This window comes from Mycobacterium sp. MYCO198283, from assembly GCF_021213805.1.
Taxonomy (GTDB): Bacteria; Actinomycetota; Actinomycetes; order Mycobacteriales; family Mycobacteriaceae; genus Mycobacterium.
Genome location: NZ_JAJQJI010000001.1, coordinates 56,710 through 113,356 on the forward strand (window position 1 = coordinate 56,710; position 56,647 = coordinate 113,356).

The window sequence follows — 56,647 nt, forward strand, 5'->3', positions numbered from 1 at the left end:
GCCTCGCCCTCGGGCTCGGGGAGCCGGCCGACGACGGTGATCTCCTCGCGGTCGACGGTGACCTGCGGATCGCCGACGAACCAGCCGTCGGGCAGCCGCCCGGCGAACCATTCGGCGGCGTCGCCGGCGTCGGACACGGATGGGGTGGAACGGCGGTGTGTTCTCATGATTACTTGATTACACCGTTGCAGCGGACATGCCACGGGTGTTCGCCGCGGGCGAACGCAGCTCAGCGTCGCCGCAGCAGCGCGGCGCCGCCGGCGCCCAGCAGCACGACCAGCAGCAGGATCGCCCAGCCGGCGCCCGCCAGCCACCACACGAGCGCGCACACCAGCAGGGCCGGCGACAGGACGAACGCCACCATGCCCGGATGCTGCCGCACCACGTCGCGGGCGCCGCGCGCCCGATTGCGGTCGATCTCCCTGCGCGCCATAGGCGTTCCTCGCTTCCTGCGCCCGGGCGTCAGCCGCCCAGGTTGTCGACGGCCGCCGACAGGGTGGTCGCCTGCTCCTGCAGGTCGCGGTCGCTCACGTCGCCGCTGCGCAGCCGCTGCGGCAGGTCGGCAGCCGACGCCAACTGCAGCGCGCCCTGGTAGTCCGGCGTCTCGAGCTTCGCCGCCGACACCACCTCGGTGCGGCCCTCGATCTGGATCAGCACGGCGTCGTCGCCGCCGTCGAGCAGCGCGCGGACGTCCTCGGATGTCACAGTCATGGTCTTGGCTATGCCCACCCCGGCGCGGCGCCAATCAGCCGGACCCAGCGCCGCCCCCTGTCTTAGGGTGAGATCCGCCGCGCACCCATCAGATCCATAGGAGAGCACCGGTGACCGGACCTCACGCTGGCAGCTGGCAGCCCGACCCGGAAGGCCGGTTCGAATACCGCTGGTTCGACGGCCGCAACTGGACCGATCAGGTGTCACACCGCGGCCAGCTGCAGACCGCGCCGCTGTCGGGCGGGCCCAGCGGTGGACAGCCGGGCGACATGTTCGGCGGGATCACCGGCGACCTGGTCGACGGCCGGTTCAGCGAGCGGGAATCGCAGGCGATCGCGAACCAGAACGCCAAGCTGCTGCGGGTGCGGCTCGGCGAACCGTTTCTGGCCCGGCAGGGCTCGATGGTCGCCTACCAGGGCAACGTGGACTTCGCCTTCGAGGGCGGGGGCGCGTCGAAGTTCATCAAGAAGGCGCTCACCGGCGAAGGGCTGCCGCTGATGCGCTGTCAGGGCCAGGGCGACGTGTTCCTCGCCGAACAGGCCCACGACGTCCACCTGCTCCACCTGGACAACGCCGGCCTGTCGGTGAGCGGCAAGAACGTGCTGGCCTTCGCGTCGAACCTCGACTGGAACATCGAACGCGTCCGCGGCGGCAGCATCGCCACCGCCGGGCTGTTCAACACCACGCTGCGCGGCACCGGCTGGGTGGCCATCACCACCGACGGCCCGCCCGTCGTGCTGAACGCCGCCGAGGCGCCCACCTTCGCCGACACCAACGCCGTCGTCGCCTGGTCGGCGCACCTGCAGACGCAGCTGAAGACGAGCTTCAAGGCCGGCGCGCTGATCGGCCGCGGCTCCGGCGAGGCCCTGCAGGTGGGGTTCACGGGGCAGGGCTTCGTGATCGTGCAGCCGTCCGAGGGCACGCCGGACCCGACCGCCTTGCGCTGACTACTCCGCGCGCCGGGCGCGGTACAGCTTCGTCTCGGCCTTGATGTTCTTGAGCCGTTTCTGGCCGACGAACGTCCAGCGGACCCCGTCGGAGTCGCCGAGCTGTTCGCGGGCCTGCTCGGCGACCAGCAGCGAGCCCGGCCGCGCCGCTCCGGTGACCCGGCTGGCCAGGTTCACCGGGCTGCCGAACCAGTCCCCCGCCCGCGTGACCGCCATCCCGTAGGCGAGGCCGGCCCGCAGCGGCGGCACGTCGTCGGCCCGCTCGGCCGCGTCGAGCAACGTGAGCACAGCCTCGAGCAGCGCCGCCGCGTCGGAGCTGACGAGCATCACCGCGTCGCCGATGGTCTTGATGAACCGGACCGGCCCCGCGGCCACCTCGCGCGCCAGTTCGGCCAGCCGGTCGGCGACGCGCTCCAGCTCCTCGGGGCTCATCTCCTCGCCCAACCGGGTGAACCCGACGACGTCGGCGAACGCCACCGCCACCCGACGGGCGCCCGGCGGGGTGCCCGCCGCCCGCTCCGCCGCATTCACCGCCTCGCTCTCCAGCGAATGGCGCAGGGCCAGCTTCAACATGTCGTCGGTGAGGGGCGAGAGCAGCGGCGCCGTCTGCTCCACCAGGGCCTGATAGGCCTGCGCGGCTTCGAGTTCGGTGGCACCGACCTGCGACACCGCGCTGAACACCGCGAACCGCATCATCTCGGCGGCGTTGAAGAGCCCGTCGGCCAGGATGCGCGCCACCGCGACCACCTGGTCCTCGTCGAAGCCGAGGTCGAGGAACTGCCGCGCGCGGACCGCCACCGCACCGTCGGCCCGCAGGTGCACCGGGGCGTCCGGGTCCTCCAGGCGTGACAGCCCCACCGCCTGCTGCAACCGCAGGAGCAACGGCAGGTCGATGCCGGCGGCTTCGCAGATCTGCCGTGCCGACACCAGCACGCCGTCGTCGCCGACGATCCGCCCGGCCGGCAGCAGCACCGGCGACGTGGCGTCCCGTATCTCCCGGGCCGAGAACCCGCGGTCGAGCAGCCACGCCACGAGCTCTGCCCGCTCCTGCCGCGCAGCGCCGGTGAGCCCGCCCAACAGGTCGTCGGGCACCTCGGCTGCGTCCACGGCGTCAACCTATAACTTGGCTGTCGTGAGTGCGCCGCTGCTGCACGGGTTCGCACCGCTGGTCGGCGCCAACCCGCACACCCTCATCCTCGGCAATGCGCCGAGCGTCCTGGCCCTGCAGCGCCACCAGTACTACGGCAACCCGCGCAACGCGTTCTGGCGCATCATGGCCGAGCTGTTCGGTGTCGACGCCGAGGCGCCGTACGCACAGCGGGTGGCGGCGCTCACCGACCGCGGCTACGCCGTCTGGGACGTGCTGCGGTCGTGCCGCCGCGCCGGCAGCCTCGATTCGGCCGTCGAGCCGGCCAGCATGGTGCCCAACGACTTCCGCGCATTCTTCACCGCGTACCCGGGCATCGCGCGGGTGTTCTTCAACGGCGCGGCCGCCGAAGCGAACTTCCGGCGACTGGTGCCCGACCCGCCCGCCCTGCGCTATGCCCGGCTGCCGTCGACCAGCCCGGCGCAGACGATGCGGTTCCCGGCGAAGCTGACCGCCTGGCGGGCGGTGCTGTAGCGGCCCGCTACCGTGGCGGCCATGTCCTGCGTGTTCTGCGCCATCGTGGCCGGCGAGGCGCCCGCCGTCCGAATCCACGACGAAGACGAGTACCTGGCGCTCCTCGACATCCGGCCCTTCACCCGCGGTCACACGCTGGTGATCCCCAAACGCCACACCGTCGACCTCACCGACACCCCGCCCGAGACACTCGCGCGCATGGTGGCGATCGGGCAGCGGATCGCGCTCGCCGCCCGCGCGTCGGGGCTGCACGCCGACGGCAACAACCTCGCCATCAACGACGGCAAGGCCGCATTCCAGTCGGTGTTGCACATCCATCTGCACGTGGTTCCCCGCCGCGGCGGCGACAAGCTGTCGTTCGCCAAGGGGATGCTGCTGCGCCGCGATCCCGACCGCGAGGAGACCGGGCGCATCCTGCGCGACGCGCTGGCGCGGACGTCGGGCTGATCGCATGGACCCGAGGCTGGAGAAGATCGCGCTGCGCTTCCTGCGGCTGCACGACCTGCTGTATCGGCGCTCGGGCGGCCGGATCGGTCACCGGGTGCCCGGCCAGCCCAACAGCCTGCTGCTGCACAGCACCGGCGCGAAGAGCGGCGAGCCGCGCACCCACACGCTCAGCTACGCCAAGGACGGCTCGGACTACCTGATCGTCGCCTCGAACGGCGGCGCACGCCGCAACCCCGCCTGGTACCACAACGTCAAGGCCCATCCGGACGTGGAGATCAACGTCGGCACCCGGCGATTCCCGGTGCACGCCACCATCGTCGGGCCCGACGACAGCGACTACCCGCGGCTGTGGCGCATCGTCAACGCCAACAACCACGACCGCTACACCGCCTATCAGCGCCGCACCTCGCGGCCCATCGCGGTGATCCGGCTGCGGCCGGTCTAGAAGAGCTCCTTGGCCAGCAGTTCGAGCGTCTGCTCCCGGCCCGGCGCGGTGGCCGGATCGGTGCCGCGGTAGGCCGAGGCGACGGGGTTCACCATCACCTCGTCGACGCCGAACTCGGCGGCGAGCGCGCGCACCTGGTCGGCGGCCTCGTCGGGCGCGCCGACGATCGCCTTCGCCAGCCCGGACTCGACGATCGACCGCTCCTGCGGCGTGAGGGCGGCGGCCTGGGCGTCCTCGACCAGCTCGAGCGGGGTGAGCGGTTGGCCGGTGCGCAGCCGCGCCATCATCCGCAGGTTCGGCAGCATCAGCGCCTCGGCCTCGGCGCGGGTGGGTGCGACGGCGGCGTTCACCGTCAGGAACGTCACCGGCTCGGCCGCGAGGTCACTCGGCCGGAATTCGGAGCGGTACACCCGCAGCGCCTCGGCCGTGCCCTGGCCGGAGAAGTGATGGGCGAACACGTACGGCAGCCCTTTCGCGGCGGCGAGATGCGCCGAGTACAGCGACGAGCCGAGCAGCCACAGCCGCGGCTCCGACGCCGCGGCGGGCGTGGCCTTGAGGACGTACGGCTCGCGGGAGTAGGTGCGCGGCACGTTGACGCGCACGCCGTCGGCGCTCATCAGCGCACGGACGTCGTCGAGGTACTGCGGGAACTGCTGGATGTCCGTGTCGTCCCGGCCCGCGGCGCCGCGCAGCGCCATCGACGTCACGGGGTCGGACCCGGGCGCGCGGCCGATGCCGAGGTCGACGCGGCCCGGGAACGCCGCTTCGAGCAGCGCGAACTGCTCGGCGACCGCCAGCGGCGCGTGGTTGGGCAGCATGACACCGCCGGAGCCGAACCGCAGCTGCCGGGTCTGCGACGCCAGGTAGGCGATGAGCACCGGCGGGCTGGTGGCCGCGACCGCGGGCATGTTGTGGTGTTCGGCCACCCAGTAGCGGGTGTAGCCCAGCCGGTCGGCGGTCTGTGCAAGCCGCAATGTCGCCGCGAGCGCATCGCCGGTCGACTGGTCGGTACGGACGGGCACGAGATCGAGGACGGAGAGCCGCATGCCAGGTGCAACGCGGCCGGCCGCGCGCTTATTCGCGCGATTCGTGTGCGTTCGGCCGCGGTGGGCGCGGCTCAGCGCACACGAATCACTGCGGCGAACAGCTCGTCGAGCATGGCCGGCGTCAGCTTTCCGGTGAAGGTGTTCTGCTGGCTGGGGTGGTAGCAGCCGACGAGCCGCACCGCGCCGGCGCCGGAGTCGAGCGTGGCGACCGCCCCGTGGCCGAACTTCGGGGCCGGCTTCCCGACGCTGCCGCCGCCGTCGCGCACCATGTCCAGCGCCGCCCGCCAGCCGAAGCCGCCGAGCGCGACGATCACCTCGACGTGCTCGCGGATGAGCCGCCATTCGGCGCGCAGCCACGGCGCGCAGGTGCGCTTCTCGGCGGGCGTGGGCGCGTTCGCGGGCGGCGCGCAGCGCACCGGCGCGACGATCCGGGTCAGCGGCAGCGCCAGCCCGTCGGCGGCGTCGACGCTGGTGCCCGCCGTCGCCAGCCCGGCCCGGTGCAGGGCGGCGAACAGCACGTCGCCGGACCGGTCGCCGGTGAACACCCGCCCGGTACGGTTGGCGCCGTGGGCCGCGGGCGCCAGACCGACGACGAGCACCCGCGGCCGCGCCGCACCCCAGCCCGGTACCGGCCGGCCCCAGTACGGCTCGGCGGCGAAGGCCTTGCGTTTGACCACCGCCACCTCTTCGCGCCACGCGACCAGCCGCGGGCACGCCCGGCACACGCTCACCTCGGCGTCGAGCTGGGAGACGCTACGCGCCGCCGCGGCCATCGCCTCCACGTCGGCTGCGCTCGTGGCGACGGCGGTGTGCGCGGTCGCCGGGTCGCCCGGCCAGCCGGCACCCGGCGGCACCGGCGACGGGAAGGGCTCGCCGGTGCGGGGATGGGGACTCGTCACCGCTCCACTGTGCCCCGCGGCCGGACGTGACCGGCACCCGGTCGCGCCGGCCCGCCGCGCTGATCCTGCTGGCCGCGCTGCTGGCGGCCACCGGGAACGGCATCTCGATGGTCGCCTTCCCGTGGCTGGTGTTGCAGCGCACCGGCGACGCGCTCGACGCGTCGCTGGTCGCGGCCGCCGCCACCGTGCCGCTACTGGCGTCGACGATCATCGCCGGTGCGGCCGTCGACTTCCTCGGCCGCAAGCCGGTGTCGGTCATGAGCGATGCGTTGTCGGCGGTGTCGGTGGGCGCGGTGCCGGCGCTGGCCATGGCGCTGGGCGCCGACGTGCTGGACACCGCGGTGCTCGCCGGGCTCGCGGCGCTCGGTGCGGTCTTCGACCCGGCGGGCATGACGGCGCGCGAGTCGATGCTGCCCGAAGCCGCGGGCCGCGCCGGCTGGTCGCTCGACCGGATGAACAGCGTCTACGAGGCGACGTTCAACCTCGCCTACATCGTCGGCCCGGGCATCGGCGGCCTGCTCATCGCGACGATCGGCGGCGTCGACACCATGTGGGTGACCGCCGGCGCGTTCGGAGCGGCGATCGTCGCGACGCTCGCGCTGCGGCTGCCAGGCACCGGCCGGCCGCAGCGGTCCGAGCGCCCCAGCGGCGTGGTCGCCGGGGTGTGGGAGGGGCTGCGGTTCGTGTGGCGGCTGCCGGTGCTGCGCACGCTGGCGCTGATCGAGACGGCGATCACCGGGCTGTACCTGCCGATGGAGGGTGTGCTGTTCCCCAAGTACTTCGCCGACCGCGACGAACCCGCGCAGCTCGGCTGGGTGCTGGTGGCGCTGTCGGTCGGCGGGCTCGTCGGCGCGCTCGGCTACGCCGTACTGGCTCCCCGGATGCGCCGGCGCACCATCGTGCTCGTCGCGGTGTTCACCGTCGGCGCGGCCACCGTCGTGTTCGCGGCGCTGCCGCCGCTGCCGCTGATCCTGCTGCTGAGCGTGGTCGTCGGGCTGGTGTACGGGCCGATCGCCCCGATCTACAACTACGTGATGCAGACCCGCGCGCCCCAGCAGCTGCGCGGCCGCGTGGTCGGCGTGATGACGTCGCTGGCCTACGCCGCGGGGCCGCTCGGCTTCCTGGTCGCCGGCCCGCTGACCGATGCGGCCGGGCTCTCGGTGACGTTCCTGGCGCTGGGTGTCCCGATGCTCGTTGTCGGGTTGTTCGCGCTGCGGCTGGCGTCGCTGCGCGAGGTCGACCGGCATTACGAGCCGCGGGCCGCCTCGTAGCATCGGGACGTGACCGAAGCACTGCAGCAGCTCGTCGCCGAACTCGGCACGGCGACCGTCGTCACCGACCCCGACATCTGTGCGTCCTACCGCCAGGACCGCGCGCAGGACCCCGGTGCCGGCACGCCGATCGCCGTCGTGCGGCCGCGGCGCACCGAGGAGGTGCAGACGCTGCTGCGGTGGGCCGCCCGGCACCGGATCGCCGTCGTGCCGCGGGGCATGGGCACCGGGCTCTCGGGCGGGGCGTCGGCGCTCGACGGCGCGGTGGTGCTCTCGACGGAGAAGATGCGCGACATCACCGTCGACCCCGTGACCCGCACCGCCGTCGCCCAGCCGGGGCTGCTCAACGCCGAGGTGAAGGCGGCCGTCGCCGAGTACGGGCTGTGGTACCCGCCGGACCCGTCGTCGTATGAGATCTGCAGCATCGGCGGCAACGTCGCCACCAACGCCGGCGGCCTGTGCTGCGTCAAGTACGGCGTAACCACCGACTACGTGCTCGGCGTGCAGGTGGTGCTGGCCGACGGCACCGCGGTGCGCCTCGGCGGGCCGCGGCTCAAGGATGTCGCGGGGCTGAGCCTGACCAAGCTGTTCGTCGGCAGCGAGGGCACGCTCGGCGTGATCACGGAGGTGACGCTGCGGCTGCTGCCGGCCCAAGAGCCGTCGAGCACCGTGGTCGCGACGTTCGCGTCGGTGCAGGCCGCTTCGGATGCGGTGGTCGCGGTGTCCTCTCGCATGCGGCCCTCGATGCTCGAGTTCATGGACGCCGTCGCGATCAACGCGGTGGAGGACCAGTTGCGCATGGGCCTGGACCGCGACGCCGCCGCGATGCTGATCGCCGGGTCCGACGAACGCGGCGACGGGGCGGCCGCCGACGCCGCGGTGATCGCCGAGGTGTTCGCCCAATGCGGTGCGGCCGAGGTGTTCTCGACCGACGACCCGGTCGAGGGCGAGGCGTTCGTGGCGGCCCGGCGGTTCGCGATCCCGGCGGTGGAGGCCAAGGGCTCGCTGCTGCTGGAGGACGTCGGCGTGCCGCTGCCTGCCCTCGCCGATCTGGTCGGCGGCATCGAGAAGATCGCCGCCAACCGGGACGTGACGATCTCGGTGATCGCCCATGCCGGCGACGGCAACACCCATCCGCTGATCGTTTTCGACCCGGCCGACGCGGCCATGGCGCAGCGCGCCGAGCAGGCGTTCGGCGAGATCATGGACCTCGCAGTGAGCCTCGGCGGCACCATCACCGGCGAGCACGGGGTCGGCCGGCTCAAGAAGCCCTGGCTCGCCGGCTACCTCGGGCCCGAGGCGATGGCCCTCAACCGGCGGATCAAGGACGCGCTCGACCCGCTCGGCATCCTCAATCCGGGCGCCGCCCTCTGAGGGGTTGACACACCTCCTCCACTTGTCCCACGCTCAAGACATGACTGCCACACTGTCTCAGGGCTCACCGGTGCGCTTCCAGTTGGCCGACGCCGACACCTGGCCGAACCCGTGGCCGATGTACGCCGCGCTGCGCGACCACGACCCCGTCCACCACGTCGTCCCGCCGGACGCACCGGAGCACGACTACTGGGTGCTGTCGCGGCACGCCGACGTGTTCGCGGCGGCCCGCGACCACGAGACGTTCTCGTCGGCCCAGGGACTGACCGTCAACTACGGCGAGCTGGAGATGATCGGGCTCGCCGACAACCCGCCGATGGTGATGCAGGACCCGCCGGTGCACACCCGGTTCCGCGTCCTGGTGTCGCGCGGCTTCACACCGCGGCAGGTGCAGACCGTCGAACCCGATGTGCGGGCGTTCGTCGTCGAGCGCATCGAGCGGCTGCGCGCCGCTGGTGGCGGCGATGTCGTCGGCGAGCTGTTCAAGCCGCTGCCGTCGATGGTGGTGGCGCACTACCTCGGCGTGCCCGAAGCCGACCGCGCGCAGTTCGACGGCTGGACCGAGGCGATCGTCGCGGCCGGCACCGAATCGGCGGGCGTCCTGGGCGCCGGCGACGCCATCGGGTCGATGATGGGTTACTTCTCCGAGCTCATCGAGCGCCGGCGCCGCGAACCGGGGGACGACACGGTGTCGCACCTGGTGGCCGCGGGTATCGGTGCCGACGGGGACTTCGCGGGTGTGCTGTCGATCCTGGCGTTCACGTTCACGATGGTCACCGGCGGCAACGACACCGTCACCGGAATGCTCGGCGGCTCAGCGCAACTGCTGCACCAGCGGCCGGATCAGCGGCGGTTGCTGATCGACGACCCGGCGCGCATCGACGACGCCGTCGACGAGCTGTTGCGGCTCACCTCGCCGGTGCAGGGGCTCGCGCGGACCACCACGCGCGACGTGCAGATCGGCGACACCACCATCCCGGCGGGCCGAAAGGTGTTGCTGCTCTACGGTTCGGCCAACCGCGACGAGCGCGTCTACGGCCCCGACGCCGAGGAACTCGACGTGCTTCGGCGGCCCCGCAACATCATGACGTTCAGCCACGGTGCGCACCACTGCCTGGGCGCGGCGGCCGCCCGCATGCAGAGCCGGGTGGCGCTGCAGGAACTGCTGACCCGCTGCCCGGATTTCGAGGTCGACGAGGACGGCATCGTGTGGGCCGGCGGCAGCTACGTGCGGCGCCCGCTCTCGGTGCCCATCCGGACCGGTCGGTGATGGCGGCCGACTGGCTGGGCGCCAGCCGCAGCGAGGTCGCGGCCGAACGCATCCTCGACGCCGCCAGCGAGCTGTTCGCGCGCCACGACGTGGCGGGCGTCGGCATGAACGAGATCGCCCGCGCCGCCGGCTGTTCGCGCGCGACGCTGTACCGGTATTTCGAGAACCGGGAGGCCCTGCACACCGCCTACATGAACCGCGAGGCGTACCGGCTGAACCAGGTGATCACCGACGAGCTCGCCGGCATCGCCGCCCCCCGCGAGCGGCTCATCGCCGCGATCACGATCGGCATCGCCCAGGTGCGGGAGAACCCCGCGCTCGCATCGTGGTTCGCCGCGACGCAACCGCCGATCGGGGTCGAGCTGGCCGAGCAGTCGGAGGTGATCAAGGCCCTCACGGCGGCGTTCCTGGTGTCGCTGGGTCCCGACGGCCCCGACGCCGAGGTCGACGCCGTGGTGGAGCGTCGCGCCCGCTGGCTGGTGCGCGTGATCACGTCGCTGCTGCTGTACCCGGGCGACGACGAGGCCGACGAACGGCAGATGCTCGAGGAGTTCGTCGTGCCGATCGTCGCGCCGGCCGCCACCCGCGCGACCTGATCAGCTGTGGTGCGGCAGGACGTTGTCGGCTTCCCGCGCAACGGCTTTGGTCTCGACGCTCGCGGACCCGAAGCCTCCGCTGCTAGGCTTTCCGGGGCCGTGCGACAACTTGAGGAGGTGATACCCATGAACGATGTGACATGGGTGCTCCTCGCTGAGGTCACGGTCGGGCGAGAGGTCGTCCGGGAGCGCCGATCACACGGCATTCCCGAAAGGCACGACCATGCACTTCACTTCTGAACCACGCCACGACGGCACTCTCGTGGAGCGTCACTTCACCGTCCGCGAGGTCCCCGGGATCCTCTGGGCGCCGGAATCCACCACCGCCACAGCCGCTCCGCTGATCCTGCTGGGCCAGCAAGGCGGACTTGAGCAGATGTATCCGCGCCTTCTCCCACGGGCCGAAGCTGCTGCCCGCGACGGATTCGCCACCGCGACTGTCGAGCTCCCCGGCAGTGGGGCGCGGCGCAGGATCGCGGAGTTAGACCACGCTCGCGCCGAACTTCGCGAGGTGGTCATGGCGGGCGGAACGCCGGACGCCGACCTGATTGAGCGGCTGGTTCTCCCGTTCGTCGACCAAGCGGTGCCGGAATGGCAGGCGACGCTCGACGCGCTGCTCGCACTTCCGGCGTTGCGCGAACCGGTGGGGGTCTCTGGCGGGTTCATCTCGATTGCGGTCCGGATGGCGCGAGTCGATCGGCGGATCAAAGCGGCCAACTTGTTCGCCGGCAGCTTCATTCCCGCGGCGATCGTCCGGGAGGCCCGCGAGGTCACGATCCCGGTGCACGTCCTGCTTCAGTGGGACGACGCCGGCAACCATCGACAGCTGGCGCTCGACCTGTTCGACGCCCTGGGCTCGGCGGAGAAGACGCTGGCCGCCAACATGGGTGGACACACCGGTGTCCCGCCATGGGCGCAGGAGGGAGTCGGCAGATTCTTTGCGAGGCACCTGAATTAGGTCGGCGGATGAGGGATCGCTTCGCTAGCTGCGCACCCGGGTCAGCCGGTGCAGCACCCACGCCACCGGGATCGTGACGGCCAGCGTCACGACGAACAGCAGGGTCACCGAGCCGGTGTAGATCGGATACCGCAGGATCTCGACCATCACCAGCTCCATGGTGATCAGGTGCACCAGGAACAGCTCGTAGGAGATCTCGCCCAGGAACACCATCGGCCGGCTCGCCAGCGCGCGGGCATACAGGCCGCGGTCGCCGAGGGCGAGCGGCGCCACGAGCAGCGTCGCGATCACCGCGTAGAAGCCGGTCTTGGCCAGCGCCTCCCAGAGCTGGGCCGGCGACGTGGTCGGCTCACCGGCGATCGGCGTCGACGCGATGAGGTAGCAGACCACCGCCACCGGCACGCACGCGAACGCATACCACCGGGTGCCCGTCGCCGCGAGCACCGCGAGCACCATGCCGCCGACGAACCACACCAAATACGTCGGCAGCCACAGCCGGGCGCCGTCGGGCAGCACGTCGGTGAGGTGCACCAGCGTCAGCCACGCCGGCGAGACCAGAGCCAGCCCGGCGAGCCCGGCCAGCACCAGCCGCGGCCGCCATTCCCGCCGGCACAGCACCGCCAGCAGCACATAGGCGAGCGCCGGCAGCGCCACGTAGAACGCCACCTCGACCGCCAGGCTCCACATCTGCGTGAGCCCTTGGTGCAGAAACGAATACAGGTAGTGGTCGGTGTAGATCTGCGTCAGCGTGAGGTTGCGCAGCAGGCCCTCCCACGTGTGCCCCGGGTTCGGCCCGGCCGTACGCCAGTGGTAGAGCAGATAGGCCGCGATCACCGTGACGACATAAGCGGGCATGATGCGCCGAACCCGATGCCACGCATAGCGTTTCACCGAGGGCGCCGGACGGGCGTCCCGCGCGGCGCGCACCCACGGCGAGAACAGCAGATATCCGGACAGCACGAAGAAGATCGGGACGCCGATCTCCATCCGCGAGAACACCAGCCCGGCAAAGCCTCTCGGATATCGGCCGGTGGTGTAGGCGGCGTGGGTGCCCATGACGAGCAGTGCGGCGACCGCGCGGATCCCGGTGAGCGACGCCACCCGCGGCGTCGTCGACACCGACTCCAGTCCACCCGGCGCGGCGACGTCGCTCGGAGAGCTCACTGCTCGTGGCGCTTCTTCGGTCTGGGGCCGCGGCCGCTGCCGTCGCGCCGCAGGTCGATCGGCACACCCTGGATCCTGGTGCGCTCCAACTTCTTCAGCGTGTCCTTCGGCAGCTGCTCGGGCAGTTCGACCAGCGAATGGTCGAGCCGGATCGAGATGTTGCCGAAGTCGCTGCGGTGCAGCCCGCCCTCGTTGGCGATGGCCCCGACGATGGCACCCGGGGCCACCTTGTGCCGCTTGCCGACGGCGATGCGGTACGTCGCGAGGTCGCCGCGCCGCTCGCGCGGTTTACGCGGACCCTTGTCGTCGCCGTCGCGCTTGTCCGGCCTTTCCCGCTTCCGCTCGGGCGGCGGTTCCGTCATCAGGAACCCGTCGCCGTCATGGCTCTGCACCGCCAGCGCCGCCGCGATGTCGGCCATGGGCACGTCGTGGTCGCGCTCGTAGCCCTCGATCAGCTTGCGGAACAGCTCCAGCTGCGGCGAGCTCAGCGCGTCGGTGATGGAGTCGCGGAACTTCTGCACCCGCTGGGCGTTGACGTCGTCCACCGACGGCAGCTGCGACTCGACGAGCTTCTGCCGGGTGACCCGCTCGATGGCGTTCAGCAGGTGGCGTTCGCGCGGGGTGACGAACAGCAGCGCCGTACCCGAGCGGCCGGCACGCCCGGTGCGGCCGATGCGGTGCACGTACGACTCCGGGTCGTGCGGGATGTCGAAGTTCACCACGTGGCTGATGCGCTCGACGTCCAGCCCGCGCGCCGCGACGTCGGTGGCCACCAGGATGTCGATCGAGCCGTCCTTGAGCTGGGCGATGGTGCGCTCGCGAGCGGCCTGCGGGATGTCACCGTTGATGGCGGCGGCCGCGAACCCGCGCGCCCGCAGCTTCTCGGCGACCTCCTCGGTGGCCTGCTTGGTGCGGACGAACACGATCATGCCGTCGCCCTGCTCGACTTCCAGCAGCCGGGTCAGCGCGTCCATCTTCCGGGGATAGGACACCTGGTAGTAGCGCTGCGTGATGTTCTCGGCGGTCTGGGTCTTCGCCTTGACCGTCACCTCGACCGGGTCGTGCAGGTACTTGGCGGTGATCTTCTTGATCGCCGCCGGCATGGTCGCGGAGAACAGGGCGACCTGCTTGTACTCCGGGGTGTCGGCGAGGATGCGTTCGACGTCCTCGGCGAACCCCATCTGCAGCATCTCGTCGGCCTCGTCGAGCACCAGGTAGTCCAGCCGCGACAGGTCGAGGCTGCCCTTCTCCAGGTGGTCGATGACGCGGCCGGGCGTGCCGACGACGATGTGCGCGCCGCGCCGCAGCCCGGCGAGCTGCGGGCCGTACGAGGAGCCGCCGTAGACCGGCAGCACCGCGACGTTCAGGTGGGCGCCGTAGCGGGTGAACGCCTCGGCGACCTGCAGCGCCAGCTCGCGGGTGGGGGCCAGCACCAGCGCCTGCGTGACACGGCTGGCGGTGTCGATCTTGCTCAGGATGGGGATGGCGAACGCCGCGGTCTTCCCGGTACCGGTCTGCGCCAGCCCGACGACGTCCGAGCCGGCCATCAGCGGCGGAATGGTGGCGGCCTGGATGGCCGACGGCGTCTCGTAGCCGACCTCGGCGATCGCCCGCAGCACCTCCGGCGCGATGTCGAGGTCGGCGAAGGTGGCCGACGCGGTGTCCGGGCGTTCGGGTGTCGGTCGGCTGTCGTCGATGTCGGGCGCGCCGGTGTCGGGCGCGTCGGTGTCGGGCGTGGTCATCGTGTGCCGAGTCTAGTGCCGGACCCATCGCCCGCCGCGCCTCCGCGGCATCGGGCGGACCCGGCGGTACGGTTCGCAGCTGTGTGGTCGCCGCCGTCGCTGTGCAGCGCCGCCGTCGTCGCGGCGGCGCTGACGTTGACGACGGCCTGCGGGTCCGGGGACGCGACGGTGGCCAAGACGCCCGAGCCCACCGACCGGCCCCCGGCGGCGACGTCCGCACCGGCCGCCGCCGCACCGGCGCCGGGACCCAAGCCCACGCCCAAGCCCGCCGACCCGTGCGCGGTGAACCTCGCGGCCCCGGCGATCGCCAAGGCCGTCTCCGAGCTTCCGCGTGACCCCCGCAGCGGGCAGGGCTGGAACCCCGAGCCGCTGACCGGCAACTACAGCGAGTGCGCGGACCTGTCGGCGGTGATCGTCAAGGCCAACACCAACGCCCCGAACCCCAGCACCCGGGCGGTGATGTTCAACCGCGGCAAGTACGTCTCGCAGGGGGTGCCGGACACGCTGGGCTTCAACGGCATCGACCTGGGCTCGAGCACCGGTGACACCGTCACGCTGACGTATTCCGGCGCGATCCCCGGGCTCGTCAGCACCGTGCGGTTCCGGTGGAACGGCTCGGGCGTGGAGTTGGTCAGCAACACCGGCTGAGATGTCGGCGCCCTTCTCTACGGTGTAGTCGTGTTCCTCGGGGCCGAGGGTGCGGGCATCCTCTTCAGCGCATCCGATCTCGCGGCGGCCGCGCGCTGCGAGTACGCGCTGCTGCGCGCCACCGACGCCGCGCTCGGCTGGGGGCCGCCGGTGCAGACCGCCGATGCGCTGCTGGAGCGCACCGCCGCGCTCGGCGACGCTCACGAGCGCCGACGGCTCGACGCGCTGCGCGCGCAATACGGCGACGGCGTGGTGGTCATCGGCCGACCCGCCTACACCGCCGACGGGCTGGCCGCGGCGGCCGCGCAGACCATGCGGGCGGTCGCCGACCGCGCGCCGGTGATCTACCAGGCCGCGATGTTCGACGGCCGGTTCCTCGGCTTCGCCGACTTCCTGGTACTCGACCAGGGGCGCTACCGCGTTGCCGACACCAAGCTCGCCCGCTCGGCGAAGGTGGCGGCGCTGCTGCAGCTGGCCGCGTACGCCGACACGCTGGCGGCGGCCGGGGTGCCCGTCGCCGACGAGGCCGAGCTGATCCTGGGCGACGGCACGCCGGTGCGCTACCGGCTCGACGAGATCGTGCCGGTGTACCGGCCGCGCCGGGCGGCCCTGCAGGCGCTGCTGGACCGCCACGTCGCCGGCGGTGCCGCGGTGCGCTGGGAGGACGCCGGCGTGCGCGCGTGCTTTCGCTGCGCCGAATGCGACGTGAAGGTCCGCGAGCACGACGACCTGCTGCTCGTCGCGGGCATGCGGGTCACGCAGCGCGCCCGGCTGATCGAGGCGGGCATCACCACCGTCGCGGCGCTCGCCGCCTCCGACGGCCCGGTGCCCGAGCTGGCGGCGCGCACGGTCGCCGGCCTGCGCGAGCAGGCGCGGCTGCAGCTGGCCCCCCGCGAGGACGGCAGGCCGCCGTACCGGGTGGCCGACCCGCAACCGCTCATGGTGTTGCCGGACCCGGACCGCGGCGACCTGTTCTTCGACTTCGAGGGCGATCCGCTGTGGACCCCCGACGGCAGCGACTGGGGGTTGGAGTACCTGTGGGGCGTGCTCGACATGCACGACGGGTTCACCCCGTTGTGGGCGCACGACCGCGCGGGTGAGCGCGCCGCGCTCGAGGCGTTCCTCGGGCTGGTCCGCACACGGCGCCGCCGGTACCCGAACATGCACGTCTACCACTACGCGGCCTACGAGAAGTCGACGCTGCTGCGGCTTGCCGGCCGCTACGGCGTCGGCGAGCACGAGGTGGACGAGCTGCTGCGCAACGGCGTGCTCGTGGACCTGTTTCCGCTGGTGCGCAAGGCCATCCGCGTCGGCACCGAGAACTACAGCATCAAGAGCCTCGAGCCGCTGTACATGGGCGCCGAGCTGCGCGTGGGCGAGGTGACCACGGCCGCCGACTCCATCACCGAGTACGCCCGCTACTGCGCGCTGCGCGACGACGGCCACGACGCGCAGGCCGCCGGCGTGCTCCAGCAGATCGAGGACTACAACCGCTACGACTGCCGGTCCACCCGCCGGCTGCGCGACTGGCTCATGGCCCGCGCCATCGAGTCGGGCGTGCCGCCCCGGGGGCCGCAGCCGGTCGCCGCGGACACCGCGCCCGCCGTGGCCGACGACGTCGACCGCGCGCTGCGGCGGTTCGCCGGCGACGGCATCGACGCGCGGTCCCCGCAGCAGCAGGCCGTCGCGATGATCGCCGCCGCCCGCGGCTTCCACCGGCGCGAGGACAAGCCGTTCTGGTGGGCGCACTTCGACCGCGTGAACAATCCCGTCGACGAATGGGCCGACGACACCGACGTGTTCCTGGCCGAGCGCGCCGAGGTGGTGGAGAACTGGCACCGGCCCCCGAAGGCCAAGAAGCCGCAGCGCCACGTGCGGCTGACCGGGACCATCGCCGCCGGTGAGCTGTCGAACACCATGTACGCGCTCTACGACCCGCCCGCGCCGGCCGGCCTCGCCGACGATCCCGACCGCCGGGCGTTCGGTGCGGCCACGGTGATCGGTTGCGACAACCCCGAGGTGCCGACCGCGGTGCTGATCTGCGAGCGCCAACCCAAGGACGGCGACGTCTTCGACCAACTGCCGTTCGCGCTGACGCCGGGGCCGCCGGTGAACACCGAGCCGCTGCGCGCCTCGATCGACACCACCGCGGCGCTGGTGGCGGCGGGCCTGCCGAACCTGCCCGCCGACGCGGTGACCGACATCCTGCTGCGCCGGCCACCGCGCACCGTGAGCGGCGGCCCGCTGCCGCGCGGCGGGGACCTGACCGCCGACCTGACCGCGGCGCTGCGCGACCTCGACTCCTCCTACGTCGCGGTGCACGGCCCACCGGGCACCGGCAAGACCCACACGGCCGCGCGGGTCATCGGTGCGCTGGTGGGCGACCATCGATGGCGGATCGGCGTGGTCGCCCAGTCGCACGCCGTCGTCGAGAACCTGTTCCGGGACGTGCTGGCGGCGGGCGTGGACGGCGCGCAGGTCGCCAAGAAGCCGGGCGGCCGGTGCGACGGCTGGGTGGAGATCCCCAACACGCGCTTCGCCCGCTTCCTCGACGAGCGCGCGGCGCAGGGCTGCGTGCTCGGCGGCACGGCGTGGGACTTCGCCAACGACACGAAAGTGCCGCGCGGCAGCCTCGACCTGCTGGTGATCGAGGAGGCCGGGCAGTACAGCCTCGCCAACACCCTGGCGGTGGCGCCCGCCGCCCGCAACCTGCTGCTGCTCGGCGATCCGCAGCAGTTGCCGCAGGTGATCGCGGGCACCCACCCCGAACCGGTGCACGTCTCCGCGCTCGGCTGGCTGGTCGACGGCGCCGCCACGCTGCCGCCCGAACTCGGCTACTTCCTCGACCGCTCGTGGCGCATGCATCCCGCGGTGTGCGCGCCGGTGTCACGGCTCTCCTACGACGGCCGGCTGGGCGCCAACGACGAGGTGAGCGCGGTCCGCCGGCTCGACGGCGTGGCGCCCGGCGTGCGGACCCTCGACGTCGAGCACGTCGGCAACGCGGTCGACAGCCCGCAGGAGGCCGACGCCATCGTCGCCGAGATCGCGACGCTGCTCGGCCGGCGGTGGACCGACGAAGGCGGCACCCGGCCGCTGGCGCCGGGCGACGTGTTGGTGGTGACGCCGTACAACGCGCAGGTGGTGACGGTGCGCCGCCGGCTCGACGCCGCCGGCCTGCCCGACGTGCGGGTCGGCACCGTCGACAAGTTCCAGGGGCAGCAGGCGCCGGTGGTCTTCGTGTCCATGACGGCGTCGTCCATCGGCGACGTGCCGCGCGGCATCGCGTTCCTGCTGAACCGCAACCGGCTGAACGTGGCGGTGAGCCGGGCGAAGTACGCCGCGGTGATCGTGCGCTCGACGCTGCTCACCGAGTACCTGCCGGCGACCCCGCAGGGGCTGGCGGAGCTCGGGGCGTTCCTCACGCTGTGCGCGGCGGCTCCGCCGTGACGCTCCTGCGCGCGTTGCGCGGCATCGTCGGGACGACGCACGTCAGCACCGACGCGGAAGTGCTCGCGGGGCGCAGCGTCGACTACACGGGTCGCTATCGCGGGAAGGCGTCGGCGCTGGTGCGCCCCGGTTCGGCCGCCGAAGCCGCCGAGGTGCTCGCGGCCTGCCGCCGCGCCGGCGCGCACGTCACCGTCCAGGGCGGGCGGACCTCGCTGGTGGCGGGCACGGTCCCCGAACACGGCGACGTGCTGTTGTCGACCGAACGGCTGACGGCGCTCGGGGACATCGACACCGCGGACCGGCGCGTCCGCGTCGGCGCCGGCATGTCGCTGGGCGCGGTGCAGCGCGCCGCGGCCGCCGCCGGGCTGGACGTCGGCGTCGACCTGGCCGCCCGCGACACCGCCACCGTCGGCGGGATGGCCGCCACCAACGCGGGCGGACTGCGCACCGTGCGGTACGGGAACATGGGCCGTCAGGTGCTCGGCCTGGAGGTCGCCCTGCCCGACGGCGCGCTGCTGCGGCGCCACAGCCGGGTCCGGCAGGACAACACCGGCTACGACCTGACGTCGCTGTTCGTCGGCTCCGAGGGCACGCTCGGGGTGATCTGCACCGTCGACCTGCGGCTGCATCCCGCGCCGCGGCACCGGGTCACCGCCGTCGCCGGCTTCGCCGAACTGTCCGACCTCGTCGCCGCCGGCCGGCTGCTGCGCGACCTCGACGGCATCGCGGCGTGCGAGCTCGTCGACGCCCGCGGCTGCGCGATCACCGCCGAACGCCTCGGCGTGGCGGCGCCCGTCGACGGCCGGTGGCTGCTGCTCGTCGAGGTGGTCGGCCACCGCGACCCCACCGACCTGCTGGCCGACGCGCTCGCCGGGCTGTCGCTGGTGGGCGACCCGGCGGTCGGTGCGGACGCGGCCGCACAGCAGCGGCTGTGGCGGATCCGGGAGGCGCTGACCGAGATTCTCGGCCGGTACGGCCCGCCGCTGAAGTTCGACCTGTCGCTGCCGCTCGCGGCCGTAGCCGCCTTCGAGGCCGACGCCCGCGACCTCATCGCCGACCATGCCGCCGACGCGATCCCGCTGCTGTTCGGCCACATCGGCGAGGGCAACCTGCACCTCAACGTGCTGCGCTGCGACGCCGCCGCCGAGCGCGAGCTGGACGCGGCGATGATGGCGCTGATCGCGGCGCACGGCGGCAACGTCAGCTCCGAGCACGGCGTCGGCACGCGCAAGCGCCGCTATCTGCCGATGTCCCGGGAGCCTGCCGACATCGCCGCGATGCGCGCGCTCAAGAGCGCACTGGACCCGACCGGCTACCTGAATGCGGCCGTGCTGTTCGACTGAGCACGCGCCTGCCTAGTCGCGTGCCGCGTGCCGGCCGTAGCCCGCGTCGTCGTCGGGGCGGGCGTGGCGGCCGCCGTGGCGCGGCCGAGGCACCGGCTGCAGCACATCGCCGGCGGGCACGTGCGAACCGTTGCGGCCGTTGCGGTGGGGTGCCGCGTCGTCGAGGAGTTCTTCGAGCGGGGCGTTGTGCAACAGCTCGTAGCTGTCGTCGGCGCGCGGCCCGAGCTGCACGGGCACCGGCCGGTGGCGGCGGAACTCCACCCGGGTGCCCAGCGGCTCGGTGTCGTCCTCGACCGGTGGGGCCGGCGGCGGCAGGGCGAGCACCACGTAGTCGTCGTCGTCGAAGTACTGCGGCAGGCGATCGGTCCGCGGCTCCGACCCGGTGCCCGGCGCCGGTGGGCGCGCGGGCGGGCGGCGGCGGCCGGCGGCGGGGTTCGCGGGCGCCCGGAACTCCTGCAGCCGCGGCAGCACGTCGGTGGGCTGAAACGCCCGCAGCACCGGGTTGGCGCGCACGCCGGCCGTTTTCGGCGGCGGCCGGCGGCGGGCGGGCGCCACCGACCCGACGAAGAACAGCGCGGCCACCACCCCGGCGAGCGACACCATCGCGGGCAGCAGCGCCGACTGGCTGAAGGCCGTCGCGAACGGGTCGCGCAACACCGGCGGCAGCTGCGCGAGCTGACCTTCGCCGCCGACGCCCCCGCCGGCGCCGGGGACCTCGGCGGAGATCTGCGCCGTCATGAACGCCGCCATGGCCGCGCTGCCCAGCACCGAGCCGACCTGCCGGGTGGCGTTGTAGACACCCGAGCCGGCGCCCGCGATCTCCGGCGGCAGGTCCCGTGTGGCCGTCGCCGCCAGCGGCGACCAGATGAACGCCATCGCGGCGCCCATCACCGCGAACGGCAGCGCCAGCCGCCAGATCGGCGTGTCGGGGTTCATCTCGACCGACAGCCAGCTGAGCGCGACGGCGAGGATCGAGAACCCCGAGCCGATGATCGGCGTCGGGTGCGCGCGGTCGACGATGCGGCCCACGACCGGCGCGAGGACGCCGGTGGCCACCGCCATCGGCGCCGTCAGCAGCGCCGAACGGATCGGTGACAGCCCGCACACCGTCTGCGCGTAGAACAGCACCGGGATCACCATGCCGGTGACGACGAACCCGATCACCGCGATGCCCACGTTCGACAGCGTGAAGTTGCGGTCGCGGAAGATCCGCAGCGGCACCAGCGGCTCGTGCGGGTTCACCGACTGCCAGTAGACGAACCCGGCGAAGATCGCCACACCGGCGGCGATGGTCAGCCACACCCACGGCGCCCAGTCGTGCTTCTGGCCCTCCTGCAGGCCGAAGACCAGGCAGAACATCCCCAGCCCCGACAGCGCCACCCCGATCAGGTCGAAGCGGTGGCGCCGAGTCGGCAGCGCGGGCACCAGCAGGTACGCGGCCACCAGCCCGATCACGCCGATCGGCACGTTGACGAAGAAGATCCACTGCCAACCCCAGTCGAGCAGCGCGCCGCCGGCCAGCGGCCCGACGAGCGTGGCCACCCCGGCGGTGGCGCCCCAGATGCTCATGGCGACGCCGCGCCGGTCCGGCGGGAAGATCCGCGTGATCGTCGAGAGGGTCTGCGGCGTCAGCAGCGCCGCGCCGACGCCCTGCACCACGCGGGCGGCGATGAGCATGCCGACGCTGTCCGACAGCCCGCACCACAGCGACGACAGCGTGAACACCGCCAGCCCGAGCAGGTACATGTTCTTGACGCCGTACTGGTCGCCGAGCCGGCCCGCGAGCAACAGCGGTACGGCGTAGCCGAGCAGGTAGGCGCTGGTGATCCACAGCACGGTGTCGTAGTCGGCGATGCCGAGCGCGCGCTGCAGGGTGGGGTTCGCCACGGCCACGATCGTCGAGTCGACGAGGATCATGAAGAAGCCGATCAGCATCGCCCAGAGCGCGCGCCAGGGATTGTCGGGCCTACCGGCCACGCCCATATCCCACCTCGCTTCGCCCGTGCGGCGACGGCGCGCAGCCGCCGCCCGCTGCGCACGCGGGACGCGGGCCGCGACCTATCGCAGGTTCACCTTCTCACCTTCGGCGACAGAGTTGCCAGCGCTGACGCCGTCGCGTCGCATCACGGCGACAAAGGCGAGCAACCCGGTCACCGTGGTGGCGAGCACGACGGCGGCCAGCGCGACCGCGTCATTGCCCAGCACCCCGACCAGCGGCGCGACCGCGGCACCGAGCCCGAACTGCCCGGCGCCGAGCAGTGCGGCGGCCGTGCCGGCGGCGTCGCCGTGCCGCGACAGCGCCAGCGCGGGCGCGTTCGGGATCACCAGCCCCATCGCGGCCAGCACCACCCAGACGGGAACGAGGAAGCCCGCGATGCCACCGGTTGCGGTGACCGCCAGCGCAACGAACACGATGCTTCCCACGGCGCCGGCGGCCAGCGCGGTCGCCACGATGCGCTGCGGGGAGAAGCGGCGCAGCAGCACCACGTTGACCTGGGTGGCCGAGATCACCGCGACCGCGCCCGCGCCGAACACCAGCGCGAACGTCTGCTGGTCGAGGCCGAAGCGGCCCTGCAGCACGAAGCTGGCGGCGGAGATGTAGGCGAACAGCCCGGCCATCCCCAGCGCACCGACGAGGACCAGCGTGAGGAACTTCGCGTCGCGCAGCAGCTCGGCGTAGGTCGCGCCGATGGCGCGGACCCGCAGCGGCCGCCGGTGTGCGACGTCCAGCGTCTCCGGCAGTGCGACCGCGGCGACGGCCAGCAGCGCCGCGGCCAGCACGCCCAGCGCGACGAACACCCAGTGCCAGCTGCCGTGCAGCAGCACCACCGCGCCCAGTGACGGCGCCAGCACCGGCGCCGCCCCGAGCACGAGCATCAGCCGCGACATCATGGTCGCGGCCTGCGTATCGCGGAACAGGTCGCCGACCACCGCGATGGCGACCACCGTCGCCGCGGCCGCACCCATACCCTGCAGCCCGCGGGCGATCCCGAGCAGCGTCACGTTCGTCGCCGCCACGCACAGCAGCGAGGCCGCGATGTGCAGCGCGATCCCGGCCAGCAGGGGCCGGCGCCGTCCCAGCGAGTCCGACAGCGGTCCCACCACCAACTGGCCGATCGCGAGCCCGGCCAGCGTGCCGGTGAGGGTCAACTGGACGACCGACGACGAGACGCGCAGTTCGTCGGCGATCCGCGGCAGGGCGGGCAGGTACATGTCGATGGTGAGCGGACCGAGCGCCACCATCGCTCCGAGCAGCAGGATCAGCCGGATCCGGCCGGGCACCGCGCGTCGGACGGCTGGGGTGTTCACCGCAGGAGAAAGCGCCATGGCAGTGGTTAGCGCAGCTGTGCACCCGATTTGTTCCCCGAGCGCGCTCCGGCGGTTCGTTAGCCTTTGGGTGGGCACCCCCCGAGCACACCCGTTGTCAAACGGAAGGCACCTCATGAACGCCGCTCGTCGACACCGACTCGACCGCCGCGAGGACGCGCCGGAACAGGATGCGGGGATGGCCGTGAAGGCGTTGTCCCGGATCCTGGAGCAGGGCACCCGCGTGCAGGCACCGGCCATCGCGGCCTACGTGGCCCGGCTGCGCCGGGCGGATCCCGCGGCGACGCCCGCCGAGGTCATCGGCCGGCTGGAAAAGCACTACCTGCGGGCGGTCACCGCCAGCGGCGCCGCGGTCGGCTCGGCGGCCGCGTTCCCCGGGATCGGCACGATGGTCGCGATGTCGGCGGTGGCCGGCGAGACGCTGGTGTTCCTCGAAGCGACCGCGGTGTTCGCGCTGGCGGTCGCCGAGGTGCACGGCATCGCGGCGTACGACCGCGAGCGGCGCCGCGCGCTGGTGCTGGCCGCGCTCGTCGGCGAGGACGGCAGGACGGCCGTGCGCGACCTGCTCGGTCCGGGCCGCACCAAGGGCGGCGCCTGGATCGGCGAGGCCACCGCCTCCCTGCCGCTGCCGGCCATGACGCAGCTGAACAACCGGCTCGTGAAGTACTTCGTCAAGCGGTACGCCCTGCGCCGCGGCGCGATGGCGTTCGGCAAGGCGCTGCCGCTGGGGCTGGGCGCTGTCGTCGGCGGCGGCGGCAACCGGCTGCTCGGCCGGCGGATCATCGAGAACACCCGGCGGGCGTTCGGTCCGCCGCCCGCCCGCTGGCCGGCGGCGCTGCACGTGCTGCCGCCGGTCGAATCACGCTGACCCGGTTTGCGGGACAAGCGTACTGTTAAGGGTGCGACGGTGTGGTGGGCTCTGCGCGAACAGACACTGGGGAGTCGGCTTCGCGTTAGCCTGTTAGGCGGCGGCAAGCAGGGGTAACCGCTGCCACGCGACATCGTTCGGGGATGGCCGAGGCGACGACAGAATCGAGGCGAAGAGCGCCCGTGAGCAGTTCAACTTCACCGTTCGGGCAGAACGAGTGGCTGGTCGAGGAGATGTACCGGAAGTTCCGGGAAGACCCGTCATCGGTCGACCCGAGCTGGCACGAGTTCCTCGCCGACTACTCACCGGGAGACGACGGCACGCAGCGGTCGTCGAACGGCACCAACGGCCAGTCCGACACGGCGTCCCCGCCCAAGCCCTCGAAGGCCGAGCCCGCCAAATCGTCCAAGCCCGAGCCCGCCAAGCCCGAAGCCTCGAAGCGCGAGGCTCCCAAGGCCGACGCGGCGAAGCCCGCCAAGGCCAAGGCCGACGCCGACGCGAAGCCGGCGGCGGAGAAGGCCGCGTCGAAACGGGACGCGCCGAAACCGGACGCGCCGAAACAGGACGCGCCCACCGCCAAACCCAAGGGCACCGACCCGTCGGCGAAGCAGCCCGATTCCGGCGCCAAGGACGACCCGGACGCCGACGAGTCGCAGGTGCTGCGCGGCGCGGCGGCCGCGGTGGTCAAGAACATGAACGCGTCGCGGGACGTGCCCACCGCGACCAGCGTGCGGGCCATCCCGGCGAAGCTGATGATCGACAACCGGATCGTCATCAACAACCACCTCAAGCGCACCCGCGGCGGCAAGATCTCCTTCACCCATCTGCTGGGCTACGCGATCGTGCAGGCGGTGAAGCAGTTCCCGAACATGAACCGCCACTACGCCGAGATCGACGGCAAGCCGCACGTGGTGACGCCGGCGCACACCAATCTGGGCCTGGCGATCGACCTGCAGGGCAAGGACGGGAAGCGGTCGCTGGTGGTCGCGGCCATCAAGCGCTGCGAGACCATGCGGTTCGGCCAGTTCATCGCGGCCTACGAGGACATCATCCGCCGCGCCCGCGACGGCAAGCTGACCGCCGAGGACTTCTCCGGCGTCACGATCTCGCTGACCAACCCCGGCACCATCGGCACCGTGCACTCCGTGCCGCGGCTGATGTCGGGTCAGGGCACCATCGTCGGCGCGGGCGCCATGGAGTACCCGGCCGAGTTCCAGGGCGCCAGCGAGGAGCGCATCGCCGAGCTGGGCGTCGGCAAGCTCATCACGCTGACGTCCACCTACGACCACCGCATCATCCAGGGCGCCGAGTCCGGCGACTTCCTGCGGGTCATCCACCAGCTGCTGCTCAGTGACGACTTCTTCGACGAGATCTTCTTCGAGCTCGGCATCCCCTACGAGCCGGTGCGGTGGCGCACCGACAACCCGGACTCGATCGTCGACAAGAACGCCCGGGTCATCGAGTTGATCGCCGCCTACCGCAACCGCGGCCACCTGATGGCCGACATCGACCCGCTGCGGCTCGACAAGAGCCGGTTCCGCAGCCACCCCGACCTCGACGTGCTCACCCACGGGCTGACGCTGTGGGACCTCGACCGGGTGTTCAAGGTCGGCGGCTTCGCGGGCGCGGAGTACAAGAAGCTGCGCGACGTGCTGTCGGTGCTGCGCGACGCCTACTGCCGCCACATCGGCGTCGAATACACCCACATCCTGGAGCCGGCGCAGCAGCAGTGGCTGCAGGAGCGGCTGGAGACCAAACACGACAAGCCGACGGTCGCGCAGCAGAAGTACATCCTCTCCAAGCTCAACGCCGCCGAGGCGTTCGAGACGTTCCTGCAGACCAAGTACGTCGGGCAGAAGCGGTTCTCGCTCGAAGGCGCCGAGACCGTCATCCCGGTCATGGACGCGGTGATCGACCAGTGCGCCGAGCACGCGCTCGACGAGGTCGTCATCGGCATGCCGCACCGCGGCCGGCTCAACGTGCTGGCGAACATCGTGGGCAAGCCGTACTCGCAGATCTTCAGCGAGTTCGAGGGCAACCTGAACCCGAGCCAGGCCCACGGCTCCGGCGACGTGAAGTACCACCTCGGGGCCACCGGCACCTACATCCAGATGTTCGGCGACAACGACATCGAGGTGTCGCTCACCGCCAACCCCAGCCACCTCGAAGCGGTCGACCCGGTGCTCGAGGGGCTCGTGCGCGCCAAGCAGGACCTGCTGGAGGACGGGAACGGCGACAGCGAGGACTCCGGCGGCTTCACCGTGCTCCCGCTGATGCTGCACGGCGACGCCGCCTTCGCCGGCCAGGGTGTGGTCGCCGAGACGCTGAACCTGGCGCTGCTGCGCGGCTACCGCACCGGCGGCACCATCCACATCATCGTCAACAACCAGGTCGGGTTCACGACGTCGCCGCACGACTCGCGGTCCTCGGAGTACTCCACCGACGTGGCGAAGATGATCGGCGCGCCCATCTTCCACGTCAACGGCGACGACCCCGAGGCGTGCGTGTGGGTGGCGCGCCTCGCGGTGGACTTCCGGCAGAAGTTCAAGAAGGACGTCGTCATCGACATGGTGTGCTACCGCCGGCGCGGGCACAATGAGGGCGACGACCCGTCGATGACGCAGCCGAAGATGTACGACGTCATCGACACCAAGCGCGGGGTCCGCAAGAGCTACACCGAAGCCCTGATCGGCCGCGGCGACATCTCCATCAAGGAGGCCGAGGACGCGCTGCGCGACTACCAGGGCCAGCTGGAGCAGGTGTTCAACGAGGTCCGTGAGCTCGAGAAACACGAGATCGAGCCCAGCGAATCCGTCGAGGCCGACCAGCAGCTGCCGAGCAAGCTGTCGACCGCGGTCGAGAAGTCGCTGCTGAACCGGATCGGCGACGCGCACCTGGCGACGCCCGAGGGCTTCGAGGTGCACCCGCGCGTCAAGCCGGGGCTGGAGAAGCGCCGCGAGATGGCCTACGAGGGCAAGGTCGACTGGGCGTTCGCCGAGATCCTGGCGCTCGGGACGCTGGTCGCCGAGGGCAAGACCGTGCGCCTCACCGGCCAGGACACCCGCCGCGGCACCTTCAGCCAGCGGCATTCGGTGCTGATCGACCGCAAGACCGGCGCCGAGTTCACCCCGCTGCAGCTGCTGCAGGTCCACGAGGACGGCACGCCCACGGGCGGCAAGTTCATGGTGTACGACTCGGCGCTGTCGGAGTACGCGGCGGTGGGCTTCGAGTACGGCTACTCGGTCGGCAATCCCGAGGCGCTGGTGCTGTGGGAGGCGCAGTTCGGCGACTTCGTCAACGGCGCCCAGTCCATCGTCGACGAGTTCATCAGCTCCGGCGAGGCCAAGTGGGGTCAGCTGTCCGACGTGGTGCTGCTGCTCCCCCACGGCCACGAGGGCCAGGGCCCCGACCACACGTCGGGCCGCATCGAGCGGTTCCTGCAGCTGTGCGCGGAGGGGTCGATGACGGTGGCCGTGCCGTCGACGCCGGCCAACTACTTCCACCTGCTGCGCCGCCATGCGCTCGACGGCATCCACCGGCCGCTGATCGTCTTCACCCCGAAGTCGATGCTGCGCAACAAGGCCGCGGTGTCCGATCTCGCCGACTTCACCGACAGCAAGTTCCTGTCGGTGCTGGAGGAGCCGACCTACGCCAGCGGCGACGGCGACCGCAGCAAGGTCAAGCGCGTGCTGCTCACCAGCGGCAAGATCTACTACGAGCTGGCCGCCCGAAAGGCCAAGGAGAAGCGCGACGACATCGCGATCGTGCGGATCGAGCAGCTCTACCCGCTGCCGCAGCGCCGGCTCGGCAACACGCTCGAGTCGTATCCGAACGCCGACGAGTTCCGCTGGGTGCAGGAGGAGCCGGCCAACCAGGGGGCGTGGCCGACGTTCGGCCTCGCGCTGCCCGAGGCGCTGCCGGACAAGCTCGCCGGCATCAAGCGCATCTCGCGGCGGGCGATGAGCGCGCCGTCGTCCGGGTCGTCGAAGGTGCACGCCGTCGAGCAGCAGGAGATCCTCGACGAGGCGTTCGGCTGAGTTCGGCGCGCCCCCGTGCGCGTCGGTACCGCCGGTACCGGCTAGCCTCGAACGGCAGTCGAGGAAGAAGGAGCGTGCGGTGATCGAGGGATTCGCGGGCAAGGTCGCTGTCGTGACCGGTGCCGGGTCGGGCATCGGGCAGGCGCTGGCGATCGAACTGGCCCGCTCCGGGGCCAAGGTGGCCATCTGCGACGTCGACACCGAGGGCCTCGCCCGCACCGAGGAGCGGCTGCGGGCCATCGGCGCGCCGGTGAGATCCGACCGCATCGACGTCACCGAACGCGAGCGGATGATCGCCTACGCCGACGAGGTGCGCGAGCACTTCGGCAAGATCAACCAGATCTACAACAACGCCGGTATCGCGTTCACCGGCGACGTCGAGGTCAGCCAGTTCAAGGACATCGAGCGCGTCGTCGACGTCGACTTCTGGGGTGTGGTCAACGGCACCAAGGCCTTTCTGCCCCACCTGATCGCCTCGGGCGACGGGCACGTCGTCAACGTCTCCAGCGTGTTCGGCCTGTTCTCGGTGCCCGGCCAGGCCGCCTACAACGCCGCCAAGTTCGCGGTGCGCGGGTTCACCGAGGCGCTCAACCAGGAGATGCTGCTCGCCCAGCACCCGGTGAAGGTGACCACCGTGCATCCCGGCGGCATCAAAACCGGCATCGCGCGCAACGCCACCGCGGCCGAGGGCCTCGACGCCGCCGAACTCGCCAAGACCTTCGACACCAAGCTCGCGAGCATGCCGCCGAGCAAGGCCGCCCGGATCATCCTCGACGGGGTGCGCCGAAACAAGGCACGGGTGCTCGTCGGCACCGACGCCAAGGTGCTCGACGCGATCATCCGGGTCACCGGCCCGCACTACCAGCGGCTGTTCAGCAGGGTGAGCGGGCGGCTGATGAGCCAGGCGCAGCGCAAGCGCTAATTGCCCAGCGGGTGCTCGGCGAGCCAGCCGTCGGCGACGGCCGCCGGATCGCCGCCCGCGGCGACGTCGCGCCGCAGCTGCGTCAACCCCTCGGTGTCGAGTTCGCCGGCGACCTGGTTGATCGCCACCACCTCGGGCTCGGTGAGGCCGTTGCGGCGGTAGAGCGGCACGACGTTCTCCGCGCGGATGCGGGGCGGCTGCCGGTCGGGGAGCACCACCGCGTCCGCCGGCGTGTCGGGGTCCGCGGTCGACGTCCACGCCGCCGTCACCCGCGCGGCCCGCAGGGCGTCGAAAAGCGCTGTCTCGGAGTCGAACTCGCGGGGCGCGGGCAATCGGCAGCGGCCGACCGCGGCCGGCACCGCAGCGTCGCGCAGCGCCCCGACGGTGACGTCGCGGCAGTGCCCGACGAGCGCGTTGAGGTCCTGGCCGCCCCAGCGCGCCACGGTCGCCTCGGTGACGGCCAGCGCCGGTTTGTCCTCGGCGGCGGTGGTGTAGTCGCCGGCGGCGACCCCCTCCGGCAGCGCCCCGACGAGCGTCCGGTACACCTGCGCGTCGCTCACCGCGGTCGCGGCGGGATCGAACCGGCGCAGCAGCCGCCCGGTGAACCCCGGCACCACGTCGACCTCGGCGGCGTCCAGCGCGGCCAGCGGATCGTCGGCCACCCGCAGCTCGGCGGGCGCGCCGGTGGTCCGCAGGGCGGCGGCGTACACCGCGGCGAGCACCTGAGCGCCACCGTCGGCCGTGGCACCGACCCGCAGCGGTTGCGGCGGCGGCGACGCGCAGCCCCCGACGATCAGCAGCGTCGCGACCGCGAGCCCGGCCGCTGCCCGCCGCACGTGCGCTACGAGGCGTCGGCGACGGCGGCGGCAACCGCCGGGCCGACGCGCGGGTCCAGCGGGCTCGGCACGATCCGGTCGGCCGACAGGTCGTCGCCCACCACGTCGGCGATCGCGTGGGCCGCGGCGACCTTCATCGCCTCGGTGATGCGACGCGCGCCCGCGTCCAGCGCGCCGCGGAACACGCCCGGGAACGCCAGCACGTTGTTGATCTGGTTCGGGAAGTCGCTGCGGCCCGTCGCGACGACCGCCGCGGTGCGCCGGGCGATGTCGGGGTGGATCTCCGGGTCGGGGTTGGACAGCGCGAACACGATGCCGGCGGGCGCCATCTCGGCGATCAGGTCCTCCGGCACCACCCCGGCCGACAGCCCCAGGAACATGTCGGCGCCCGGCAGCGCCTCCGCCATCCCGCCGGTGCGGCCGGCCGGGTTGGTCAGCGCGGCCAGCTCCGCCTTGACCGGGTTGAGGTCGCCGCGCCCGCTGCTGACGATGCCTTGGGAGTCCACCAGCGTGAGATCGGTGACGCCGGCGGCCAGCAGGATCTTCGCGCAGGCCACGCCCGCGGCGCCCGCGCCGGAGATGACGACCCGCAGCGACGACATCTCCCGGTCGACGACCTTGACCGCGTTGAGCAGCGCGGCGAGCACGACGATCGCGGTGCCGTGCTGGTCGTCGTGCATCACCGGGCAGTCGAGCGCCTCGATCGCGCGCTCCTCGATCTCGAAGCAGCGCGGCGCCGAGATGTCCTCCAGGTTCACCGCCCCGAAGGTCGGCCGCAGCCGGATCAGCGTCTCCACGATCTCGTCGGGGTCCTTGGTGTCCAGCACGATCGGGATCGAGTCGAGCCCGCCGAACGCCTTGAACAGCGCGCTCTTGCCCTCCATCACCGGCAGCGACGCGGCCGGCCCGATGTCGCCGAGCCCGAGCACCGCGCTGCCGTCGCTGACCACCGCGACCAGCCGGCTCGCCCACGTGTAGCGCTTCGCCAGCGTCACATCCGTGGCGATCGCCCGGCTGACCTGGGCCACGCCCGGCGTGTAGGCGATGGACAGCGCCCGCTGGGTGTCGAGCGGCGCCTTGAGGTCGACGGCCAGCTTGCCGCCCACGTGCGCCTCGAAGATCTCCTCGTCGTCGACCACGACCTGCGAACCCTGCGCTGTTTCCGACACGGCGCCAGGGTACTGGGCCGGGTGCAGCCCGCTGGAGGCACGTACGATCCGTACCGACCCGTCTCCTGGGAGGTGCGCCATGCGATCGTTCCGCACGCCCGGGTCGACGCCGCGCGGCGCGCCCCGAAGCCCCGAGCACACCCATGACGCCTCGCGCATCCACGTCCCGGTGGCCCGCGCGATGGTGGATTGCGCCGTCTACGTCGACGGCGCGCGCCAACCCGGCAAGTACACTCACGCCGCGGCCTACGACAAGGTGCGCGAACTGCGCGACGCCGGCAGCGACGCGTTCGTGTGGATCGGCCTGCACGAACCCGACGCCCGGCAGATGCAGAACGTCGCGGGCGTCTTCGGCCTGCATCCGCTCGCCGTCGAGGACGCCGTGCACGCCCACCAGCGGCCGAAGCTCGAGCGCTACGACGACACGCTGTTCCTGGTGCTCAAGACCGTCACCTACGTGCCGCACAAGTCGCTGTCACAGGCACACGAGATCGTCGAAACCGGCGAGATCATGACCTTCGTCGGCGCTGACTTCGTCGTCACCGTCCGCCACGGCGAACACAGCGGCCTCAAAGGCGTCCGCCGCGACCTGGAGGCCAACCCCGACCAGCTGCGACTCGGCCCGTACGCGGTCATGCACACCATCGCCGACCACGTCGTCGACGACTACCTCGAGGTCGCCACCTCGATGGAGCGCGACATCGACTCGATCAGCGAGGAGGCGTTCTCGCCGGGGCGCCGCACCGACATCGCGAAGATCTACCTCATCAAGCGGGAAGTGATGGAGTTCCGGCGCGCCGTGGAACCGCTGTCGTCGGCGCTGCAGCGGCTGCTGTCGGACCACACGGACCTGATCTCCAAGGAGATCCGCCGCTACATGCGCGACGTCCTCGACCACCAGACGCAGGCCGCCGAGCGGATCACCGGCTACGACAACCTGCTGTCGTCGCTGGTGCAGGCGGCCCAGGCGAAGGTCGGCATGCAGCAGAACACCGACATGCGCAAGATCTCGGCGTGGGTGGCCATCGTCTCGGTGCCGACCATGCTCGCGGGCATCTACGGCATGAACTTCGACTACATGCCCGAGCTGCACACCCGCTGGGGCTATCCGGCGGTCCTGCTGGCCATGGTCATGACCTGCGTGCTGCTCCACCGCAACTTCCGCCGCAACAACTGGCTCTAGACCGGCCGGCTCGCCGGACTGCTGCTATTCGATGTCGCAGGCTATGCCGTCGTTGTCGCGGTCCAGCCCACTGCGATATCCCGGATCGCCGCGGTGGAGGGGTGCGGCTCCTGCAGCGCGAGCGTCGGCGCAGCTGCTGTAGTAGGCGCTCTCTGGAGCAGGCTCCGCCACCGAGGGTGCCGCTGGTGCCGGGATGTACGGCGGAGGTGAAGTGGAGGTGTCGGGAATCGCCGGCGGGTTCAGCGGAAGCACGGGCGTCGAGGCGGCCGGAATAGGGGCCGGGGCGGGTGGGGGCGGAGGGAGGCTTGGCGGCAGGACAGCCGATGGGGGCACCGAAAGGAAGTACGGGGCTTTCGTCGTTGTGCTGACTGTTGTTGTCCCGGTGACCGTTTCGGGATCTTCGCTGCTCTGATCGGCACACCGCATGATGCCGAAGAGGATCAGAATGGCGATCACGAGGACACCGACGACAGTTCGACGCTGCCGCTCCGGCGTCGGAGCTGCGGTCGGGCGAGGCTGGCTGACGTTGGCAACCGGCGGGGTGGACGCTCGACGCTCGCGACTACGTGGTTGCGGGCGAGGCATCGGGTCGTTGACATGGCGAGCAGCGGAGCGATCCTGTCGCAACTCCCGCAGTCCGGCCCTCGCCGCTCGTTGCACCCGTTCCCACGGCCCCCTCGATGGCATACACGGATTTCCCTTCTGCTGCGCGGCCGCCGGAAGCGCCGCCTCGGCTCTAGACCGGCCGGCTCGCCGGCCGGTGGGCGTCGCGCACGTCGACCCCGTCCTGCGCCCACGCCTCGCGCATCGCCTCGGCGCCCTTGAGCCGCACCCACGCGGCCTCGGTCGGGGTGATCGGCACCGCGGACAGGAACAACACCGGGTCGAGCGGCGGCGGCAGCGGCAGGTCGGCGATCTCGCTGCGGCCGAGCAGGAACGCGGTGAACGCCGCGCCGTCCCACAGCGGCGCGGAGAGGTCCACCAGCGCATCGGGCACCAGCACCAACCCGTCGACCACCGGTGCGGCCGCGAGCACCGCGAGGCTGCGCGCCCAGCCGCGGCCCGGCGCGGCGCCCCGCAGCGTGGCGACCACCTCGGCGCGCGGTCCGCGCACCGGGTCGACGGCCGCCGCGCTCGGGTCGACCATCGGATACCGCGCGCAGCCCACCGACACGAAGTGCGTGACGTCGGGCCCGGGGTACCGCAGCACCTCGATGCGCTCGACGCCCAGGAACGTCACGCTCGCCGAGTCGGGCTCGCCGGCGTCGGCGAAGTGCCCGGCGAGATGACGGCGGACCTCCGCGGTGATGTCGAGGGCGTCGGTCACTAGCTCGTCGGCGGCGGGATCGACACGTTGACGCCGGTGTCGGCGTCGAAGATCGCGAGCTTCGAGGTGTCGATCGCCAGCGTCAGCTGCTCGCCGGTCTTCGCCTGCGACTCGTTGGAGAGCCGCGCGACGAACTCGTTCTCGCCGATCCCGGTTTCGCTCGCCAGCTCCGCGAGCTGCTCGGCCTGCGCGCCCGAGCCCTCGGTGGAGAAATAGACCAGCTTCTCCGAGCCGAGCGACTCGACCATGTCGACGCGGACCTCCACCAGCAGCGCGCGGATCCGGGCGTACCCGTCGATCAACGCGGCGTCGGCCAGGTGCTCGGGCCGCACGCCGACGATCACGTTGCCCGGCTTCGGGTGCTGGGCGATGGTGTCGTGCACCTGCTGGGTGAGCGTGACGTCGCCGAACGGCAGGCTGACGCCCACGTCGGTGAGCGTCGCGGGGAAGAAGTTCATCGCCGGCGAGCCGATGAAGCCCGCGACGAACAGGTTGGCCGGGCGCTCGTAGAGCTCCTGCGGCGAGCCGATCTGCTGCGCCTCGCCGGCCCGCAGCACCACCACCCGGTCGCCGAGCGTCATCGCCTCGGTCTGGTCGTGCGTCACGTACACGGTCGTGGTGCCCAGCCGCTGCTGCAGCCGCGCGATCTCGGTGCGCATCTGCACGCGCAGCTTGGCGTCGAGGTTGGACAGCGGCTCGTCCATCAGGAACGCCTTGGGCTGGCGCACGATCGCCCGGCCCATCGCCACGCGCTGGCGCTGCCCGCCCGACAGCTGTGCGGGCTTGCGGTCCAGGAGCTCGGTGAGGTCGAGGATCTTCGCGGTCTCCTCCACCCGCTGGGCGATCTCCGCCTTGCCGACCTTCGCCAGCGTGAGCGGGAAGGCGATGTTCTGCCGCACCGTCATGTGCGGGTACAGCGCGTAGGACTGGAACACCATCGCGATGTCGCGGTCCTTGGGCGCCTTGTCGTTGACGCGCTCGCCGCCGATGCGCAGCTCCCCGGACGTGATGTCCTCCAGGCCGGCGATCATGTTCAGCGTCGTGGACTTCCCGCAGCCCGACGGCCCGACCAGGATGACGAACTCGCCGTCGGCGATGGTGAGGGACAGTTCCTTCACGGCCGCCGCGCCGTCGGGGTAACGCTTGGTCACCCGGTCCAACACAATTTCGGCCATCGGCCCCTATCCCTTCACTGCCCCGGACGTCAGACCGGAGACGATGCGTCGTTGGAAGATCAGCACGAAGACGATGATCGGCACCGTGATCACCATGGCGCCGGCCGCGATCGATCCCGTCGGCTCCTCGAATTGCGAGGCCCCGGTGAAGTTCGCGATGGCCACCGGCGCGGTGATGGCCCGCTGGGTGGCCGTCAACGACAGCGCGAGCAGCAGGTCGTTCCAGGCGAAGATGAACACCAGGATCGCGGCGGTGACGATGCCCGGCGCGGCCAGCGGCGCGATCACCTTGCGGAACGCCTGCGCCGGCGTCGCACCGTCCATCTTCGCGGCTTTCTCCAAATCCCACGGGATCTCGCGGAAGAACGCCGACAGCGTGTAGATGGCCAGCGGCAGCGCAAAGGTGATGTAGGGGATGATGAGGCCGGGCCAGGTGTCGAACAGCCCGATCTGGCGCTCGATGTTGAACAGCGGCGTCACCAGCGAGATCTGCGGGAACATCGCGATCAGCAGCGCCACCCCGACGAGCAGCTTCTTGCCCGCGAACTCCAGCCGCGCCACCGCGTAGGCCGCCATGCCGCCCACGACGACCGCGATCGCCGTCGTGATGAGGCCGATGCCGATCGAGTTGACCAGCGCCGAACTGAACACGTCGGTGGTGAAGATCGCGCGGTAGTTGTCGAACGTGACGGCTTCGGGGATGAAGCGGCCGTCCTTGACGCTCGACGTCGGCTTGAGCGACAGCGACAGGATCCACAGCACCGGCAGCAGCGCGTAGACCAGCACCGCCGCGTTGATGACGGTCCAGCCGGCGGCACGCCCGGTCGTCGTCGCCCGCTCGCTCATCGCTGCCCTCGGCTCTTCGCGCAAGCGCTCATCGCTGCAACCCCTGGTCCGAACCGGGCGCGGCGGCGCCGAAGAGCTTGACGAAGATGAACGCGATGACCGCCACGCACAGGAAGATCAGCACGCTGATCGCCGAGCCGAGGCCGAGGCTGAACGCCTTGAACAAATTGTCGTAGCCCAGGATCGACACCGAACCGGTGTTGTTGGTGCCGCCGGTGAGCACGTAGATGTTGTCGAAGATGCGGAACGCGTCGAGCGTGCGGAACAGCAGCGCCACCAGAATCGCCGGCTTGATCAGCGGCAGCGTCACCTTCACGAGCCGCTTCCACGGGCCGGCACCGTCCATCTGCGCCGCGGCCAGCAGCTCCTGGGGCACCAGCGCCAACCCCGCCAGCAGCAGCAGCGCCATGAACGGCGTGGTCTTCCACACCTCCGCGAGCACCACGATCGCCAGCGACGGCCACTGCTCGGTGAGCGGCGCACTGCCCTCGGGCAGCAGGTTCGCCAGATAACCGGTCCCGGGTGTCCAGGCGTAGTACCAGCTGTAGGACGCGGCGACGGTGACGATGCCGTACGGGATGAGGACCGCCGTGCGCACGACGGCCTTACCGAACAGCGCGCGGTGCATCACCAACGCCAACGCCAGGCCGAGCACCAGCTCGATCGCCACCGACACGACCGTGATCGCCAGCGTGACCGCGAGCGCCGACCACCAGTAGCGGTCGGTGAGCACCGTGACGTAGTTGTCGACGCCGACGAACGTCACCTCGCCCGGCGTCGCGAGGTTGTTGTACTGCAGGCTCAGCCAGATCGCATAGCCGATCGGGTACGCGGTCACGGCCAACATCAGGATGACCGCGGGCGCTATCAACAGATAGGCGAGCCGCCGCTGCGCCCGGCGGTCGCGACCGGCCCCCGCCGCGGTGCCCACTGTGCTCCTCACGTCCGCGGTCACGGGATCAGCCCCTTACCGTCGATGGCCTTCTGCACCTCGACGGCCAGCTCGTCGGCCTTGCGCTCGGGATCGATCGCGGTGATCGGTGACAGCGCAACCGAGATACGCGTCGACACCGCCTGGTAGTTCGGGCTCGCGGGCCGCACGGCGGCGTCGGTGAGCTGGCGCCGGATGATGTCGTACTGCGGATAGCGGGCCTGGAACTCCGGGTCGTCGTAGAGCGACGCCCGCACCGCCGGCAGCCCGCCCTCCACCGAGACGTACCGCTGGTTCTCGGGATCGCGCAGGCAGCGGATCGCCTCGAACGCCTCGGCCCGGTGCCGGCTGGTGCGCGCCACCGACAGGTTGAGCCCGCCGAGGGTGACCCGGGCCGGCACGTCGGGCCGCACCGCCGGATACGGAGCGAAGTTGAACACCGCGCTGCTCGCCTCGTAGGCGGCGCGGAACTGCTCGTTGCTCGGGGAGAAGGTGCCGGTGTCGGTGATGGTGCCGGCGAGCTCGGGCCGCTCGTCGAGCGGGAGGAACTCGACGCCGCCCTTGACCGCGTTCTCCAGCATCGACGGCAACACGAACGGCCAGTTGACCTCCAGAGCGGCGTTGCCCTGTTCGACGGCCAGCCGCGCGGTGCCCTCGTCGGTGCGGGTGATCGACGGGTCGGCGCCCGGCGCGGTGGCGACCGCCTTGATGATCGACAGCGCCTTGACGGTGGCGGCGCGATGCTCGGGGGTGTCGACGAGCGTCACCCGCTCCCCGTCGTCGGACAGCACCTGCCCGCCGGCGCTCTCCAGCAGCGTGTTGAACCACACCACGAGGCCCTCGTACTGCTTGGCCTGCACCGCGATCCAGCTCGGTTTGCCCTCGGCGTGCAGCCGCGTCGCGTCGGCGATCACCTGGTCCCACGTCGCCGGCGGCGGCGCCACGAGATCCGGCCGATACCACAGCAATTGGGTGTTGGTGGTCACCGGCGCGGCGAAGAGCCGGCCCTGCCAGGTCGCGGTCTCCAGCGGCCCGGGAAGCGTGTCCGTCCTGGCGTCGGCCTCGGCCAGCCCGGCCGGGTCGTCGGCGAGCGGCACCAGCCAGCCCGCCTCGGCGAACTCCGGCGTCCACACCACGTCCATGGCCATCAGGTCCAGCGTCGCGTCGTTGCCGGTGAGCCGGCGCGCCAGCTGCAGCCGCTGCTCGTCGGCGCTCTTGGGCAGGCTGATCTGCCGGATCGAGAAACGGCCGGCGAACTGAGAGTTGCAGCGCTCGGCGATCGCGGTGAACGTCGCCAGCTCGTTGGCCGACGTGTAGAGGTTCAGCACCCCGTCGTCGGCGCCAGACCCGCACGCCGACACCACCGACGCCGCGGCAACTGCCGTCAGCGCGGCCGCGCACGCCCGCCGTGCCCGCCCGGCGGTGTGCATTCGCCGTGCCCGCCCGGCGGCTAAACGACGCCTCGCCACGCACGTCTCCCGTCGTCGACCGCCGGCCACCACGGCCGACGCGGATTTGTCCCGCGCGCAAACCGTAGAGCCCACGCTCCGTGACATGCAACACTTCCCGCCGGGAGTCTGCAGATCGTGACCTGCCCGGTGTCAGATCGCCGTCGGCGACCCGGTGGCGCTAAATCGTCAAGCGCGCCAGCAGATCCCGCGCCCGCTCCGCGTTCTGCGGATTGCAGAGCACGTCGTAGCGGCCGGCGACGAGCTGCATCGTCGAGCTGAAGTCCCTCGTGCCACGGGCCATCGCGTAGGGCACCGCCGAGGTGATCAGCCCGAAGACCACACCGCAGACCAGCCCGGTGAGCAGGGCGCTCCACGGGCTGCCGAACAACCCCAGCAACAGCCCGACGAACAGTCCCAGCCAGGCACCGCTGAGCACGCCGCCGCCGAGCACCTTTGGCCAGGTCAGCCGTCCGGTGACCCGCTCCACCTGCATCAGGTCCACCCCGACGATGGTGACCTGTTCGACCGGGAACTGCTGATCGGACAGGTAGTCGACGGCCTGCTGCGCCTCGGCGTAGGTGGGATAGGAGCCGATCGGCCAGCCTTTCGGCGGCGTGGGCAGGGCAGGGCCGCGACCGGCGGCGCCCGCCGGTCCGGCGCCCGATCCGGGTTGCAGCGGATTCGTCATCGCCGGGTTCCTCTCACGTGTGCACCGTCGTCCTTCGTAGGTTGCCACGCGTCGCGGCGAGTTGCCACGGTCCTAGCCGCCCGATGAGCCGCCCGAGGAGCCGCTGCGCAACCCGACCGGCGCGAAAACCGATGGGTTAGGTTGGTGCGCATGAGCCATCCGGGCGATCAGTCCGACTCCGGCGATCCGTCCGGGCAGGACGTGCCGCCGGCATATCCGCCGCCATACCCGCCCCCGCCGCCCTACGGCCAGCAGCCCTTCAGCCAACCGCCCTACGGCCAACCGCCCTTCGGTCAGCAGCCCCCGGGCTACCCGCCGCCCTACGGCGGCTATGGCCCGCCGCCGCAGCAGCGCACGAATGCCATGGCGATCGCGTCGATAGCGTGCTCCGGCACCGGCCTCGTCCTCGGCCTCCTGTGCTTGGTGGGGCTGATCTTCGCGCCGGTCGGCGTCGTGCTGGGCGTCATCGGGCTCAACCAGATCAAGCACACCGGTGAACAGGGCCGCGGGCTCGCGATCGCGGGCATCGCGATCGGCGCCGGCTCCATCGTCCTGGGCCTGCTCGCGTTCGCCGCCTACGGCGCGCTGCTGGGATGGGCGTCGTTCTGACGATGAGCACGCCCGACGACAACAAGCCCGACGACCTGCAGACCGGGGCGCACGAGTACCCGTCGCTGGAGAACCCGACCTCGCCGCCCCCGGACCCCTACGCACCGGTGGACTACCCGGCCTATCCCCCGCCGCCGCCGCCGGCCATGCCGCCGCCGGTGTACCCCGGCGCGATGCCGGGCTATCCGGGCGCCTATCCGCCGTACCCGAGTGCCGGATACCCGGCCTACGGGTCTCGCGGCACCAACGGCCAAGCGCTCGCATCGCTGATCACCGCGCTGGTCGGCGTGCCGCTGTGCTGGCTGTTCGGCATCCCGTCGATCGTCGCGATCGTGCTTGGCGTCGTCGGGCTCGCCGAGATCAAGAAGACCGGTCAGGACGGCCGTGGCATGGCGATCACGGGCATCGTCGTCGGGGCGCTGACGATCGTCCTCAGCCTGATCGCGTTCGTGGCGATCCTCGCCACCGACACCAGCGGCTCGACCACCTACTACTGATCCGGCGGGCTGAACCGCGCGCCGGTGCGGACCATGCCCGCGGCCCGCCCCTTGGCCGCCACCACCAGCGCCATCTTGCGGCTGGCCTCGTCGAGCATCTCGTCGCCGAGCATCACCGCGCCGCGGTGCCCGCCGGCCTGCGAGGTGTGCCAGGCGTAGGCCTCCAGGATCAGCTCGGCGCGGTCGTAGTCGGCCTGTCGGGGGCTGAAGATCTCGTTGCCCGCCGCGATCTGATCCGGATGCAGCACCCACTTGCCGTCGTAGCCCAGCGCCGCCGAGCGGCCCGCGACGCGGCGGAAGGCGTCGGTGTCGCGCACCTTCAGGTACGGCCCGTCGATGGCCGCCACCCCGTGCGCCCGCGCGGCCACCAGGATCGTCATGAGCACGTGGTGGTAGGCGTCGCCGACGTCGTAGCCCGGCGGCTGCTCCCCCACCACCAGCGTCCGGGTCTGCAGGCTCGCCATCAGGTCCGCCGGCCCGAGCACCAGCGCCGCCACCCGCGGCGCGGCCGCGATCGCGTGCACTTCTGCCAGCCCGCGCGCGGTCTCGATCTGCGCCTCGATCGCGATGCGGCCCGGCGAGAGCCCGTGCTCGGTCTCGAGCTGGGACAGCAGCAGGTCGAGCGCCTGCACGTGGGAGGCGTCGGCGACCTTCGGCAGCACGATCAGGTCGAGCGCCGCTCCCGCTTGCCGCACCACCTCGATGACGTCGGCGTAGGTCCACGGGGTCGTCCAATCGTTGACCCGCACGCCGCGCAGCTGATCGCCCCACCCCGGCTCGGCCAGCGCGGCGGCCACCTCGGTGCGGGCCCGCGCCTTTGCGTCCGGCGCCACCGCATCCTCCAGGTCGAGGAACACCTCGTCGGCCGGCAGTGTCTTCGCCTTGTCGATCATCTTGCGGCTGCTGCCGGGCACCGAAAGGCACGTCCGGCGCGGCCGATACGCCGATTCCACGCCCCTACTCCTACCCTTTGTTCCATGGTGTCGGTCAACAGGGTGTACGCGGCGCGGCTCGCCGGTCTGCAGGTCCTGGGCCCCGACGGCGAATCGATCGGCCGCGTGCGCGACGTCGTGATCAGCATCAGCATCGTCCGTCAGCAGCCGCGGGTGCTCGGGCTGGTCGTCGAGCTGCTGAGCCGGCGCCGGATCTTCGTCCCGATCCTGCGGGTGACCGCCATCGAGCCCAACGCGGTGACGCTGACGACGGCCAACGTGTCGCTGCGGCGGTTCGCGCAGCGGCCCGGCGAGGTGCTCGTCGTCGGGCAGGTGCTGGAGACGCGGGTGCGCGTGAACGATCCGGAACATCCCGAGCTGGCGGGCATCGACGTCGTCGTCGTCGACCTGGGCATCGAGCAGGTGCGCACCCGCGACTGGCTGGTGACCCGCGTCGCCGTGCGCAGCCAGCGCCGACTCGGCCGGCGGACCACCGTGCACGTCGTCGACTGGCAGAGCGTCTCCGGTCTCACGCCGTCGGGCCTGGCGCTGCCCGGCCAGGGCGTCGCCCAGCTGCTGCACCAATTCGAAGGGCAGCGCCCGATCGAGGTCGCCGACGCGATCCGCGAGCTGCCCCCCAAGCGGCGCTACGAGCTGATCAGCGCGCTGGACGACGAACGGCTCGCCGACATCCTGCAGGAGCTCCCCGAGGACGACCAGACCTCGATGCTGCGCCAGCTCGACACCGAGCGCGCCGCCGACGTGCTGGAGGAGATGGACCCCGACGACGCCGCCGACCTGCTGGGCGTGCTCAACCCGTCGGAGGCCGAGGTGCTGTTGGCGCGGATGGACCCCGAGGAGTCCGATCCGGTGCGCCGGCTGCTCGAGCACTCCCCCGACACCGCGGGCGGGCTGATGACGTCGGATCCGGTGGTGCTGGCGCCGGACACGACGGTCGCCGAGGCGCTGGCCCGGGTCCGCGACCCCGACTTGACACCCGCGCTGGCGTCCCTGGTGTTCGTCGCCCGGCCGCCGACGGCCACCCCCACCGGCCGCTACCTCGGTTGCGTGCACCTGCAGCGGCTGCTGCGGGAACCGCCGGCGGCGCTGGTCAGCGGCATGGTGGACAGCGACCTGCCCAGCCTGTCGCCCGACGATTCGCTGGCGGCGTCGACGCGGTACTTCGCGGCCTACAACCTGGTGTGCGGTCCGGTCGTCGACGAGCAGAACCACCTGCTCGGCGCGGTCACCGTCGACGACGTGCTCGACCACCTGCTGCCGCACGACTGGCGCGCCAGTGCCGAGGAACCCGCCCTGCCGACCGCGGATAGCACCTCATGATCGATCGGGGCCGGCTCGACACACCGCGGGTGTCGCGCCACCGATTCACCCCGCGGCTCGACCCCGAGGCCGTCGGCCGGTTCAGTGAGGGCATCGCCCGTTTCCTGGGCACCGGCCGCTACCTGCTGGCGCAGACCGTCATCGTGATCGTCTGGATCGCGCTCAACGTGTCCGCGGTCTCGCTGCAGTGGGACCCCTACCCGTTCATCCTGCTGAACCTGGCGTTCTCCACCCAGGCGGCCTACGCCGCGCCGCTCATCCTGCTGGCGCAGAACCGGCAGGAGAACCGCGACCGGGTGTCGCTCGACGAAGACCGGCGGCGGGCGCAGCAGACCAAAGCCGACACCGAGTACCTGGCCCGCGAGCTGGCGGCGCTGCGACTGGCGATCGGCGAGGTGGCCACCCGCGACTACCTGCGCCGCGAACTCGACGACCTGCGGGCCGCGCTCGACGACACCCGGCGCGGCGAGCCCGGGGAGCGGCGCGGCAAGCGGGCCTGACATCCCGCGGTGACCATTGTGACCACAGGCCGTAACCCACTGGGTATGGTGATGCAGTTCACTGACGTCGGGGTTGTTGAGGACGGTGCGGGTGCAGGCAGGGGGAGACGCTTCGGGCGCTGTCGAGGACACAGCCAACCCGGATGCGGCCACACCCGCCGCGGCGGGATGGCGATCGGCGCTGGGCCGCGGATACCGCGCCGCCCGCGCGCAGTTGGGTTCCGCCGCGCGGACACCCGTCGTGGGTGTGACGGTGCTCGCGGCCGTCGTCCTGGCCGGTGCCGTCGGGGCCGCCCCCGCACGGCAGCGCGAACCGTCGGACACCGACGTGACGCCGATGGCGGCCATCGCCCCGGCGCCGGTCGATCCCGATGATCCGGCCGGGTTGTCCGTGATCGCGGTGGCGCGGCCGCCGCGCACCTTCCGGGTCGCCGCCGCCGCCGCCGTCAGCGCACCGCCGCCGCCGATCGTGGTGTCCTCGCCCGGCGCCATGCGCATCCCGGCGATGACGCTGCAGGCCTACCGCAACGCCGAGCGCATGATGGCGGCCGCCTACCCGGGTTGCGGCGTCAGCTGGAATCTGCTGGCCGGCATCGGGCGCATCGAGTCGATGCACGCCAACGGCGGCCGCACCGACGCGGCCGGCAACCCGGTGCCGCCCATCTACGGCCCGGCGCTGGACGGCACGCTGCCCGGCAACGAGGTCATCGTGCAGAGCCGCACCGCCAACCGCATCGAGTACATGCGGGCGGTCGGCCCGATGCAGTTCCTGCCCACCACCTGGTCGCGGTATGCCTCGGACGGCAACGGCGACGGCCAGGCCAACCCGCAGAACGTCTTCGACGCGGCGCTGGGCGCGGCGCGTTACCTGTGCAGCGGCAACCTCAACCTGCGCGATCAGTCGCAGGTGCTGACGGCGATCCTGCGCTACAACAACTCGATGCCCTATGCCCGCAACGTGCTCGGCTGGGCGGCGGCGTACGCCACCGGTGTCGCGCCGATCGACCTGCCGCCGATCACCGGTCCGCCGCCGCCGGTCGGCGACGCCCACCTGGAGCCCGGCCACGGCCGGCCGCTGCCCGACGGCGTGTCGACCGCCGACCCGCTGCTGCAGTCGCCGCTCGCCCAGCTCGTCAGCGGCGCTTCGCAGAGCCAGTACCCCATCCCGCCGGCCCTCAGCGCCGACCCGGCGACAGTGGCGGGCTCGCAGCCGCTGCAGGCACCGACCTGCGTGCTGTTCTGTCCGGCGGCCCAGGTGCCGCCGCCGGCGCCCGCCCCGCTCGGGGTGCCGCCGGTGCCCGCCCCGCTCGGGGTGCCGCCGGTGCCCGCCCCGCTCGGGATGCCGCCCGCACCCGCCGCCGAGGCGCCGCCGGCCCCGGCCGCCGCCAACCCGGTGCCCGCCAGCAACCCCGCCCCCGGCGAGCCCGTCACGCCGCCCGCTGCACCGGGTGGGCCGCCGCCGCCCACGCAGGGCCCGCTGCCCGGACCGGCCGCGGTCAGCTGAGCCGGGCGCCCCGCGCGCCACCTCTAGACTGGGCGGCACCATGCCTCCTCATTCCGCTCAGCCCGCGCCGCCCACCGAGGCCGCCGTCCGCGCCGCGCTCGCCAAGGTGGTCGATCCGGAGCTGCGCCGGCCGATCACCGAGGTCGGCATGGTGAAGAGCATCGCGATCGACGCCGACCACAACGTCGCCGTCGGGATCTACCTCACCACCGCCAGCTGCCCGAAGAAGTCCGAGATCCAAGAGCGCGTGGTCGCCGCGGTCACCGACGTGCCGGGCACCGCGCGGGTCACGGTCGAGCTCGACGTGATGAACGACGAGCAGCGCACCGAGCTGCGCAAGTTGTTGCGCGGCGACGCCCGGGAACCGGTGATCCCGTTCGCGCAGCCGAACTCGTTGACGCGGGTGTACGCGGTGGCGTCGGGCAAGGGCGGCGTCGGGAAGTCCAGCGTCACCGTCAACCTCGCGGCGGCGATGGCGGCGCGGGGGCTCTCGGTCGGGGTGCTCGACGCCGACATCTACGGCCACTCCGTGCCGCGCATGATGGGCACCACCGACCGGCCGACGCAGGTCGAGTCGATGATCCTGCCGCCGATCGCCCACGACGTGCGCGTCATCTCCATCGCGATGTTCACCCAAGGCAACACGCCGGTGGTGTGGCGCGGGCCGATGCTGCACCGGGCGCTGCAGCAGTTCCTGGCCGACGTGTACTGGGGCGACCTCGACGTGCTGCTGCTCGACCTGCCGCCCGGCACCGGCGACGTCGCGATCTCGGTGGCCCAGCTGATCCCGGGCGCCGAGATCCTGGTGGTCACCACGCCGCAGCTCGCGGCCGCCGAGGTCGCCGAGCGTGCTGGCGCCATTGCGCTGCAGACCCGTCAGCGGGTGGTCGGCGTCGTCGAGAACATGTCCGGGCTGCTGCTGCCCGACGGCACGACCATGCAGCTCTTCGGCGAGGGCGGCGGCCGGCAGGTCGCCGAGCGGCTGACCCGCGCGGTCGGCGCCGACGTGCCGCTGCTCGGTCAGGTGCCGCTGGACCCGGCGCTGGTGAGCGCGGGCGACTCGGGGATGCCGCTGGTGCTGTCGGCGCCCGACTCGGCCGCCGGCAAGGAGCTGCGCAGCATCGCCGACGCCCTGTCGTCTCGCCGGCGCGGGTTGGCCGGCATGTCGCTGGGACTCGATCCCGCGGGGCGCTGACGCGTCAGGTTGCGTCCCCGTCGTACGGCGTGCCCCCCGCCGTGGGCGGCGGATCGACGGGCGCCGCGGGCGGCGGATCGACTGACGCCGCGGGCGGCGGAACGACTGGCGCCGCGGGCGGCGGAACGACTGGTGCCGCGGGCGGCGGCGGAACCGGTGGCGGCGGTGCCGACGAGCGGTCGAAATTGCCGGTGAACAGCGAGTCGTCGCCGTCGAGCAGGTGCTTGGTGATCGCGGCGCGCGGCGTCATCCCCCGCAGTTTCTGCAGTTCGGCGAGCGGCTCCCGCAGGTCGTCGAACTCGGGACCGAACTCGTCGCGCAGGTTGGTCGTCGCACCACTGATGAAGTCGCGGGCCTGCCGCACGGCGTCGCTCGTCCAGCGGACCGCGCCCGGCAGCCGCTCGGGACCGAGGATCACCAGCGCCGCGATGAGCAGCACGAGCAGCTCGCCCCAGCCGATGTTGGAGAACACGGTCGCCCGCTAGGCCGGCGCCGAGGGGTTGACGGTCAGCGTGACCGGCCGGCCCTCCCGGATGACCTCGATGGGGGCGTCCTGGCCGATGGTGAGCTGCCGGACCGCAACCACGAACTCGTCGCCGTCGCCGACCTGCCGGTTGCCCACCTTGACGACGACGTCGTTCTCCCGGATGCCGGCCCGATCGGCCGGGCTGCCGGCCTTGACGTTCTCCACCTCGGCGCCGGAGGCGACCGCGTTGCTGACCGTCTTGGTGTTGACGCCCAGCCACGGATGGACCACCTTGCCGTTGTTGATCAGCGCCTCGGACACCCGCTTCATCTCGTCCACCACGACCGCGAAGTTCAGCCCGGCGGCGTCGTCGCGGCCCGCGGTGTTGATGCCGATCACGCGGGACTGCATGTCGATGAGCGGGCCGCCGGAGTTGCCGTGGGTGATCGGCGCGTCGGTCTGCACCGCGTTGATGACGGTGTCGGCGTCGGTGGCGGCGGCCCGGTTGAGCGCGCTGATGATGCCGTGGGTGACGGTGCTGCGCAGGCCGCGCTGGCCGAGCGGCGACCCGACGGCGATGACTTCGTCGCCGACCCGCACCTGGCTGGAGTCGCCGAGCCGGGCGACCGTCAGGTTGTCGACGTTGTCGACCTTGAGCACCGCGATGTCGGTGGCCGGGTCGTGGCCGACCAGGTTGGCCGGCACCTCCTTGCCGTCGGCGAACACCACGGTGGTCTTGAACTGCGCGGGCTGGTCGACCGCCTGCTGGACGACGTGGTTGTTGGTGACGATGTAGCCGCGCCCGTCGACCACGACGCCCGAGCCGAAACCGGCCTCCTTGTCGCTCATCACCTGCACCGTGACCACCGAATCCGACACGGCCGATGCCACGTTCGCGAACCGGCCCGCCGGGGGCTCGTCGCCGCCCGCGGTGGACAGCGTGATCTTCGACTTCGTCAGCGCGGCGACGGTGTCGGACGTGCGGTTGCCCAGGAACCCGCCGACGACGCCGATCAGCAGCGCGACGAGCGCGAGCACGCCGAGCGCACGGTAGGACACCCGGCGCCCGAACAGCACCTCGCGCACGCCGAGCTTGGTGGGAGGTGGGGCGGCGGCGGCGGGCGCCGTCTCGGGGACGGCGGGCCGGCCCAGCGAGACGGGCGCCTGCGGATCCCGCCACGGATCGGCGGCGATCCCGTCGTCGCCGTCACGCTCGGCCTCCAGCGCGCCGGCATCGATCGGGTGGCGCTGCAACGACTCGCCGCCCCGGTACGGCCGACCGAAGGCCTCGGCCAGCACCGGGTCCGGTGGCGCGTTACGCGGGGTGAACTCGCCCTGATCGCGGTACTTCGACTCTTCGAGGAACGAGCCGCGGAAGCCGTCGGGCCGGCCGAACGCCCGCTGGGACGCACCGTCGACCGGCGGGCGGTACACCGGCCGCGGGGCCAGCCGGGGCCGCGTCTCGCCGTCCTGCGGCGGCCGCGGGCCACCGTTGGTGCTGTGTTGTGTTGAGGTCAACTGATCCTCTTCCGCGCGCTCTGAGGGGAACCCGGGTTCCCAGCTCGGCTTTCCGACGCGTGCGTCGGCCTCGTTGTCAGATTACCGGCGTTTGCGCCGGTCGCGATGCAGCCGGGACGGCGCCGGGCCGGGCACGTCGTCGGGTTCGGGCAGCGGCTGATGCGGGATCTGCGACAGCAGTCCGAGGAGCGACGACGGGACGGCCACCGGGCTGGAGTCGCGCAGGGCGGCACGAGCCTGGCGCTGGGCGTCGACCTCCGCGGCGCAGTCCGGGCAGATGGACAGGTGGTGGGCGGCGCGCAGGTGGGCGCTCATGCGCAGTTCGCCGTCGACGAACGCCGCGACGGCCTCGGTGGACAGGTGCTCGGTGGAGCTGAACTGCCGCGGCGCGCCGACCGGCGCATCGCTCTGCGAGGCGAAGTGCGAGGGGAGCCACGAGAAGGCGCGCCGGAACAGTTCGGGCCGTTCTGCCATGGCTTCCCTCCTCTGCGACCGTCCTCGAATGTAGCGCGGGTCGAGCCGGCGGTTCGCCGATCAGGCCGGTTCGGCGATGGCCGCCGCGTCGATGCCGTGGGCGGCGAGGTAGTCGCGCAGCGCTTGACGACCGCGGTGGATGCGGCTCCGCACGGTGCCCAGCTTGACGCCCAGCGTCGCGCCGATCTCCTCATAGGACAGCCCCTCGATGTCGCACAGCACGACGGCCGCGCGGAACTCCGGCGGCAGCGAGTCGAGCGCGGCCTGCAGGTCGGGACCGAGCCGCGAATCGTGGTAGATCTGCTCGGGGTTCGGGTCCTCGGCGGGCACCCGGTCATAGTCCTCGGGCAGCGCCTCCATGCGGATACGGCCACGGCGGCGGACCATGTCGAGGAACAGGTTCGTGGTGATGCGGTGGAGCCAGCCCTCGAACGTGCCGGGCTGGTAGTTCTGCACCGACCGGAACACCCGGATGAAGGTCTCCTGGGTGAGGTCCTCGGCGTCGTGCTGGTTGCCCGACAGCCGGTAGGCAAGCCGGTAGACGCGGTCGGCGTGCTGGCGGACCAGCTCGTCCCACGACGGCATGGTGGACTTGTCGCCGGTGGCGTCGAACACCGCCGTGCCCTGCAGTTCGTCGGCTGGTTCGCCCCACGGCGAGTCGCTGTCGGCCGGGCGCACCTGCCCGGTGGTGCTGGTCGTGACGTCCTCCTGAGCTTCGGCGTCCGGGACCGGCCCGGGACGCAGCGTCGGATACCCGCCGTCGGCGGGTCCGACACCGGGGGCAACCGGAATGACATGGCCGGTATTCCCCGGCGCTGTTGACATGAGCTCACCGTTCCCTACCGGCGTGTGGTGGCCATATGAGCCGACTGAGCTTTCCCTGAGAAAGCCGGCGGCGGCGCGCCTGACCCGCCCGGCCCGGCCGCGGGTTCTACGCTGCGGAAATGGCCGCTGACAACCGGAGCCGGGCAGACGTCCTGGTGGCGCACGCCGAGGAATCGATAAGCGAGGACGCGATCGTCGCGGCGGCCCGCGAGCGTGCCGTCGACGCCGGAGCGGGCGCGGTGATCCCCGCCGTCGGGGCGCTGTTGGCCATGCTGACGCGGCTCTCCGGCGGCAGGGCCGTCGTCGAACTGGGCACCGGCGCCGGGGTGAGCGGGCTGTGGCTGCTGTCTGGGATGAGCGATGACGGCGTGCTGACGACCATCGACGCCGAGCCCGAGCACCTGCGGCTGGCGAAGCAGGCGTTCAGCGAGGCGGGCATCGGGCCGTCGCGCACCCGGCTGATCGGCGGCCGGGCGCAGGAGGTGCTGCCGCGGCTCGCCGACGAGTCCTACGACCTGGTGTTCATCGACACCGATCCGACCGATCAGCCCGCCTTCGTCGTCGAGGGCATCCGGCTGCTGCGGCCCGGCGGCGCGATCGTGGTGCACCGTGCGGCCCTGGGCGGCCGGGCGGCCGATCCGGACGCGCGTGACGCCGAGGTGGCCGCGGTGCGTGAGGCGGCGCGGCTGATCGCCGAGGACGAGCGGCTGACTCCCGTCCTGCTCCCCCTCGGCGACGGCATCCTCGCCGCCGCGCGCTACTGATCACCCGGCTCGTACCTGGCTCGCCGATGAGCGCCGAAGTGCGCGATGTGCGCCGAAACCGAATTCCCGGTCGTTGATCGGGCCGTTTGACGACCGGGAATGCGATTTCGGCGCAAGTCTTGACGACGGGCTGAACGCGCGTTTAGCGTATTGAACATGCGTTCAGCCGACGATCTGACCGCGGTGGCCCGGATCCGCGACGCCGCGCTGGCGGAGTTCGGTGCGCACGGCTTCTCGGTGAGCGTGCGGGCCATCGCGGCTGCCGCCGACGTCAGCCCGGCGCTGGTGATGCACCACTTCGGCTCCAAGGAGGGGCTCCGGCGGGCGTGCGACGCCTACGTCGCCGACACGGTGCGCGACCTCAAGACCGAGTCGATGCAGCACGCCGATCCCGCCACCTGGCTCGGGCAGCTGGCGCAACTGGAGTCGTTCGCGCCGGCGATGAGCTACCTGGTGCGCAGCCTGCAGACCGGCGGCGAGCTCTCGACGTCGTTGTGGCGCACCATGATCGACAACGCCGAGAAGTACCTGGCCGACGGCGTGCAGGCCGGCACCCTCCGGCCCAGCCCCGACCCGAAGGCCCGCGCCCGCTTCCTGGCGCTCACCGGCGGCGGCGCGTTCCTGCTGTACCTGCAGCTGCACGAGACGCCGCACGACGTCCGCGCGGTGCTGCACGACTACGCCCAGGACATGACGCTGCCCGCGCTGGAGGTCTACACCCACGGGCTGCTGACCGATTCGACGATGTACGAGGCGTTCCTGGCCCAGCGGGCCAGCGGCAAACCCATCCCCACATCCCAGGAGGAGTCCCCATGACAGCCATCGACGTCCGCGGGCTCGTCAAGACGTTCGGCTCGGTCCGGGCGCTCGACGGGCTCGACCTCACCGTCGGCGACGGCGAGGTGCACGGCTTCCTCGGCCCCAACGGCGCCGGCAAGTCCACCACCATCCGCGTCCTGCTCGGACTGGTCCGCGCCGACGGCGGCGACGTCCGGGTGCTCGGCCGCGACCCGTGGCGCGACGCGGTGGCCTTGCACCGCGAGATCGCCTACGTCCCCGGCGATGTCACGCTGTGGCCGTCGCTCACCGGCGGCGAGACCATCGACCTGCTGGCGCGGCTGCGCGGCGGCATCGACACCGCACGCCGCGACGAACTCGTCGAGCGGTTCGCCCTCGACCCGACCAAGAAGTGCCGCACCTACTCGAAGGGCAACCGGCAGAAGGTCTCGCTGATCTCCGCCTTCTCGTCGCACGCCCGGCTGCTGCTGCTCGACGAGCCGAGCACCGGCCTCGATCCGTTGATGGAGAACGTGTTCCGGCAGTGCGTCGCCGAGGCCCGCGACCGCGGCACGACGGTGCTGCTCTCCAGCCACATCCTCGCCGAGACCGAGGCGCTGTGCCGGCGCGTCACGATCATCCGCGCCGGGCGCACCGTCGAGACGGGCGAGCTGGCGGAGATGCGCCACCTGTCGCGGACCGACATCACCGCCGAACTCGTCGGCGACCCCGCAGAGCTGCGCCGCTTCGCCGACGTCGCCGACATCGAGATCGACGGCAACACGCTGCGCGCGCAGGTCGACGGCGCCCACCTCGGTGAGCTCGTCAAGGCGCTCGGCGACGCCGGGGTGCGCAGCCTGATCAGCCAGCCGCCGACGCTGGAGGACCTGTTCCTGCGCCACTACGACGTGGCCGACCATCGCCGCGGGGTGCCGGCATGACCGCCGTGCTGTCGCGGCCCCACCCGGCGCACGAGGTGCCGCCGCGAGGCTCGGCGTTCACCGGCACCGCCGGGCTGCTGCGCCTCTACGCCCGCCGCGACCGGGTGGTGGCGCCGCTGTGGGTGCTGCTGCTGTCGGTGCCGCTGGCGACGGTGTACGTCACCAGCATCGAGAGCTCGTACCCGACGGCGGCCGATCGGGCGCAGCTGGCGGCGACCATCATGGCGAGCCCGGCGCAACGCGCGTTCTACGGCCAGATCTACGACACCAACCTCGGCGCCGTGAGCCTGTGGAAGGCGGGTGCCTTCCACCTGCTGATCGCCGTCGCGGTCATCCTCACCGTCATCCGCCACACCCGGGCCGACGAGGAGGCCGGCCGCACCGAGCTGCTCGACTCGACCGTCGTCGGCCGCTACGCGAGCCTGACCGCCGCCCTGCTGCTCGCGGCGGGCGCCTCGCTGGCGACCGGGCTGATCGGCGCGCTGGGGCTGCTCACCACCGACGTGGCCGCGGCGGGCGGCTGGGCGTTCGGCGCCGCGCTCGCGGGCAGCGGCCTCGTCTTCACCGGCGTCGCGGCGGTGGCGGCCCAGCTGTCGCCCGGCGCGCGCGCCGCCCGCGGGGCCGCGTTCGCGGTGCTCGCCACGGCGTTCGTGCTGCGGGCGGTCGGTGACGCCGGTGCGGGCCCGCTGTCGTGGCTGTCGCCGCTCGGCTGGTCGCTGCAGGTGCGGCCGTTCGCCGGCGACCGGTGGCCGGTCCTGCTGCTGCACCTGGTGGCCACGGCGCTGCTGGTGGCGGCGGCCTATCTGCTGCTGGCCCGCCGCGACGTCGGCGCCGGCCTGATCGCCGAGCGGGCCGGCCGACCGACCGCCGGCCCGGGCCTGCGCGGGCCGCTGAGCCTGGCCTGGCGGCTGAACCGCGGCACCGTGCTGGTGTGGACGACCGGCCTGACGCTCTACGGGCTGCTGATCGGCAGCGTGGTCGACGGCATCGGCGACGAGATCGGCGGCGGCGCGTCGACCCGCGACATCGTCGAGCGCCTCGGCGGCACCGACGCGCTGGAGGACGCCTTCATCACCATCGCGTTCATCATGCTCGCGATGGTGGCGGCCGCCTGCGCGGTGTCGCTGACGCTGCGCCCGCACGCCGAGGAGTCGGCGCAGCGCGCCGAGGCCGTGCTGTCGGCGGCCGTCGCCCGGCGGCGGTGGCTGGGTGCCCACGTGCTGGTCGCGGTGGCGGCGTCGGCGGCCGCCCTGCTGTGCGCGGGGGTGGCGGCCGGTTTGAGCTACGGCGCGGCGACCAACGACGTGGGCGGCGCGCTGCGGCACGTGCTCGCGACCGCCGCGGTGCAGCTGCCCGCCGTGTGGCTGTTCGTCGGCGTCGGCGTGCTGCTGTTCGGTATCGCGCCGCGCTTCGCGCCCGCCGCCTGGGCGGTGCTGGTCGCCGCGATCGCGCTGTACCTCTTGGGCTCGCTGTCGGGCTCCCCGCAGTGGCTGCTGGACCTCGTGCCGTTCGCGCACACTCCTCGGGTCGGCGCAGATTTCCGCGCCACGCCACTGGTGGTGTTGCTCGCGGCGGGCGCGGCGCTGGGCGGCGTGGGGGCGGCGGCGTTCGGCCGCCGGGACCTGCGGTGAGCTACACCGGGGCGATGAGGTCGCTGGAGAAGAACTGGGTGACCTGCTGGGTCTCGTCGCTCGGCTGGAACAGGTACACCCACACGCCGGTGGCGCCGGGCTCGATGGTGTCGCGCAGCGTCAGCGACCCTTGGCCGACGTCGTTGAGCTGCAGCACCCCGGCCGCGACGCCGGGGTCGGCGCCGCTGTTGCACGGCGCCGAGGTCGGCCGCGGCACCTGGATGAGCCGCGCCTCGAAGCGCAGGTTGTAGCCGCCGAGGAAGGTGATGTCGGCGCTCACCTGGTGGCCGTCGCTGTTGACCACGGCGGTGCCGCTGCCGGTTTGCGCCGGCCGCGGGCTCACGGCGGTGGTGCTCCAGTCGCAGCGGCGGGGGAAGGCGGAGAACGGCAGGATCACCCCGTTCGCGGCGTGGGCCGGGGCCGCCGCGACGAACAGCGGCGCCCCCACCGACACCGCCACCGACGTGACCACCAGCCGCAGCAGTCGACGCATCATCACCGTCTCCCTCCCACCGGGTTCACACCCACGTGCCCTTACCCACCGCGACTACCCCGCCGGCGCTCACCGCGAACCGTTCGCGGTCCTTCTCCAGGTCGACGCCCACCATCTCGCCGGGCCCGACGACGACGTTCTTGTCGAGGATCGCGTGGCGGACCACGGCGCCGCGGCCCACCCGGGAGCCCGGCATCAGCACGCTGCCCTCGACGATCGCGCCGTCGTCGACCACCACGTTCGACGACAGCACCGAGTTGCGCACCGACGCCGCCGACACGATGCTGCCGGCGCCGACCACCGACTCCTGCGCGGATCCGCCGTTGACGAACTTCGCCGGCGCCAGGTTCTCCGACTCACCGCGGATGGGCCAGCGCTTGTTGTAGAGGTTGAACACCGGGTGCACCGACACCAGGTCCATGTGGGCGTCGTAAAAGGCGTCCAGCGTGCCGACGTCGCGCCAGTAGCCGCGGTCGCGGTCGGTGGCGCCGGGCACCTCGTTGTCCTTGAAGTCGTACACCGCGGCCATGCCGTCGGCAACCAGCCGGGGGATGATGTCGCCGCCCATGTCGTGGTCGGAGTGGTCGTCCTCGGCGTCGGCGCGGATGGCGTCGATGAGCACCTTGGTGGTGAAGATGTAGTTGCCCATCGACGCGAAGGTCTGCTCCGGGTCGTCGGGCACCGCGGGCGGCTGCGCCGGCTTCTCCACGAACTCCCGGATCCTGCCCGATTCGTCGGCGTCGATGCAGCCGAACGCATGCGCCTCCTTGCGCGGCACCCGGATCCCCGCGACGGTGGCGCCGGCGCCGCTGTCGATGTGGAAGCGCACCATCTGCTCGGGGTCCATGCGGTACACGTGGTCGGCGCCGAAGACGACGATGTAGTCGGGGTCCTCGTCGTAGATCAGGTTGAGCGACTGGTAGATCGCGTCGGCCGAGCCGGTGTACCACCGCGGGCCGAGCCGCTGCTGCGCCGGCACCGGGGTGATGTACTCGCCGGCGAGGCCCGAAAGCCGCCAGTTCTGCGAGATGTGGCGGTCGAGGGAATGCGACTTGTACTGCGTGAGCACACAGATACGCAGATAGCGGGCGTTCACCAGATTCGACAGCACGAAATCGATCAGCCGGTAGGCGCCGCCGAAGGGAACCGCCGGCTTGGCCCGGTCCGCCGTCAGCGGATACAGCCGCTTGCCCTCACCGCCGGCCAGGACGATTCCCAGCACATGTGGCGCTTCCCTCATGGCACCAAACCTATCGGCCGCGGTTGTCGGCGGCTAGCCAATCGCCCCGATTGCGGTGCGACGTGTCGTCGCTGTTGGACACCGGTTTCGGGCCGTTCACCGCCGGGTAGGCCCGCTGTTTCGCGGTCGCCCGGCGGGCGTGCGGGCGCCTTACGACCGGCCCTCGCGCGGCGGGCGGGCGCGCACTACCGTCGGCGTCATGCGGGTGGCGATGATGACGCGGGAGTACCCACCCGAGGTGTACGGCGGCGCCGGGGTGCACGTGACGGAGCTCGTCGGCCGGTTGCGGCGGCTGTGCGAGGTCGACGTGCACTGCATGGGCGCCCCGCGGCCCGACGCCATCGTCGCCGCACCCGATCCGGCGCTCGCAGGCGCCAACGCGGCGTTGACGACGCTGTCGGCGGACCTGGTGATGGCCGACGCCGCCGGCGGCGCCGACGTGGTGCACTCCCACACCTGGTACACCGGGATGGCCGGACATCTCGCGGCGCTGCTGCACGGCGTCCCGCACGTGGTGACCGCGCACTCGCTCGAACCGCGCCGGCCGTGGAAGGCCGAGCAGCTCGGCGGCGGCTACCGGATCTCGTCGTGGGTGGAGAGGACGGCGTTCGGTGCGGCCGACGCCGTGATCGCCGTCAGCTCCGGCATGCGCGACGACGTGCTCGTCACCTATCCGGAGCTCGACCCGGCGCGGGTCCACGTGGTACGCAACGGGATCGACACCGACGTGTGGTATCCCGCCCCGGCCGGGGAGACGTCGGTGCTCTCCGAGCTGGGAATCGACCGCACCCGGCCGATCGTCGCCTTCGTCGGCCGCATCACCCGTCAGAAGGGGGTGGCTCACCTGCTCGCGGCGGCGCACGAGTTCGCCGCGGACGCGCAGCTGGTGCTGTGTGCGGGCGCCCCGGACACCCCGGAGATCGCCGCGGAGGTGGGCGCGGCCGTCGCCGAGCTGGCGGCGGCGCGGCCGGGCGTGTTCTGGGTGCGCGAGATGCTGCCGACCGACAAGATCCGCGAGATCCTCTCGGCGGCAACGGTGTTCGTCTGTCCGTCGGTGTACGAGCCGCTGGGCATCGTCAACCTCGAGGCCATGGCGTGCGGCACCGCCGTGGTGGCCTCGGCGGTCGGCGGCATTCCCGAGGTGGTCGACGACGGCGTGACCGGCTTGCTCGTCCCCTACGACGCCGATCGGCCGGCCGAGTTCGCCTCAGCCCTGGCGGCGGCGGTGAACGCGCTGCTCGCCGACCCGGAGCGGGCGGCGGCCTACGGGCGGGCGGGGCGGCAGCGCTGCATCGACGAGTTCTCGTGGGCGCACATCGCCGCGCAGACGCTCGACGTCTACCGCGCGGTGTCGGCGCAGCGGCTCAGCTGACGACGTTCTTCAGTTCGTCGCCGAGCGCTGAAGCCTCGTCGGGGGTGAGTTCGACGACGAGTCGGCCACCACCTTCCAGTGGTACCCGCATGACGATGCCCCGCCCCTCCTTGGTTGCTTCCAACGGACCATCTCCGGTCCGGGGCTTCATCGCGGCCATCGAGGCTCCCTCCGAACTCATGACACAACGTCACTATTGTTCCCTATCGCCGCTGCTGCGCGCAGGCGGCACCCAACACGACTGCAGGTGGTCGTCGACCATGCCGGTGGCCTGCATCAGCGCGTACGCGGTGGTGGGGCCGACGAAGCGGAAGCCGCGCCGCTTCAACTCGGCGGCCATCGCGGTGGATTCCGGTGTTACGGCTGGGATTTCGGCCATGGTGAGGGGCCGCGGGCCGGGCGGCGGGGCGAACGACCACAGCAGCTCCGACAGGTCGACGTCCAGCGCGGCGGCGGTGCGGGCGTTCGCGACGGTGGCCTCGATCTTGGCGCGGTTGCGGACGATCCCGGGGTCGGCGAGCAGCCGGGCGACGTCGGCGTCGGTGTAGCGGGCCACCGCGTCGACGTCGAAACCGGCGAAGGCCCGCCGGAAGTGGTCGCGTTTGCGCAGGATCGTCAGCCAGCTCAGCCCGCTCTGGAACGCCTCGAGCGACATCCGCTCGAACAGCGCGTCGCGGCCGTGCAGCGGCCGGCCCCATTCGGTGTCGTGGTAGTCGCGGTAGAGCTGCGCCGACGCCCCGGTGACCGACAACGCCCACGGGCAGCGCTCGCGGCCGTCGTCGCTCACGAACTGTCGGCGGTCTCGCCGCGCAGCGCAGCCACCTGCGCGCGCAGTAGATCGATCTCGGTGCCCAGCCGGTCGAGCACCCAGTCGACCTC

General features: G+C 72.0%; 56 protein-coding genes (2 of these 56 running past the window's edge). 27 read left to right on the forward strand and 29 right to left on the reverse strand.

The annotated features are described in order from the left end of the window. The 3 genes from LV457_RS00260 to LV457_RS00270 form a co-directional block, all read right to left on the reverse strand. On the reverse strand, positions 1–137 hold the start of the coding sequence (locus tag LV457_RS00260; RefSeq protein WP_374198672.1) for a hypothetical protein. Its footprint begins 388 nt before the window's first position; the window shows 137 of its 525 coding nt (coding positions 1–137); the start codon lies at positions 135–137; the stop codon falls past the left edge of the window. Between the two features lie 92 nt (positions 138–229). Next, complete coding sequence (locus tag LV457_RS00265; protein WP_232168336.1) at positions 230–433, reverse strand: hypothetical protein; 204 nt, start codon at positions 431–433, stop codon at positions 230–232. Positions 434–462: 29 nt separating this feature from the next. Next, a complete protein-coding gene (locus LV457_RS00270; RefSeq protein WP_232168337.1) occupies positions 463–711 on the reverse strand; it encodes a hypothetical protein in 249 nt (82 codons plus the stop codon). 110 nt (positions 712–821) lie between these two features. Between LV457_RS00270 and LV457_RS00275 the strand changes: the two genes are divergently transcribed. Then, positions 822–1,658, forward strand: coding sequence for an AIM24 family protein (locus LV457_RS00275; protein WP_232168338.1), 837 nt, complete (start codon positions 822–824; stop codon positions 1,656–1,658). Here the strand turns inward: LV457_RS00275 and LV457_RS00280 are convergent, their stop codons facing one another. After that, positions 1,659–2,765, reverse strand: coding sequence for an adenylate/guanylate cyclase domain-containing protein (locus tag LV457_RS00280; protein ID WP_232168339.1), 1,107 nt, complete (start codon positions 2,763–2,765; stop codon positions 1,659–1,661). Positions 2,766–2,790: 25 nt separating this feature from the next. Between LV457_RS00280 and LV457_RS00285 the strand changes: the two genes are divergently transcribed. Genes LV457_RS00285 through LV457_RS00295 form a run of 3 tightly spaced genes read left to right on the forward strand, consistent with a single transcriptional unit; the run spans position 2,791 to position 4,171 of the window. After that, on the forward strand, positions 2,791–3,279 hold the full coding sequence (locus LV457_RS00285; RefSeq protein ID WP_232168340.1) for a DNA-deoxyinosine glycosylase: 489 nt from the start codon (positions 2,791–2,793) through the stop codon (positions 3,277–3,279). 21 nt (positions 3,280–3,300) lie between these two features. Next, on the forward strand, positions 3,301–3,726 hold the full coding sequence (locus LV457_RS00290; RefSeq protein WP_232168341.1) for an HIT family protein: 426 nt from the start codon (positions 3,301–3,303) through the stop codon (positions 3,724–3,726). Between the two features lie 4 nt (positions 3,727–3,730). Continuing rightward, positions 3,731–4,171 (forward strand): nitroreductase family deazaflavin-dependent oxidoreductase, encoded by a 441-nt coding sequence (locus tag LV457_RS00295; protein WP_232168342.1) that lies wholly within the window; start codon positions 3,731–3,733, stop codon positions 4,169–4,171. Here LV457_RS00295 and LV457_RS00300 read toward each other — a convergent pair. After that, the gene (locus LV457_RS00300; RefSeq protein ID WP_232168343.1) at positions 4,168–5,217 is read right to left on the reverse strand and encodes an LLM class flavin-dependent oxidoreductase; all 1,050 of its coding nucleotides are present in this window, start codon (positions 5,215–5,217) and stop codon (positions 4,168–4,170) included. The genes LV457_RS00295 and LV457_RS00300 overlap by 4 nt on opposite strands. A 71-nt stretch (positions 5,218–5,288) precedes the next feature. Next, positions 5,289–6,116, reverse strand: coding sequence for a uracil-DNA glycosylase (locus LV457_RS00305; RefSeq protein WP_308192148.1), 828 nt, complete (start codon positions 6,114–6,116; stop codon positions 5,289–5,291). 26 nt (positions 6,117–6,142) lie between these two features. Here LV457_RS00305 and LV457_RS00310 point away from each other — a divergent pair, with 26 nt between their 5' ends. From LV457_RS00310 to LV457_RS00330, 5 genes are all read left to right on the forward strand, one after another. Continuing rightward, positions 6,143–7,387 carry an MFS transporter gene (locus LV457_RS00310; protein WP_232168344.1) on the forward strand — a complete coding sequence of 415 codons (1,245 nt, stop codon included), beginning with the start codon at positions 6,143–6,145 and terminating at the stop codon, positions 7,385–7,387. 9 nt (positions 7,388–7,396) lie between these two features. Then, complete coding sequence (locus tag LV457_RS00315; protein ID WP_232168345.1) at positions 7,397–8,761, forward strand: FAD-binding oxidoreductase; 1,365 nt, start codon at positions 7,397–7,399, stop codon at positions 8,759–8,761. Positions 8,762–8,801: 40 nt separating this feature from the next. Continuing rightward, positions 8,802–10,031, forward strand: coding sequence for a cytochrome P450 (locus tag LV457_RS00320; RefSeq protein ID WP_232168346.1), 1,230 nt, complete (start codon positions 8,802–8,804; stop codon positions 10,029–10,031). After that, the gene (locus LV457_RS00325) at positions 10,031–10,627 is read left to right on the forward strand and encodes a TetR/AcrR family transcriptional regulator (RefSeq protein WP_232168347.1); all 597 of its coding nucleotides are present in this window, start codon (positions 10,031–10,033) and stop codon (positions 10,625–10,627) included. The genes LV457_RS00320 and LV457_RS00325 overlap by 1 nt, the downstream gene beginning before the upstream one ends. Positions 10,628–10,850: 223 nt before the next feature. Further along, complete coding sequence (locus LV457_RS00330) at positions 10,851–11,585, forward strand: alpha/beta hydrolase (protein ID WP_232168348.1); 735 nt, start codon at positions 10,851–10,853, stop codon at positions 11,583–11,585. Positions 11,586–11,609: 24 nt separating this feature from the next. On the opposite strand, the gene LV457_RS00335 is transcribed toward LV457_RS00330, so the two are convergent. Together LV457_RS00335 and LV457_RS00340 are read right to left on the reverse strand one after the other, a co-directional pair. After that, the gene (locus tag LV457_RS00335; RefSeq protein ID WP_232168349.1) at positions 11,610–12,749 is read right to left on the reverse strand and encodes an acyltransferase; all 1,140 of its coding nucleotides are present in this window, start codon (positions 12,747–12,749) and stop codon (positions 11,610–11,612) included. Further along, positions 12,746–14,491 (reverse strand): DEAD/DEAH box helicase, encoded by a 1,746-nt coding sequence (locus tag LV457_RS00340; RefSeq protein ID WP_232168350.1) that lies wholly within the window; start codon positions 14,489–14,491, stop codon positions 12,746–12,748. The genes LV457_RS00335 and LV457_RS00340 overlap by 4 nt, the downstream gene beginning before the upstream one ends. Positions 14,492–14,572: 81 nt before the next feature. Here LV457_RS00340 and LV457_RS00345 point away from each other — a divergent pair, with 81 nt between their 5' ends. Genes LV457_RS00345 through LV457_RS00355 form a run of 3 tightly spaced genes read left to right on the forward strand, consistent with a single transcriptional unit; the run spans position 14,573 to position 19,929 of the window. Continuing rightward, positions 14,573–15,139 carry an LppP/LprE family lipoprotein gene (locus tag LV457_RS00345; protein ID WP_374198674.1) on the forward strand — a complete coding sequence of 189 codons (567 nt, stop codon included), beginning with the start codon at positions 14,573–14,575 and terminating at the stop codon, positions 15,137–15,139. 30 nt (positions 15,140–15,169) lie between these two features. Next, the gene (locus tag LV457_RS00350) at positions 15,170–18,586 is read left to right on the forward strand and encodes a TM0106 family RecB-like putative nuclease (protein ID WP_232168351.1); all 3,417 of its coding nucleotides are present in this window, start codon (positions 15,170–15,172) and stop codon (positions 18,584–18,586) included. Next, the gene (locus LV457_RS00355; RefSeq protein ID WP_232168352.1) at positions 18,583–19,929 is read left to right on the forward strand and encodes an FAD-binding oxidoreductase; all 1,347 of its coding nucleotides are present in this window, start codon (positions 18,583–18,585) and stop codon (positions 19,927–19,929) included. The genes LV457_RS00350 and LV457_RS00355 overlap by 4 nt, the downstream gene beginning before the upstream one ends. Before the next feature lie 12 nt (positions 19,930–19,941). On the opposite strand, the gene LV457_RS00360 is transcribed toward LV457_RS00355, so the two are convergent. Together LV457_RS00360 and LV457_RS00365 are read right to left on the reverse strand one after the other, a co-directional pair. After that, positions 19,942–21,912, reverse strand: coding sequence for an MFS transporter (locus LV457_RS00360; RefSeq protein ID WP_232168353.1), 1,971 nt, complete (start codon positions 21,910–21,912; stop codon positions 19,942–19,944). A 75-nt stretch (positions 21,913–21,987) separates the two neighbouring features. Next, complete coding sequence (locus LV457_RS00365; protein WP_232168355.1) at positions 21,988–23,256, reverse strand: multidrug effflux MFS transporter; 1,269 nt, start codon at positions 23,254–23,256, stop codon at positions 21,988–21,990. Positions 23,257–23,434: 178 nt separating this feature from the next. On the opposite strand from LV457_RS00365, the gene LV457_RS00370 reads away from it, so the two are divergent. From LV457_RS00370 to LV457_RS00380, 3 genes are all read left to right on the forward strand, one after another. Continuing rightward, positions 23,435–24,124, forward strand: a complete 690-nt coding sequence (locus LV457_RS00370; RefSeq protein WP_374198675.1) for a hypothetical protein — start codon at positions 23,435–23,437, stop codon at positions 24,122–24,124. 182 nt (positions 24,125–24,306) lie between these two features. Continuing rightward, complete coding sequence (locus LV457_RS00375) at positions 24,307–28,161, forward strand: multifunctional oxoglutarate decarboxylase/oxoglutarate dehydrogenase thiamine pyrophosphate-binding subunit/dihydrolipoyllysine-residue succinyltransferase subunit (protein ID WP_232168358.1); 3,855 nt, start codon at positions 24,307–24,309, stop codon at positions 28,159–28,161. An 82-nt stretch (positions 28,162–28,243) separates the two neighbouring features. Beyond that, a complete protein-coding gene (locus LV457_RS00380) occupies positions 28,244–29,083 on the forward strand; it encodes an SDR family oxidoreductase (RefSeq protein WP_232169172.1) in 840 nt (279 codons plus the stop codon). Here the strand turns inward: LV457_RS00380 and LV457_RS00385 are convergent. Together LV457_RS00385 and LV457_RS00390 are read right to left on the reverse strand one after the other, a co-directional pair. Beyond that, positions 29,080–29,919: a glycine betaine ABC transporter substrate-binding protein gene (locus LV457_RS00385; protein WP_374198676.1), complete on the reverse strand. Its 840-nt coding sequence runs from the start codon at positions 29,917–29,919 to the stop codon at positions 29,080–29,082. The two genes, LV457_RS00380 and LV457_RS00385, sit on opposite strands and share 4 nt — an antisense overlap. Positions 29,920–29,924: 5 nt before the next feature. Continuing rightward, positions 29,925–31,088 (reverse strand): NADP-dependent malic enzyme, encoded by a 1,164-nt coding sequence (locus LV457_RS00390; protein WP_232168360.1) that lies wholly within the window; start codon positions 31,086–31,088, stop codon positions 29,925–29,927. A gap of 79 nt (positions 31,089–31,167) precedes the next feature. On the opposite strand from LV457_RS00390, the gene corA reads away from it, so the two are divergent. Beyond that, positions 31,168–32,271, forward strand: coding sequence for a magnesium/cobalt transporter CorA (gene corA, locus LV457_RS00395; protein WP_232168362.1), 1,104 nt, complete (start codon positions 31,168–31,170; stop codon positions 32,269–32,271). Between the two features lie 24 nt (positions 32,272–32,295). Here the strand turns inward: corA and LV457_RS20140 are convergent, their stop codons facing one another. The 7 genes from LV457_RS20140 to LV457_RS00430 all read right to left on the reverse strand — a co-directional run bounded on the left by LV457_RS20140 (position 32,296) and on the right by LV457_RS00430 (position 38,689). Next, complete coding sequence (locus LV457_RS20140) at positions 32,296–32,958, reverse strand: excalibur calcium-binding domain-containing protein (RefSeq protein ID WP_308192149.1); 663 nt, start codon at positions 32,956–32,958, stop codon at positions 32,296–32,298. Positions 32,959–33,007: 49 nt separating this feature from the next. After that, positions 33,008–33,598, reverse strand: a complete 591-nt coding sequence (locus LV457_RS00405; protein WP_232168363.1) for a suppressor of fused domain protein — start codon at positions 33,596–33,598, stop codon at positions 33,008–33,010. Then, positions 33,598–34,773 (reverse strand): ABC transporter ATP-binding protein, encoded by a 1,176-nt coding sequence (locus LV457_RS00410; protein ID WP_232168364.1) that lies wholly within the window; start codon positions 34,771–34,773, stop codon positions 33,598–33,600. Before LV457_RS00410 ends, LV457_RS00405 begins: the two co-directional genes overlap by 1 nt. Positions 34,774–34,779: 6 nt before the next feature. Continuing rightward, positions 34,780–35,619, reverse strand: a complete 840-nt coding sequence (locus LV457_RS00415) for a carbohydrate ABC transporter permease (RefSeq protein ID WP_232168365.1) — start codon at positions 35,617–35,619, stop codon at positions 34,780–34,782. A gap of 28 nt (positions 35,620–35,647) precedes the next feature. Further along, complete coding sequence (locus LV457_RS00420) at positions 35,648–36,574, reverse strand: carbohydrate ABC transporter permease (protein ID WP_374198677.1); 927 nt, start codon at positions 36,572–36,574, stop codon at positions 35,648–35,650. Beyond that, the gene (locus tag LV457_RS00425; protein ID WP_232168367.1) at positions 36,571–37,980 is read right to left on the reverse strand and encodes an ABC transporter substrate-binding protein; all 1,410 of its coding nucleotides are present in this window, start codon (positions 37,978–37,980) and stop codon (positions 36,571–36,573) included. The genes LV457_RS00420 and LV457_RS00425 overlap by 4 nt, the downstream gene beginning before the upstream one ends. A 199-nt stretch (positions 37,981–38,179) precedes the next feature. After that, positions 38,180–38,689 carry a general stress protein gene (locus tag LV457_RS00430; RefSeq protein ID WP_232168368.1) on the reverse strand — a complete coding sequence of 170 codons (510 nt, stop codon included), beginning with the start codon at positions 38,687–38,689 and terminating at the stop codon, positions 38,180–38,182. A 150-nt stretch (positions 38,690–38,839) separates the two neighbouring features. On the opposite strand from LV457_RS00430, the gene LV457_RS00435 reads away from it, so the two are divergent. Together LV457_RS00435 and LV457_RS00440 are read left to right on the forward strand one after the other, a co-directional pair. Then, entirely contained in the window at positions 38,840–39,298 is a 459-nt protein-coding gene (locus tag LV457_RS00435) for a DUF4190 domain-containing protein (RefSeq protein ID WP_232168369.1), read from the forward strand. Between the two features lie 2 nt (positions 39,299–39,300). Then, the gene (locus LV457_RS00440) at positions 39,301–39,795 is read left to right on the forward strand and encodes a DUF4190 domain-containing protein (protein WP_232168370.1); all 495 of its coding nucleotides are present in this window, start codon (positions 39,301–39,303) and stop codon (positions 39,793–39,795) included. Here LV457_RS00440 and LV457_RS00445 read toward each other — a convergent pair. Beyond that, a complete protein-coding gene (locus LV457_RS00445; RefSeq protein WP_232168371.1) occupies positions 39,789–40,748 on the reverse strand; it encodes a CoA ester lyase in 960 nt (319 codons plus the stop codon). The two genes, LV457_RS00440 and LV457_RS00445, sit on opposite strands and share 7 nt — an antisense overlap. A 24-nt stretch (positions 40,749–40,772) precedes the next feature. Here LV457_RS00445 and LV457_RS00450 point away from each other — a divergent pair, with 24 nt between their 5' ends. From LV457_RS00450 to LV457_RS00465, 4 genes are all read left to right on the forward strand, one after another. After that, positions 40,773–42,068: a magnesium transporter MgtE N-terminal domain-containing protein gene (locus tag LV457_RS00450; protein ID WP_232168372.1), complete on the forward strand. Its 1,296-nt coding sequence runs from the start codon at positions 40,773–40,775 to the stop codon at positions 42,066–42,068. After that, positions 42,065–42,568 carry a DUF1003 domain-containing protein gene (locus tag LV457_RS00455; protein WP_232168373.1) on the forward strand — a complete coding sequence of 168 codons (504 nt, stop codon included), beginning with the start codon at positions 42,065–42,067 and terminating at the stop codon, positions 42,566–42,568. The genes LV457_RS00450 and LV457_RS00455 overlap by 4 nt, the downstream gene beginning before the upstream one ends. 214 nt (positions 42,569–42,782) lie before the next feature. After that, positions 42,783–44,072, forward strand: a complete 1,290-nt coding sequence (locus LV457_RS00460) for a lytic transglycosylase domain-containing protein (protein ID WP_374198714.1) — start codon at positions 42,783–42,785, stop codon at positions 44,070–44,072. Positions 44,073–44,112: 40 nt separating this feature from the next. Next, complete coding sequence (locus LV457_RS00465; RefSeq protein WP_232168374.1) at positions 44,113–45,267, forward strand: Mrp/NBP35 family ATP-binding protein; 1,155 nt, start codon at positions 44,113–44,115, stop codon at positions 45,265–45,267. Positions 45,268–45,271: 4 nt separating this feature from the next. Here LV457_RS00465 and tatB read toward each other — a convergent pair whose 3' ends face one another. The 4 genes from tatB to sigE form a co-directional block, all read right to left on the reverse strand. Then, positions 45,272–45,739, reverse strand: a complete 468-nt coding sequence (gene tatB / locus LV457_RS00470; protein ID WP_232168375.1) for a Sec-independent protein translocase protein TatB — start codon at positions 45,737–45,739, stop codon at positions 45,272–45,274. Between the two features lie 9 nt (positions 45,740–45,748). Beyond that, positions 45,749–47,251: a S1C family serine protease gene (locus LV457_RS00475; RefSeq protein ID WP_305071235.1), complete on the reverse strand. Its 1,503-nt coding sequence runs from the start codon at positions 47,249–47,251 to the stop codon at positions 45,749–45,751. Positions 47,252–47,332: 81 nt separating this feature from the next. Next, positions 47,333–47,725: an anti-sigma E factor RseA gene (rseA, locus tag LV457_RS00480; RefSeq protein ID WP_232168376.1), complete on the reverse strand. Its 393-nt coding sequence runs from the start codon at positions 47,723–47,725 to the stop codon at positions 47,333–47,335. 60 nt (positions 47,726–47,785) lie between these two features. Then, positions 47,786–48,550 (reverse strand): RNA polymerase sigma factor SigE, encoded by a 765-nt coding sequence (gene sigE, locus LV457_RS00485; RefSeq protein WP_255701581.1) that lies wholly within the window; start codon positions 48,548–48,550, stop codon positions 47,786–47,788. A gap of 119 nt (positions 48,551–48,669) precedes the next feature. Here sigE and LV457_RS00490 point away from each other — a divergent pair, with 119 nt between their 5' ends. The 4 genes from LV457_RS00490 (at position 48,670) to LV457_RS00505 (ending at position 52,663) form a co-directional block, all read left to right on the forward strand. Beyond that, complete coding sequence (locus tag LV457_RS00490; protein ID WP_232168377.1) at positions 48,670–49,314, forward strand: O-methyltransferase; 645 nt, start codon at positions 48,670–48,672, stop codon at positions 49,312–49,314. Positions 49,315–49,470: 156 nt separating this feature from the next. After that, positions 49,471–50,130 carry a TetR/AcrR family transcriptional regulator gene (locus tag LV457_RS00495; protein ID WP_232168378.1) on the forward strand — a complete coding sequence of 220 codons (660 nt, stop codon included), beginning with the start codon at positions 49,471–49,473 and terminating at the stop codon, positions 50,128–50,130. Continuing rightward, complete coding sequence (locus tag LV457_RS00500) at positions 50,127–51,032, forward strand: ABC transporter ATP-binding protein (RefSeq protein ID WP_232168379.1); 906 nt, start codon at positions 50,127–50,129, stop codon at positions 51,030–51,032. Before LV457_RS00495 ends, LV457_RS00500 begins: the two co-directional genes overlap by 4 nt. After that, complete coding sequence (locus tag LV457_RS00505; RefSeq protein WP_232168381.1) at positions 51,029–52,663, forward strand: ABC transporter permease; 1,635 nt, start codon at positions 51,029–51,031, stop codon at positions 52,661–52,663. Before LV457_RS00500 ends, LV457_RS00505 begins: the two co-directional genes overlap by 4 nt. A 1-nt stretch (position 52,664) precedes the next feature. Here the strand turns inward: LV457_RS00505 and LV457_RS00510 are convergent, their stop codons facing one another. After that, on the reverse strand, positions 52,665–53,159 hold the full coding sequence (locus LV457_RS00510; RefSeq protein ID WP_232168382.1) for a hypothetical protein: 495 nt from the start codon (positions 53,157–53,159) through the stop codon (positions 52,665–52,667). Positions 53,160–53,181: 22 nt separating this feature from the next. Beyond that, a complete protein-coding gene (glgC, locus tag LV457_RS00515) occupies positions 53,182–54,396 on the reverse strand; it encodes a glucose-1-phosphate adenylyltransferase (RefSeq protein ID WP_232168383.1) in 1,215 nt (404 codons plus the stop codon). A gap of 199 nt (positions 54,397–54,595) precedes the next feature. On the opposite strand from glgC, the gene glgA reads away from it, so the two are divergent. Next, positions 54,596–55,768, forward strand: a complete 1,173-nt coding sequence (gene glgA, locus LV457_RS00520) for a glycogen synthase (RefSeq protein ID WP_232168384.1) — start codon at positions 54,596–54,598, stop codon at positions 55,766–55,768. On the opposite strand, the gene LV457_RS00525 is transcribed toward glgA, so the two are convergent. The 3 genes in view from LV457_RS00525 to LV457_RS00535 are tightly spaced (at most 33 nt apart) and all read right to left on the reverse strand, a layout consistent with a single transcriptional unit that may run on beyond the window. After that, positions 55,761–55,928 carry a DUF3117 domain-containing protein gene (locus LV457_RS00525; protein WP_232168385.1) on the reverse strand — a complete coding sequence of 56 codons (168 nt, stop codon included), beginning with the start codon at positions 55,926–55,928 and terminating at the stop codon, positions 55,761–55,763. The two genes, glgA and LV457_RS00525, sit on opposite strands and share 8 nt — an antisense overlap. Positions 55,929–55,961: 33 nt before the next feature. After that, complete coding sequence (locus tag LV457_RS00530) at positions 55,962–56,555, reverse strand: DNA-3-methyladenine glycosylase I (protein WP_232168386.1); 594 nt, start codon at positions 56,553–56,555, stop codon at positions 55,962–55,964. Continuing rightward, positions 56,552–56,647: the 3' portion of a DivIVA domain-containing protein gene (locus tag LV457_RS00535; protein WP_374198679.1), read on the reverse strand. The gene runs 207 nt beyond the window's last position; only the last 96 of its 303 coding nucleotides appear in the window; its start codon lies beyond the right edge, outside the window — the gene reads right to left on this strand; the stop codon is at positions 56,552–56,554. Before LV457_RS00535 ends, LV457_RS00530 begins: the two co-directional genes overlap by 4 nt.

Coding starts and splice junctions, on each gene's coding strand:
- LV457_RS00435 (WP_232168369.1), top strand. CDS start 38,840: ATGAGCCATCCGGGCGATCAGTCCGACTCCGGCGATCCGTCCGGGCAG.
- LV457_RS00425 (WP_232168367.1), bottom strand. CDS start 37,980: ATGCACACCGCCGGGCGGGCACGGCGGGCGTGCGCGGCCGCGCTGACG.
- LV457_RS00440 (WP_232168370.1), top strand. CDS start 39,301: ATGAGCACGCCCGACGACAACAAGCCCGACGACCTGCAGACCGGGGCG.
- glgC (WP_232168383.1), bottom strand. CDS start 54,396: ATGAGGGAAGCGCCACATGTGCTGGGAATCGTCCTGGCCGGCGGTGAG.
- LV457_RS00430 (WP_232168368.1), bottom strand. CDS start 38,689: ATGACGAATCCGCTGCAACCCGGATCGGGCGCCGGACCGGCGGGCGCC.
- LV457_RS00365 (WP_232168355.1), bottom strand. CDS start 23,256: ATGGCGCTTTCTCCTGCGGTGAACACCCCAGCCGTCCGACGCGCGGTG.
- LV457_RS00325 (WP_232168347.1), top strand. CDS start 10,031: ATGGCGGCCGACTGGCTGGGCGCCAGCCGCAGCGAGGTCGCGGCCGAA.
- LV457_RS00495 (WP_232168378.1), top strand. CDS start 49,471: ATGCGTTCAGCCGACGATCTGACCGCGGTGGCCCGGATCCGCGACGCC.
- LV457_RS00340 (WP_232168350.1), bottom strand. CDS start 14,491: ATGACCACGCCCGACACCGACGCGCCCGACACCGGCGCGCCCGACATC.
- LV457_RS00450 (WP_232168372.1), top strand. CDS start 40,773: ATGGTGTCGGTCAACAGGGTGTACGCGGCGCGGCTCGCCGGTCTGCAG.
- LV457_RS00360 (WP_232168353.1), bottom strand. CDS start 21,912: ATGGGCGTGGCCGGTAGGCCCGACAATCCCTGGCGCGCGCTCTGGGCG.
- LV457_RS00330 (WP_232168348.1), top strand. CDS start 10,851: ATGCACTTCACTTCTGAACCACGCCACGACGGCACTCTCGTGGAGCGT.
- LV457_RS00300 (WP_232168343.1), bottom strand. CDS start 5,217: ATGCGGCTCTCCGTCCTCGATCTCGTGCCCGTCCGTACCGACCAGTCG.
- LV457_RS00290 (WP_232168341.1), top strand. CDS start 3,301: ATGTCCTGCGTGTTCTGCGCCATCGTGGCCGGCGAGGCGCCCGCCGTC.
- LV457_RS00455 (WP_232168373.1), top strand. CDS start 42,065: ATGATCGATCGGGGCCGGCTCGACACACCGCGGGTGTCGCGCCACCGA.
- corA (WP_232168362.1), top strand. CDS start 31,168: ATGCGATCGTTCCGCACGCCCGGGTCGACGCCGCGCGGCGCGCCCCGA.
- LV457_RS00490 (WP_232168377.1), top strand. CDS start 48,670: ATGGCCGCTGACAACCGGAGCCGGGCAGACGTCCTGGTGGCGCACGCC.
- LV457_RS20140 (WP_308192149.1), bottom strand. CDS start 32,958: ATGCCATCGAGGGGGCCGTGGGAACGGGTGCAACGAGCGGCGAGGGCC.
- LV457_RS00265 (WP_232168336.1), bottom strand. CDS start 433: ATGGCGCGCAGGGAGATCGACCGCAATCGGGCGCGCGGCGCCCGCGAC.
- sigE (WP_255701581.1), bottom strand. CDS start 48,550: ATGTCAACAGCGCCGGGGAATACCGGCCATGTCATTCCGGTTGCCCCC.
- LV457_RS00320 (WP_232168346.1), top strand. CDS start 8,802: ATGACTGCCACACTGTCTCAGGGCTCACCGGTGCGCTTCCAGTTGGCC.
- LV457_RS00370 (WP_374198675.1), top strand. CDS start 23,435: ATGGCCGTGAAGGCGTTGTCCCGGATCCTGGAGCAGGGCACCCGCGTG.
- glgA (WP_232168384.1), top strand. CDS start 54,596: ATGCGGGTGGCGATGATGACGCGGGAGTACCCACCCGAGGTGTACGGC.
- LV457_RS00270 (WP_232168337.1), bottom strand. CDS start 711: ATGACTGTGACATCCGAGGACGTCCGCGCGCTGCTCGACGGCGGCGAC.
- LV457_RS00415 (WP_232168365.1), bottom strand. CDS start 35,619: ATGAGCGAGCGGGCGACGACGACCGGGCGTGCCGCCGGCTGGACCGTC.
- LV457_RS00500 (WP_232168379.1), top strand. CDS start 50,127: ATGACAGCCATCGACGTCCGCGGGCTCGTCAAGACGTTCGGCTCGGTC.
- LV457_RS00505 (WP_232168381.1), top strand. CDS start 51,029: ATGACCGCCGTGCTGTCGCGGCCCCACCCGGCGCACGAGGTGCCGCCG.
- LV457_RS00295 (WP_232168342.1), top strand. CDS start 3,731: ATGGACCCGAGGCTGGAGAAGATCGCGCTGCGCTTCCTGCGGCTGCAC.
- LV457_RS00465 (WP_232168374.1), top strand. CDS start 44,113: ATGCCTCCTCATTCCGCTCAGCCCGCGCCGCCCACCGAGGCCGCCGTC.
- LV457_RS00410 (WP_232168364.1), bottom strand. CDS start 34,773: ATGGCCGAAATTGTGTTGGACCGGGTGACCAAGCGTTACCCCGACGGC.
- LV457_RS00525 (WP_232168385.1), bottom strand. CDS start 55,928: ATGGCCGCGATGAAGCCCCGGACCGGAGATGGTCCGTTGGAAGCAACC.
- LV457_RS00510 (WP_232168382.1), bottom strand. CDS start 53,159: ATGATGCGTCGACTGCTGCGGCTGGTGGTCACGTCGGTGGCGGTGTCG.
- rseA (WP_232168376.1), bottom strand. CDS start 47,725: ATGGCAGAACGGCCCGAACTGTTCCGGCGCGCCTTCTCGTGGCTCCCC.